At 69.1% G+C, this 57,671-nt stretch carries 46 protein-coding genes and 1 tRNA gene (2 of these 47 cut by a window edge); 13 read left to right on the top strand and 34 right to left on the bottom strand.

Annotated features, from left to right (window positions below):
* Both ATSB10_RS17435 and ATSB10_RS17430 read right to left on the bottom strand, forming a co-directional pair.
* Positions 1-388, bottom strand: partial view of a peptide MFS transporter gene (locus ATSB10_RS17435; RefSeq protein ID WP_063673988.1) — the start only. Its footprint begins 1,121 nt before the window's first position; only the first 388 of its 1,509 coding nucleotides appear in the window; it begins with the start codon at positions 386-388; its stop codon lies beyond the left edge, outside the window.
* A gap of 52 nt (positions 389-440) precedes the next feature.
* Positions 441-1,298 carry a tryptophan 2,3-dioxygenase gene (locus tag ATSB10_RS17430; RefSeq protein ID WP_063673987.1) on the bottom strand — a complete coding sequence of 286 codons (858 nt, stop codon included), beginning with the start codon at positions 1,296-1,298 and terminating at the stop codon, positions 441-443.
* 211 nt (positions 1,299-1,509) lie between these two features.
* Here ATSB10_RS17430 and pdhA point away from each other — a divergent pair, with 211 nt between their 5' ends.
* From pdhA to ATSB10_RS17415, 3 genes are read left to right on the top strand one after another with little or no spacing between them, the layout of a single operon-like run.
* A complete protein-coding gene (gene pdhA / locus ATSB10_RS17425) occupies positions 1,510-2,595 on the top strand; it encodes a pyruvate dehydrogenase (acetyl-transferring) E1 component subunit alpha (protein ID WP_063673986.1) in 1,086 nt (361 codons plus the stop codon).
* A gap of 3 nt (positions 2,596-2,598) precedes the next feature.
* Entirely contained in the window at positions 2,599-3,579 is a 981-nt protein-coding gene (locus ATSB10_RS17420; RefSeq protein WP_063673985.1) for an alpha-ketoacid dehydrogenase subunit beta, read from the top strand.
* Positions 3,580-3,600: 21 nt separating this feature from the next.
* Complete coding sequence (locus tag ATSB10_RS17415; protein ID WP_063673984.1) at positions 3,601-4,953, top strand: dihydrolipoamide acetyltransferase family protein; 1,353 nt, start codon at positions 3,601-3,603, stop codon at positions 4,951-4,953.
* A gap of 166 nt (positions 4,954-5,119) precedes the next feature.
* Here the strand turns inward: ATSB10_RS17415 and ATSB10_RS17410 are convergent, their stop codons facing one another.
* From ATSB10_RS17410 to rocF, 7 genes are all read right to left on the bottom strand, one after another.
* Positions 5,120-5,758, bottom strand: coding sequence for a DUF6348 family protein (locus ATSB10_RS17410; protein WP_063673983.1), 639 nt, complete (start codon positions 5,756-5,758; stop codon positions 5,120-5,122).
* 2 nt (positions 5,759-5,760) lie between these two features.
* Positions 5,761-6,294, bottom strand: a complete 534-nt coding sequence (locus ATSB10_RS17405) for a M48 metallopeptidase family protein (RefSeq protein ID WP_063674560.1) — start codon at positions 6,292-6,294, stop codon at positions 5,761-5,763.
* 60 nt (positions 6,295-6,354) lie between these two features.
* Positions 6,355-6,759, bottom strand: a complete 405-nt coding sequence (locus tag ATSB10_RS17400; RefSeq protein ID WP_063673982.1) for a globin — start codon at positions 6,757-6,759, stop codon at positions 6,355-6,357.
* Between the two features lie 92 nt (positions 6,760-6,851).
* Positions 6,852-8,081 carry an MgtC/SapB family protein gene (locus ATSB10_RS17395; RefSeq protein ID WP_083966282.1) on the bottom strand — a complete coding sequence of 410 codons (1,230 nt, stop codon included), beginning with the start codon at positions 8,079-8,081 and terminating at the stop codon, positions 6,852-6,854.
* Positions 8,082-8,213: 132 nt separating this feature from the next.
* Entirely contained in the window at positions 8,214-8,537 is a 324-nt protein-coding gene (locus ATSB10_RS17390) for a hypothetical protein (protein ID WP_063673981.1), read from the bottom strand.
* A 6-nt stretch (positions 8,538-8,543) separates the two neighbouring features.
* Positions 8,544-9,908 (bottom strand): tryptophan--tRNA ligase, encoded by a 1,365-nt coding sequence (locus ATSB10_RS17385; RefSeq protein ID WP_063673980.1) that lies wholly within the window; start codon positions 9,906-9,908, stop codon positions 8,544-8,546.
* Between the two features lie 16 nt (positions 9,909-9,924).
* Positions 9,925-10,839, bottom strand: coding sequence for an arginase (gene rocF, locus ATSB10_RS17380; protein ID WP_063673979.1), 915 nt, complete (start codon positions 10,837-10,839; stop codon positions 9,925-9,927).
* A 318-nt stretch (positions 10,840-11,157) separates the two neighbouring features.
* Between rocF and ATSB10_RS17375 the strand changes: the two genes are divergently transcribed.
* Positions 11,158-14,058, top strand: coding sequence for an EAL domain-containing protein (locus tag ATSB10_RS17375; protein WP_063673978.1), 2,901 nt, complete (start codon positions 11,158-11,160; stop codon positions 14,056-14,058).
* Between the two features lie 59 nt (positions 14,059-14,117).
* On the opposite strand, the gene ATSB10_RS17370 is transcribed toward ATSB10_RS17375, so the two are convergent.
* From ATSB10_RS17370 to ATSB10_RS17355, 4 genes are all read right to left on the bottom strand, one after another.
* A tRNA-Thr gene (locus ATSB10_RS17370) sits at positions 14,118-14,193 on the bottom strand.
* 42 nt (positions 14,194-14,235) lie between these two features.
* Positions 14,236-14,973, bottom strand: a complete 738-nt coding sequence (locus ATSB10_RS17365; protein WP_063673977.1) for an SPOR domain-containing protein — start codon at positions 14,971-14,973, stop codon at positions 14,236-14,238.
* A gap of 31 nt (positions 14,974-15,004) precedes the next feature.
* Entirely contained in the window at positions 15,005-15,763 is a 759-nt protein-coding gene (locus tag ATSB10_RS17360; RefSeq protein ID WP_063673976.1) for a type III pantothenate kinase, read from the bottom strand.
* Positions 15,760-16,734, bottom strand: a complete 975-nt coding sequence (locus tag ATSB10_RS17355; RefSeq protein WP_063673975.1) for a biotin--[acetyl-CoA-carboxylase] ligase — start codon at positions 16,732-16,734, stop codon at positions 15,760-15,762. Before ATSB10_RS17355 ends, ATSB10_RS17360 begins: the two co-directional genes overlap by 4 nt.
* Before the next feature lie 194 nt (positions 16,735-16,928).
* On the opposite strand from ATSB10_RS17355, the gene ATSB10_RS17350 reads away from it, so the two are divergent.
* Entirely contained in the window at positions 16,929-17,276 is a 348-nt protein-coding gene (locus ATSB10_RS17350; RefSeq protein WP_063673974.1) for a hypothetical protein, read from the top strand.
* Positions 17,277-17,291: 15 nt separating this feature from the next.
* Here ATSB10_RS17350 and ATSB10_RS17345 read toward each other — a convergent pair whose 3' ends face one another.
* The 4 genes from ATSB10_RS17345 to dusA all read right to left on the bottom strand — a co-directional run bounded on the left by ATSB10_RS17345 (position 17,292) and on the right by dusA (position 20,788).
* Entirely contained in the window at positions 17,292-18,707 is a 1,416-nt protein-coding gene (locus ATSB10_RS17345; RefSeq protein ID WP_063673973.1) for an ATP-binding protein, read from the bottom strand.
* Positions 18,673-19,365 carry a response regulator transcription factor gene (locus tag ATSB10_RS17340; RefSeq protein ID WP_017460552.1) on the bottom strand — a complete coding sequence of 231 codons (693 nt, stop codon included), beginning with the start codon at positions 19,363-19,365 and terminating at the stop codon, positions 18,673-18,675. Before ATSB10_RS17340 ends, ATSB10_RS17345 begins: the two co-directional genes overlap by 35 nt.
* The gene (locus tag ATSB10_RS17335) at positions 19,365-19,688 is read right to left on the bottom strand and encodes a PepSY domain-containing protein (protein ID WP_017460551.1); all 324 of its coding nucleotides are present in this window, start codon (positions 19,686-19,688) and stop codon (positions 19,365-19,367) included. Before ATSB10_RS17335 ends, ATSB10_RS17340 begins: the two co-directional genes overlap by 1 nt.
* 89 nt (positions 19,689-19,777) lie before the next feature.
* Positions 19,778-20,788, bottom strand: coding sequence for a tRNA dihydrouridine(20/20a) synthase DusA (gene dusA, locus ATSB10_RS17330; protein WP_425478138.1), 1,011 nt, complete (start codon positions 20,786-20,788; stop codon positions 19,778-19,780).
* A 128-nt stretch (positions 20,789-20,916) separates the two neighbouring features.
* Between dusA and ATSB10_RS17325 the strand changes: the two genes are divergently transcribed.
* From ATSB10_RS17325 to ATSB10_RS17300, 6 genes are all read left to right on the top strand, one after another.
* Positions 20,917-21,537, top strand: a complete 621-nt coding sequence (locus ATSB10_RS17325) for an XrtA/PEP-CTERM system exopolysaccharide export protein (protein WP_063673972.1) — start codon at positions 20,917-20,919, stop codon at positions 21,535-21,537.
* Between the two features lie 32 nt (positions 21,538-21,569).
* On the top strand, positions 21,570-23,120 hold the full coding sequence (locus ATSB10_RS17320; RefSeq protein WP_063673971.1) for an XrtA system polysaccharide chain length determinant: 1,551 nt from the start codon (positions 21,570-21,572) through the stop codon (positions 23,118-23,120).
* Entirely contained in the window at positions 23,117-23,893 is a 777-nt protein-coding gene (locus ATSB10_RS17315; protein ID WP_063673970.1) for a P-loop NTPase family protein, read from the top strand. Before ATSB10_RS17320 ends, ATSB10_RS17315 begins: the two co-directional genes overlap by 4 nt.
* Before the next feature lie 155 nt (positions 23,894-24,048).
* Positions 24,049-25,362: a porin family protein gene (locus ATSB10_RS17310; protein ID WP_063673969.1), complete on the top strand. Its 1,314-nt coding sequence runs from the start codon at positions 24,049-24,051 to the stop codon at positions 25,360-25,362.
* Positions 25,359-26,111: a serine aminopeptidase domain-containing protein gene (locus tag ATSB10_RS17305; protein ID WP_063673968.1), complete on the top strand. Its 753-nt coding sequence runs from the start codon at positions 25,359-25,361 to the stop codon at positions 26,109-26,111. Before ATSB10_RS17310 ends, ATSB10_RS17305 begins: the two co-directional genes overlap by 4 nt.
* A complete protein-coding gene (locus ATSB10_RS17300; protein WP_063673967.1) occupies positions 26,108-26,923 on the top strand; it encodes a dienelactone hydrolase family protein in 816 nt (271 codons plus the stop codon). The genes ATSB10_RS17305 and ATSB10_RS17300 overlap by 4 nt, the downstream gene beginning before the upstream one ends.
* Positions 26,924-26,935: 12 nt before the next feature.
* Here the strand turns inward: ATSB10_RS17300 and ATSB10_RS17295 are convergent, their stop codons facing one another.
* Genes ATSB10_RS17295 through ATSB10_RS17240 form a run of 12 tightly spaced genes read right to left on the bottom strand, consistent with a single transcriptional unit; the run spans position 26,936 to position 48,377 of the window.
* Entirely contained in the window at positions 26,936-28,096 is a 1,161-nt protein-coding gene (locus ATSB10_RS17295) for a hypothetical protein (RefSeq protein ID WP_083966281.1), read from the bottom strand.
* Positions 28,093-29,265: a glycosyltransferase family 4 protein gene (locus ATSB10_RS17290; RefSeq protein ID WP_063673966.1), complete on the bottom strand. Its 1,173-nt coding sequence runs from the start codon at positions 29,263-29,265 to the stop codon at positions 28,093-28,095. Before ATSB10_RS17290 ends, ATSB10_RS17295 begins: the two co-directional genes overlap by 4 nt.
* A complete protein-coding gene (locus ATSB10_RS17285) occupies positions 29,256-29,903 on the bottom strand; it encodes a polysaccharide deacetylase family protein (protein ID WP_063673965.1) in 648 nt (215 codons plus the stop codon). The genes ATSB10_RS17290 and ATSB10_RS17285 overlap by 10 nt, the downstream gene beginning before the upstream one ends.
* On the bottom strand, positions 29,900-31,084 hold the full coding sequence (locus ATSB10_RS17280; protein WP_063673964.1) for a glycosyltransferase family 4 protein: 1,185 nt from the start codon (positions 31,082-31,084) through the stop codon (positions 29,900-29,902). The genes ATSB10_RS17285 and ATSB10_RS17280 overlap by 4 nt, the downstream gene beginning before the upstream one ends.
* Positions 31,081-32,199 carry a glycosyltransferase gene (locus tag ATSB10_RS17275; RefSeq protein ID WP_063673963.1) on the bottom strand — a complete coding sequence of 373 codons (1,119 nt, stop codon included), beginning with the start codon at positions 32,197-32,199 and terminating at the stop codon, positions 31,081-31,083. The genes ATSB10_RS17280 and ATSB10_RS17275 overlap by 4 nt, the downstream gene beginning before the upstream one ends.
* Entirely contained in the window at positions 32,196-33,584 is a 1,389-nt protein-coding gene (locus tag ATSB10_RS17270; RefSeq protein WP_063673962.1) for a phenylacetate--CoA ligase family protein, read from the bottom strand. Before ATSB10_RS17270 ends, ATSB10_RS17275 begins: the two co-directional genes overlap by 4 nt.
* Positions 33,581-35,143, bottom strand: a complete 1,563-nt coding sequence (locus ATSB10_RS17265) for an oligosaccharide flippase family protein (protein ID WP_063673961.1) — start codon at positions 35,141-35,143, stop codon at positions 33,581-33,583. Before ATSB10_RS17265 ends, ATSB10_RS17270 begins: the two co-directional genes overlap by 4 nt.
* Complete coding sequence (locus ATSB10_RS17260; RefSeq protein WP_063673960.1) at positions 35,140-36,405, bottom strand: O-antigen ligase family protein; 1,266 nt, start codon at positions 36,403-36,405, stop codon at positions 35,140-35,142. Before ATSB10_RS17260 ends, ATSB10_RS17265 begins: the two co-directional genes overlap by 4 nt.
* On the bottom strand, positions 36,405-37,502 hold the full coding sequence (locus ATSB10_RS17255) for a polysaccharide deacetylase family protein (RefSeq protein WP_063673959.1): 1,098 nt from the start codon (positions 37,500-37,502) through the stop codon (positions 36,405-36,407). The genes ATSB10_RS17260 and ATSB10_RS17255 overlap by 1 nt, the downstream gene beginning before the upstream one ends.
* Positions 37,496-38,623, bottom strand: coding sequence for a glycosyltransferase family 2 protein (locus tag ATSB10_RS17250; protein WP_063673958.1), 1,128 nt, complete (start codon positions 38,621-38,623; stop codon positions 37,496-37,498). Before ATSB10_RS17250 ends, ATSB10_RS17255 begins: the two co-directional genes overlap by 7 nt.
* Positions 38,620-46,503 (bottom strand): hybrid non-ribosomal peptide synthetase/type I polyketide synthase, encoded by a 7,884-nt coding sequence (locus tag ATSB10_RS17245; protein ID WP_063673957.1) that lies wholly within the window; start codon positions 46,501-46,503, stop codon positions 38,620-38,622. Before ATSB10_RS17245 ends, ATSB10_RS17250 begins: the two co-directional genes overlap by 4 nt.
* Entirely contained in the window at positions 46,500-48,377 is a 1,878-nt protein-coding gene (locus ATSB10_RS17240) for a non-ribosomal peptide synthetase (RefSeq protein WP_063673956.1), read from the bottom strand. Before ATSB10_RS17240 ends, ATSB10_RS17245 begins: the two co-directional genes overlap by 4 nt.
* A gap of 416 nt (positions 48,378-48,793) precedes the next feature.
* On the opposite strand from ATSB10_RS17240, the gene ATSB10_RS17235 reads away from it, so the two are divergent.
* Both ATSB10_RS17235 and ATSB10_RS19630 read left to right on the top strand, forming a co-directional pair.
* Entirely contained in the window at positions 48,794-49,420 is a 627-nt protein-coding gene (locus tag ATSB10_RS17235; RefSeq protein WP_063673955.1) for a molecular chaperone DnaJ, read from the top strand.
* A 121-nt stretch (positions 49,421-49,541) separates the two neighbouring features.
* Complete coding sequence (locus tag ATSB10_RS19630; protein ID WP_205631070.1) at positions 49,542-50,423, top strand: class I SAM-dependent methyltransferase; 882 nt, start codon at positions 49,542-49,544, stop codon at positions 50,421-50,423.
* A gap of 21 nt (positions 50,424-50,444) precedes the next feature.
* Here the strand turns inward: ATSB10_RS19630 and ATSB10_RS17225 are convergent, their stop codons facing one another.
* The 5 genes from ATSB10_RS17225 to tviB all read right to left on the bottom strand — a co-directional run.
* Positions 50,445-53,165 (bottom strand): hypothetical protein, encoded by a 2,721-nt coding sequence (locus ATSB10_RS17225; RefSeq protein WP_236886451.1) that lies wholly within the window; start codon positions 53,163-53,165, stop codon positions 50,445-50,447.
* 424 nt (positions 53,166-53,589) lie between these two features.
* Positions 53,590-54,990: a TIGR03013 family XrtA/PEP-CTERM system glycosyltransferase gene (locus tag ATSB10_RS17220; protein ID WP_063673952.1), complete on the bottom strand. Its 1,401-nt coding sequence runs from the start codon at positions 54,988-54,990 to the stop codon at positions 53,590-53,592.
* 70 nt (positions 54,991-55,060) lie between these two features.
* Positions 55,061-55,795, bottom strand: coding sequence for a 4'-phosphopantetheinyl transferase family protein (locus ATSB10_RS17215; protein ID WP_169816729.1), 735 nt, complete (start codon positions 55,793-55,795; stop codon positions 55,061-55,063).
* Positions 55,796-55,854: 59 nt separating this feature from the next.
* Positions 55,855-56,904 (bottom strand): SDR family oxidoreductase, encoded by a 1,050-nt coding sequence (locus ATSB10_RS17210; protein WP_063673950.1) that lies wholly within the window; start codon positions 56,902-56,904, stop codon positions 55,855-55,857.
* A protein-coding gene (gene tviB, locus ATSB10_RS17205) for a Vi polysaccharide biosynthesis UDP-N-acetylglucosamine C-6 dehydrogenase TviB (RefSeq protein ID WP_063673949.1) crosses the window boundary here: on the bottom strand, positions 56,904-57,671 show its 3' portion. The gene runs 510 nt beyond the window's last position; the window shows 768 of its 1,278 coding nt (coding positions 511-1,278); its start codon lies off the right edge, out of view; it ends in the stop codon at positions 56,904-56,906. Before tviB ends, ATSB10_RS17210 begins: the two co-directional genes overlap by 1 nt.

Below are 57,671 nucleotides of genomic sequence, written 5' to 3'. Positions count from 1 at the left end.
CGCCGGCGATCACCAGCGCCAGCCCCAGCATCATCAGCGGCTTGCTCGGCACCAGCAGGGTGAACAGTCCCGCGGCCATCACTCCGGCGCCCAGCAGGATCGAACGCTGGTAGCCGATCACCCGGTCGGCCAGGAAGCCGCCGAAGATGGATGCGGCGTAGATCAGCGCGGTGTAGGCGCCATAGATACCGGCCGCCCAGGCCTGCCCGGCCGGATCGCCGTGGAAGAACTGCGCGACGATGTAGAGCACCAGCGCCCAGCTGACGCTGTAATACGCGAAGCGCTCCCAGAACTCGGTCATGAACAGCATCCACAGCGGACGCGGGTGGCCGAGCAGCTGCGGGAAGTCGGGCGCCGCGTTTGCAGCGGCGGTGGACGTGTCGGTCATAGTGGTCTCGCCCCGGAAAGTCCCCGGATCGTGCCAGAGGCGGACCGCCGCGTCAGCCGGGCTGCGCCCGCAAGGTCGTGCGCACCTCGAACAGCTCGGGGAAGAACTCAAGCTCCAGCGCCCGCTTCAGGAACGCCACCCCGGACGAGCCGCCGGTGCCGCGGCGGAAGCCGATGATCCGCTGCACCGTGCGCATGTGGCGGAAGCGCCACAGCTGGAACTGCGTCTCCAGGTCGACGAAGTCCTCGCACAGCGAGTACTCGCGCCAGTAGCGGTCGGTGTCGCCGTAGATGCGCTCGAACACCGGCAGCAGCGCCGCGTCGGCCACGTGCGGCTCGCGCCAGTCGCGGTCCAGATGCCGCGCCGGCACCGCGTGGCCGAAGTGCGCCAGATAGCGCAGGAACTCGTCGTACAGGCTCGGCGCCTCCAGCACGGCGCGCAGCCGCGCCTGGCCGGCCGGGTCGTGGTCGAACACCTTCAGCATGTCGGCGTTCTTGTTGCCGAGCAGGAATTCCATGATGCGGTACTGCAGCGACTGGAAGCCCGACGACGGCCCCAGCGTCTCGCGGAACTCCAGGTATTCCGACGGAGTCATGGTCTCCAGCACCGCCCACTGCTCGATCAGCTGGCGCAGCACCGACTTGCAGCGCGCCAGCACCTTGCGCACCTGCCAGACCTGGTCGCGGCGCAGGAAATCCATCGCCGCGGCCATCTCGTGGATCACCAGCTTCATCCACAACTCGCTGACCTGGTGCTGCACGATGAACAGCATCTCGTCGTGATGCGGCGGCTCGCTGCGCGGCTGCTGGGCCGACAGCAGCACGTCCAGCCGCAGGTAGCCGCCGTAGGTCAGCCGCCCTTCCAGGTCGGTTTCGATGCCTGCTTCGAGGTCGCGGCGGTTGTCCGTCATGTCGGCGTCATTCTCCGTCAAAACCCGCATGGTAGCGCCATCCGGCAGCAGTCCCGTACTGCCCCGCATGCTGCGCCGTGCCTTGCGGCAAAACCGCCCGGCCTGCTATCAATTGCAGGATTTTCTGGGAGTTTTGTGCGCCAGCGGGAGTTCTCCCGGCGCACCCCCAGCGGCCTCTGCGCCTCCCCTTTTCCCACCTTCGGAGCGACTCGTGTCGATTGCCGCCAAGTTTGAGATCGAATACCTGCAGTACCTCGATGCCGAGGGCAAGCAGGTGCGTGACGACCTCCCTGCGTTCACGCAGGACCTCGAGTACATGGTCAAGCTGTACAAGCTGATGATGTCCACCCGCGTGTTCGACGCCAAGTCGATCGCGCTGCAGCGCACCGGCAAGCTCGGCACCTACGCCAGCTGCCTGGGCCACGAGGCCGCCCACGTCGGCATCGGTTCGGCGATGAAGCCGGAAGACGTGTATGCGCCGAGCTACCGCGAGTACGGCGCACAGCTGTACCGCGGCGTGCAGCCGCGCGAGGTCTACATGTACTGGGGCGGCGACGAGCGCGGCAACGACTACCAGAACGAGCCGGCCCGCCACGACTTCGCCTGGTCGGTGCCGATCGCCACGCAGTGCCTGCACGCGGCCGGTTCCGCGCTGGCGTTCAAGATCCGCGGCGAGAAGCGCGTGGCCGTGTGCACCATCGGCGACGGCGGTTCGTCCAAGGGCGACTTCTACGGCGCGATCAACATCGCCGGCGCGCAGAACCTGCCGATGGTCGCGGTGATCGTCAACAACCAGTGGGCGATCTCGGTGCCGCGCAAGATCCAGTCCGGCGCGCCGACGCTGGCGCAGAAGGGCATCGCGGCCGGCCTTTACTGCATCCAGGTCGACGGCAACGACATCATCGCCGTGCGCAAGGCGATGGAAGATGCGCTCGAGCGTGCCCGCAACGGCGAGGGCGGCAGCGTGATCGAAGCGGTCACCTACCGCCTCGGCGACCACACCACTGCCGACGACGCCCGCCGCTACCGCGGCGAGGACGAAGTGAAGGAAGGCTGGGCGAAGGAGCCGATGAAGCGCCTGCGCAACTGGCTAGTGGCCAAGGGTGTGTGGGACGACGCCAAGGAAGAAGCCTGGAAGGCCGAGTGCGACGACTGGATGGACAACGAGGTCAACGCTTACCTCGAGACCAAGACCCAGCCGATCACGGCGATGTTCGACTACACCTACGCCGAGATCCCGGCGGACCTGGAAAAGCAGCGCGAATTCGCGCTGGCGCTTGAGAAGAAGGCCCACTAAGTCATGGCACAGATCACCCTTATCGAAGCAGTCACGCAGGCGCTTGCCTACGAGATGGCCCACGACGACTCGGTCGTGGTGCTGGGCGAGGACGTCGGCGTCAACGGCGGCGTGTTCCGCGCCACCCAGGGCCTGCAGCAGAAGTTCGGCGAACTGCGCGTGCTCGACACCCCGCTGGACGAGACCACCATCGCCGGCGTCACCGTCGGCATGGCCGTGCAGGGCATGAAGCCGGTGGCCGAGGCGCAGTTCGAGGGCTTCATCTACCCGATGATGGAGCAGATCGCCTGCCACGCCGCACGCATGCGCAACCGCACCCGCGGCCGCCTGACCGTGCCGGCGGTGTTCCGCGCCCCTTGGGGCGGCGGCATCCACGCCCCCGAGCACCACTCCGAGGCGAACGAGCACCTGTTCACCAACATCCCCGGCCTGCGCGTGGTGATGCCCTCCTCGCCGGCGCGCGCCTACGGCCTGCTGCTGGCGGCGATCCGCGATCCGGATCCGGTGATGTTCTTCGAGCCCAAGCGCATCTACCGCCAGTACAAGGAAGAAGTGCCGGACGACGGCGAGGCGCTGCCGCTGGACGTGTGCTTCGTGCTGCGCGATGGCACCGACGTGACCCTGGTGACCTGGGGCGCGCCGGTGAAGGAATGCCTGGAGGCCGCCGACGCGCTGGCCGAACAGGGCATCAGCGCCGAGGTGATCGACGTCGCCACGCTGACCCCGCTGGACTTCGACACCATCGCCGAGTCGGTCAGCAAGACCGGCCGCTGCGTGATCGTGCACGAGGCCCCGAAGACCGCCGGCTTCGGCGCCGAGATCGCCGCGCGCGTGGCCGAGGAATGCCTGTACGAGCTGCTCGCCCCGGTCGAGCGCGTCACCGGCTACGACATCCACACGCCGCTCTACCGCCTCGAAATGAAGCAGATGCCGAGCACCGCGCGCATCGTCGACGCCGCCCTGCGCACGCTGGCTGCCAGCTAACCCTCAACGGATCGAATCCCCATGGCTGACATCAAGACATTCCACCTGCCGGACCTCGGCGAAGGCCTGCCCGACGCCACCATCGTCGAGTGGCACGTGAAGGAAGGCGATACCGTCAAGCTCGACGCCCCGCTGGTGTCGATGGAGACCGCCAAGGCGGTGGTCGACGTGCCCTCGCCGTACACTGGCAAGGTGACCAGGCTGCACGGTGCCGCCGGCGACATCATCGAGACCGGCGCCGCGCTGGCCGACTTCGAGCCCGACCCGAACGCCAAGCAGCGCGCCGAGGCCGAGCCGACCGGCCACCACCACGCACCGCCGAAGAAGGCCGCGCCCGCTCCGGCACCCGCCCCGGCCGCTGCCAGCGCGGACCGCGAGGACGAGGGCACCGTGGTCGGCGCCATGGTCAGCGGCAACACCGTGCACGTCGAGCAGGCCGCCGACGTCGGCGGCGTGAAGGCGGTGCCCGCCGTGCGCGCGCTGGCCAAGAAGCTCAAGGTCGACCTGACCCGCGTGCGCCCCAGCGGCGCCGGCGGCGTGGTCACCCTGCAGGACGTGAAGCAGGCCGCCGCCGACGGCAGCGCCCCGCTCGGCGCCGCCCCGGCGCGTGCCGTGCCGGAGTCGGCCGGTCGCCACCTGGCCCCGCAGCTGCCCGAGCCGGGCCCGGCGCCCTCGCGCACCGCGGTCTCGCTGGCCGGCAAGCCGGTGCGCACCGCGCCGCCGTCGCAGACCGCCAGCGGCCAGCCGGAGCAGCTCAAGGGCGTGCGCCGGAACATGGCCCGTGTGATGGCCGAGGCCCACGCCAACGTGGTGCCGACCACCCTGGTCGACGACGCCGACCTGCACGCCTGGATCGGCAAGCAGGACATCACCGCCCGCCTGGTGCGCGCGATCGTCGCCGCCTGCAAGGCGGTGCCGGCGCTGAACGCCTGGTTCGACGGCAAGAACCTCACCCGCACCCTGCACCCGCACGTGGACATCGGCATCGCCGTGGACACCGACGACGGCCTGTTCGTGCCGGCCCTGCGCAATGCCGACATGCTCGACGGTGCCGGTGTGCGCGCGGCGATCAAGCGCCTGCGCACGCAGGTGGAAGACCGCTCGATTCCGTCCACGGAACTGTCCGGCTACACCATCAGCCTGTCCAACTTCGGCATGTTCGCCGGCCGCTACGCCACTCCGGTGGTGGTGCCGCCGACCGTGGCGATCATCGGCGCCGGCAAGCTCAGCCACGACGTGGTGGCGGTGATCGGCGGCATCGAAGTGCACCGTCGCATGCCGATCAGCCTGACCTTCGACCACCGCGCCGCCACCGGCGGCGAAGCCGCGCGCTTCCTCAAGGCGCTGCTGGACGACATGGCCCTGCCGAACTGATTCGGCCGGTCGTGCGCTGAAAGGCCCGGGAGGTTCACGCCTCCCGGGCTTTTTGTTGGGCGCCGCTTTTCCGTAGGAGCCCGCTCGCGGGCGATGCTCTTCGGCTCCGATGTACATCAGGGGTAGGAGCATCGCCCGCAAGCGGGCTCCTACGAGGTAGGTACGCTCAGTAGTCTCTTACGTCCAGCAGCACCAGTTGCCGCGCCGCGGTGTCCGGCGACAGTTCCGGCCACGCGCTGGCCTCCAGCATCGCCGTGCCGGCGGGCCACAGCTCCCCGTCGAGCAACGCCTCGCGGGTCACGGCGCCGTCGCCCGTTCGGCGATGCAACAGGTGGATCCAGTGCAGTTGCGGGGCGAGCGGGAGCTGCCCCGCCGAATGCTGCAGGGCGAGCGCGGCATCGGCCGGCATGGGCAACGGCTCGCTGGCGGGCGGCCGCATCACCAGCGGCCCGACGAACACGTCCCAGGTGCGCACGCCGATGTCCCATGCGGCGATGCGCATGCGCCGGTCGTCGGTGAGATACCAGCACGCGGCCAGCAGCAGGTGGAAACTCGACTGCTCGAACGCCGCCAGCGCCTCGCGTACGTCGGCGCCGGCAAAGCTGTCCTCCAGGCAGCGCTCTTCGTCCACCACCACGTCGACGTCGAGCCGTCCGGGTTCGTTGCCGGTACCGGGACGCCAGTGGGCACGGATGGCGGGAAAGTCGCCGTCGGTGAGCAGCCAGCCGTCCTCGTCCGGCTCGAGCTCCACCTCGTGTCGTGCGAACAGCCGCCGCAGGGCGGATTGCAGTGCCGCGTCGTCCATCGTCATGCCTTGTCGGAATCGGTGCTCGCCGTGGCGACGGCGGCGGGCGCCAGCTGGCGCCAGGTGAGATACACGCGCAGGTCGAACTCGCGCTGGTGGTAGTCCGGCTGCATGTGCTCGCACAGCTGGTAGAAGGCCTTGTTGTGGCCCAGCTCCTTCAGGTGGGCCAGCTCGTGCACCACGATGGTCTCGAGGAACGCGGCCGGCGCCTCACGGAATACCGAGGCGATGCGGATCTCCTTCTTCGCCTTCAGCCGTCCGCCATGCACGCGCGAGATCGCGGTGTGCAGGCCGAGCGCGTTCTTCACCACGTCGAGCCTGGCGTCGTAGAGCACCTTGTCGATGCCCGGCGCGTTGCGCAGATGGGACTGCTTGAGCGCCATGGTGTAGGCGTACAGCGCCTTGTCGCTCTGCACGTCGTGGCGTTCGGGATAGCGTTCGGTCAGCCAGCGGCCGAGGTGCCCCGCAGCCAGCGCGGCGCGCACCTGCTCCTGCAGATGGTCGGGGTAGCCCTGGAGATAGCGCAGCGTCGTCACGGCCGCGATGTTCGCACGGCGGACAGCAGACGCCGAGCCCCACACCCGCCGGCGCGCCGCTCAGTAGCGGCTGACGAAGAACGCCGTGGTCGCTTCCATTGCCTGGCGCCAGCGCTGGCCCAGCCGGGGCGTGTACTCCGGATCGAACTCCGCCACCGCGGCGATCAGGCTGTCGACCCAGTATGGATAGAGCGCCGGCGGCACCGGCGCGCGGCCGCGCGAGCCGTGTACGTCGGCCATCCCTGCCATCGTCCGTTCGGCCAGGCGGCTGCCGGCCGCGTGTACGATGGCCGAGCTGATGCCCCGCCGCAGCGCCATGTTCTGCTTGCTGAAATCGGTGTTTGCGAACAGCGGCGGAATGTCCGGGTGGCTGCCCATGAACAGCGCGTAGAAGCGCTCGATGAAGTGGCCCTTGCGCAGGCAGCGCCCGTAGCTCGCCTGCAGGTCGTCGTAACTGTCGGTCATGAGGGGGAATACCGCGTTCGATCAGCCGCCCACGTTAGCCGCCGCACGCACGGTCTTCGATGGGGCGTAGCGCCGCAAGCGCCTGACCGCGATCAGGCGAGCAGCAAACCGGCCCAGGTCGCCAGCAGTACCACCGCGAGGCCACCAATCACCGGGCGGGCGAACGTCCGGCCGCCGGCGGCGGCGGCGATCACGGCCTTGGAGACGGTGTTGGTGGTCAACGCCACGACGATCGGTACCACCGCCTGCGCCGGCGCGATGCTGCCCTGGGCAGACAGCGTGGCGAAGCTCGCGGCTGGAGCGTGGGTATCGGCCAGCCCGGCGACCGCCGCGGTGAGCAGCAACCCTCCGTCACCCAGCCATGCGCGCAACGCCGCGGCCACCAGCTGCACGGCGGCAATGGTCGCACCGAGCATCAGCGCCCCCTTCAGGCTGAAGGCCGCGGCACCGGCCTCGATCGCCCGGCCATCGTCGGCATTGCGGGTCCGCCAAAGGACGATGACGGCCACCAGCGCGGCCGCCAGGCCGCCAGCGAGCAACGGGACGGCCAGCCGCTGCAGCACATGCACGTCCGCCACCGCCAGGATCACCGACATCTGGATGAAGGTCGCCACGGTGGACAACACGGCGGCAGCGACCGCGCGCGGGCGCTGGTCCGGCAGGCTGCGGGCGCGAGCGCCCATCACGCCGATGGTGGCGGCACTGGAGACGAAGCCGGACAACAGGCCCGCCAGCGGCAGCGCGAGCCCGCTGCCCAGCCAGCGCAGCAGCACGTGCGCCGCGGCGCCGATCGCCATCACCAGGATCACGATGATCCAGATCGTGTGCGGCTGGATCGCCCCGAACGGGCCCATCGCGCGGTCCGGAATCAGCGGCAGCACCATCAGGGTGGCGGCCGCCAGCACCAGCAGATTGTTGAGTTCGGCGGTGGTCAGCACACCGCTGACGAAACGGTGCAGCCAGTCGCGCGACGCCAATAGCCCGGTGACCGCCACGCCAGTGGCGGCAGCCAACGCCGGGTGTTCCACCGCCATGCCGCCCAGCACCAGGCAGGCGATCAGCGCGGTCTCGGTGGTCAACCCGGGATCGTCGCTGCGGTCGCGCGCATAGGCCACGGCCAGCAACCCGGTGAGCGCCAGCAGCGCCACGATCAGCAGGCGCAGGTCCACGCTGGCGCAGACCGCGCCCAGCACGGCCACCACCGCGAAGGTGCGGATGCCGGCGACCGCCCGTTGGGTACCCGCGCCTTTGCGGCGCTCGCGCTCGGCGCCCATCAGCAGGCCGATACCGAGCGCCACCGCCAGGCCGATCCACCCGTTCACCGGGTCACCCCCTGATGAAGGCCGGCGATACGGCGGGCGGCGACGGTGAAAGCGATGGAGGACAAGGGGACTCTCCGGGACGGGTCAGCCCGATGCAGCCGATCATGCCGCAGCCGGTGCCGTTTGCGTGCGTCAGCGACGCCGTCCCCACGCCAGCCAGCGCAACCCCAGCGCAAGCAGCAGGACTGCCACGCACGCGCCATAGCCGTACAGCGCCGGCAACACCTGCTGCCAGATCGCTCCGCTGGCCCGGCCGAACTGGTCGACCGTGGGCAGCTCCACCGCCTCGTAGCCGAGCACGGCCGCGCCCACCGTGGCGGCCGCGGCCGCGAGCAGCGCGGTCAGGTCGAACACGCGCCGCCCCAGGGTGCGCGGCAGGCTTTTCGGGTAGGCGAAATAGGCCCAGCCGAGCACGGCGAGCCAGGGGGCCAGCAGCAGCAGGGCGAGGTAGCGCATCGGGAATCAGTCCTGCGCAGCCAACTGGTCCAACGCCTGGCGCAGCCGTGCCAGCGCCTCGTCCGCCGCCCCCTCGCCGCTGCCCAGCTGCAGCTGGGCGACGGCGGCACCATCCAGTTCCAGCATCGTGCCTGCGGTCGAGGTCTGCACCACGGCCGCGGCCCCACCGAGCGAACGCAGCCGCTTCTGCACGACACCGGCCGCCTTCGGGTCCTCGAACGGCTGCGACAGCAGCAGCTCATCGCCGTCACCGGAGAACAGGCGGAAGCGGAAGCGGCCGTCGGCATCGCGGAAGCTGGCGAAGCGCGGCGGCTTGTCCGACTTCGGCGTCGCGGCCGCCGCCGGGGTCGCAACCGCCACGGCGGCGCCCGAACGCAGGCCGATCGCGTCGCGCAACTCGGCCACCAGCGGCCGGGCGATCGCCCGCGCCTTGCGGGCGCCCTCCTGCAGTGCCGCCTCGATCTGCGCCGGCTTCGCCATCAGGGCGTCGTAGCGCGCGCGCATCGGCGCGACATCGGCCTCGATGCGCTCGCACAGCACCTGCTTGGCCTCGCCCCAGCCGATGCCATCGATCAGCGCGGTGCGGAACGCCTGGCTCTCCGCCTCGCTGGCAAAGGCGCGGAAAATGGTGAACAGCGCCGAGCTGTCAGGATCCTTCGGCTCGCCCGGCATCCGCGAGTCGGTGACGATGCGCATGATCGCCTCGCGCATGCCCTTCGCTCCCGCGGCGAACAGCGGAATGGTGTTGTCGTAGCTCTTGGACATCTTGCGGCCGTCCAGGCCGGGCAGCGTCGCCACCTGATCCTCGATCAGCGCCTCCGGCAACACGAAGAAATCGCGGCCGTAGATGTGGTTGAAGCGCTGCGCGATGTCGCGCGCCATCTCGATGTGCTGGATCTGGTCTCGCCCCACCGGCACCTGGTGCGCGTTGAAGGCGAGGATGTCCGCGGCCATCAGCACCGGGTACATGTACAGGCCGGCGGTGATCCCTGCGTCGGCGTCCTCGCCCTCGGCGATGTTCTTGTCCACTGCCGCCTTGTAGGCGTGCGCGCGGTTGAGCAGGCCCTTGGCGGTGACGCAGGTGAGGAACCAGGTCAGCTCCGGGATCTCCGGGATGTCCGACTGGCGATAGAACGTGACGCGCTCCGGATCCAGCCCCGCGGCCAGCCAGGTCGCGGCGATCTCCAGCCGCGAGCGCTCGATGCGCGCCGGGTCGTCGCTCTTGATCAGCGCGTGGTAGTCGGCCATGAAGTAGAACGCATCCACCTCGGCGCGCTGGCTGGCGGCGATCGCCGGGCGGATCGCCCCGACGTAGTTGCCCAGGTGCGGCGTGCCGGTGGTGGTGATGCCGGTGAGGACTCGGGTCTGCATGCGTGGACGCTGCCGCTCAGTGGATCAGGGTGGACTTGCCGAACAGCGATTCGACCAGGTCCACTGCCAGCTTGGCGGTCTGGTTGCGCTTGTCGTAGGCCGGGTTGAGCTCGACGATGTCGAGCGAGCCGAGGCGGCCGGTGTCGGCGATCATCTCCATGCACAGCTGCGCCTCGCGGTAGTTCGGGCCGCCGCGCACCGTGGTGCCCACGCCCGGCGCGATGGTCGGGTCGAGGAAATCCACGTCGAAGCTCACGTGCAGGTGGGTGTCCTCGTCCATGCCGGACAGCGCCAGCTCCATCGTGCGCTTCATGCCGTTCTCGTCGATGTGGCGCATGTCGAACACCTGCACCTGGGCGTCGCGGATCAGCTGCTTCTCGATATCGTCCACCGAGCGGATGCCGATCTGCCGGAACACGTCCGGCGAGGTCGCCGGTACGTGGCCGCCGATCTGCACCAACTCCCTCGGGCCGTTGCCGCACAGGCAGGCCACCGGCATGCCGTGGATGTTGCCCGAGGGCGTGGCCAGCGCGGTGTTGAAATCCGAATGCGCGTCCAGCCAGAGCACGCGCAGCGACTTGCCCTGCGCCCGGCAGTGCGCGGCGACCGCGGCAATCGAGCCGATCGCCAGGCAGTGGTCGCCGCCGAGCATGATCGGCAGGTGCCCGGCCGCGAGCTCGGTCTGCACCGCGGTAAACACCGCCTGGTTCCAGGCGGCGACTTCGGCCAGGTGGCGGTAGCCATCCGTCGGCGGCTGCCACGGATTGAGCGGACCGACCAGGTTGCCCCGGTCGTGCACCTGCAGCCCGCGCCTGGTCAGCTTCTCGCCCAGCCGGGCCACACGCAAAGCCTCCGGCCCCATCGAAGCGCCACGATGACCCGCGCCGATATCGGTGGGAACGCCAATCAGGGAAATGCTCTGCTTGCTCATGATGCCTCGTCGTCTCGGTGCGTCCGCACCCCGTCTGACGGGGCGCGGGCGTTGCGCGGTGAAAGCGGGAACCGCGGCCCCGCCGTGCCGGACGTGCGAGGCACGCCCAGCATTTACGAACGCCCATTCTAACCCGCGTGAGGCGGCCTTTCAGGCGCATCGCACCGAGACCGGCCCGGCGACTCAAGTGACGCCATGTCGATGCCGAAAGCGTGACATGGCCCGGATCCGGCCCCGGCGAGGCCGCCCCGCCGACCGGAGCAGGTATCCGAACCATCTGAAATCCCCCTTGGAGGTCGCGAAGCTCCCGGAGTCCGCATGTCCACCTATCCAACGGCCAGGACGGTCGCGAAAGGGGTCCTGGCCATCACCTGGCCCTTCCTGTCGATCATCACGTTCCTCGTCCTGCTGTCCTTCTTCAGCATGGACACCCTCTCGGCCGCGCGCGCGTACGTCGGCGGCGAGAGCCTGTGGACCAAGGGACAGAAAGAAGCCGTGCGACAGCTGGAGCTGTATGTCCGCACCGGCGATGCGCGGCACTATGCGGGATACCTGCAGGCGATCGCGGTTCCGCTCGGCGACCATGCCGCACGGGTGGAGCTGGACAAGCCGGCACCGGACCCCGGCATCGTCGAGCACGGCTTCGGGCAGGGTGGCAATCATCCCGGCGATTTCCCGCGGATGATCCGGCTCTACCGCTATTTCCACGGCTACGGCCCGGTGGCGCGCGCCGTTGCCATCTGGCGCGAGGCGGACGCCCGGATCCTGGACCTGATGCGGGTCGCGACGGAGATCCGCGAGCAGGTCGAACATGGCGGGCAGGCGCGCGCCGTGCTGGCGCTGGAACGGGTCCGCGCCATCGATCGCGCCACCACTCCGCTGGAGAAGCAGTTCTCCGCCGCACTCGGCGAGGCGTCGCGCCAGGCCGAGGCCCTGCTGCAGCTGGTGACGCTGATGTGCGCAGCCCTGCTCACGGGGGCGGGACTGGTCCGGGCACGGGGTACCGTTGCCAGCGAGCGACGGATGGCGGCTTCGCTGGAATTCAGCGAGGCGCGGCAGAAGCTCGCCATCGCGGCCAGCAGGCACGGGATCTGGGACATCGACGTCGACCGGGCCGCCGTGCACGTCTCGCCGGGCTTCATGGCGGCATTGGGCTACCCGGGTTGGCCCGACCAGGTTCCGCTGGCGCGCATGCTGGAGCTGTTCCACCCCGTCGACCGCCCCCTGTTCGCCCGCCGCGTGAGCGTCGACGACAGCGACGACGACGGGCACGAATGCGACTACCGCCTGCTGTCGGCGCACGGCGAGATCCGCTGGATCCGCCTGCAGGGCGGGGCCATGCGCGACGAACACGGTCGGCGCACCCGCCTGGCCGGCGCGATGCGGGACATCACCGAGCAGCGACTGGCCGAGCAGCAGCTGTTCGAACAGAAGGCGCGGGCCCTCGTGACCCTGCAGTCGATCCGCGAGGCGGTCATCACCACCGACGCCCAGGGGCGGGTGGATTACATGAACCCGAGCGCCGAGGCACTGTTGCAGACCAGCGGGGAGTCCGTGCACGGCGCACCCGCGACGTCGCTGTGTCGCTTCATCGACGAGGCCTCGCGGCAGGAGCTGGACAACCCGGTCGCGCTGGCGCTGGCCGAGTCGCACCCGGTGACGCTGGCCGCCCGTGCCGCACTGCTGCTTCCCGACGGCAGCGAGATCCCCGCCGACGCCTCGTCTTCGCTGATCCTGGGCCAGGACGGCAGCACCCGGGGCGCGGTGCTGGTGCTGCGCGACGCGCGGCAGGAACGGGCCAGCGCCGCACAGATCACCTACCAGGCGACGCACGACCCGCTGACCGGCCTGATCAACCGCAGCGAGTTCGAACACCGCGTGGGCGCGGCGCTGGAGCAGGTCCGCCGCACCGGGGTACCCCATGCCCTGATGTTCCTCGACCTGGACCAGTTCAAGATCGTCAACGACACCTGCGGGCACGTCGCCGGCGACGAGTTGCTGCGCCAGCTTTCCTGCCTGATGCCGGGCAGCCTCCGCAACGGCGATACGCTGGCCCGGCTCGGCGGCGACGAATTCGGCGTACTGCTGCACGACTGCACGCTCCGGCATGCCGCGCGCGTCGCCGAAGCGCTGCGCGAACAGGTATCGCGCTTCCGCTTCTACGCCGATGGCCGCGCGTTCTCGGTCGGCGTGAGCATCGGACTGGTCGGCATCGGCACCGACTTCGAGGACTTGTCCGCGATCATCCGTGCGGCCGACGCGGCCTGCTATCTGGCCAAGGAAAAAGGACGCGACCGCATCCAGATCTACCGCGCCACCGATACCGACCTGAGCCGACGGCGCGGCATGGTGCAGTGGACGGCCCGCGTTCGCGAAGCACTGGATCAGGACCTTTTCTGTCTGTACGCGCAGCGGATCGAGCCTGCCGCCCCGGCCATCGGTGCCCCGTTGCACTTCGAGGTGCTGCTGCGCATGCGCGAACCGGGAGGCCGGCTGGTCCCGCCCTCGGTGTTCCTCCCCGCCGCCGAGCGCTACGGACTCATCCAGGCGGTGGATCGCTGGGTGGTCCGCGCCACCTTCAGGGCATTGCGACGGATCGGCATGGAGAACGTGCACACCTGTGCGATCAACCTTTCCGGCGCCAGCCTCGGCGATCTGCGCTTTGCCGAAAGCATCCTGGCCATGGCGGCGGAACAGCAGGTGTCGCCCGCACGCATCTGCTTCGAGGTCACCGAGACCGCCGTGATCTCGGAAATCTACAAGGCGCAGAAATTCATCGGACTCCTGCGCGCACGCGGGTTCCGCTTCGCGCTGGACGACTTCGGCTCCGGCATGGCGTCTTTCGGCTACCTCAAACATCTGCCGCTCGACTACCTGAAGATCGACGGCGCCTTCGTGCGCCAGATGCGCTCGGACCGGGCCGACCGCGCCATGGTCGATTCGATCAACCAGATCGGCAAGATCTTCGGCTTGCGGACGATCGCCGAGTTCGTCGAGAACGACGCGACTCGCGACCTGCTTCGCGAGATCGGCGTCGACTATGTCCAGGGGCACGGCGTGGCCCGTCCGATGCCGCTGGACGAACTGCTCGGGCAACGCAGCGATGGCACGACGCCCGCACCGCATTCGATGAAGCGGCCGGCCAGGAAGACCGGGCGGGACCCTACCCTGCCGGCAACTGGGCAACGTCCGGTCGAGCCGCGATCCGACGCGGGATAGGCAGCACCGCGCACCCGAAAGCGAAAAGGCCGCGCAAGCGCGGCCTTCGCTGCACAACCTGGTGCCGGCAGCAGGAATCGAACCCGCGACCTACTGATTACAAATCAGTTGCTCTACCAACTGAGCTATACCGGCATCGCCGCTCATTCTAGCAGGCGACGTGCGCCGCGCACCGGCTCAGAAGCAGCCGGTACTGTGCGAACCGACGGCCAGCTCGTGCACGCGCTGGCGCCAGGTTGCCGAGTTGGCATCGGGCACGACGACGTCGAGCCAGTACTCGGGCACGGTCTCCACCCGCTCGGTCATCTGGGCGGGGAAACCGGCCGCCACCAGGTCTTCGCGGCGCTTGCGCGCGTTGGCCGGATCCTTGAACAGGCCGAGCGAAATCGTGTTGGGCTGGTCGCCGGAGCTGACCACGAAATAGTCGCTGAAGTGCGCATCGGCGAGCCGCTGCGCCACGGCGAGCGCCTGCGCGCGACTGGTCTGCGCCGGCAGGTAGACCCACCAGCCACGCGACTGCTGCGACTGCTCCTGGCGCGACTGGCTGCGCGCCAGCTCCGGCGCCAGTCGTTCGCGCGCGCTGCGCAGGGACTGCAGGCTGGGGAACGGCCCCAGCGCCAGGCACTGGTAGCTTGCCGCGGTGGAGCCGCCGACCGGCTGGGGCGCCGACCGGCCGGCGGCCGGCGAAGAGGCGGCGATCGCGACGCCATCCGCTGCGGAAGGATCGGCCGGAGCGCTGGTGCCCTGCGCAGGAGTGGCGGCGGACAGGTCCGGCCGCTCGGTCAGCAGGTGCAGCACGGGCACGCCCGGATCGGCGGCGCTCGGCACGGTCACATCGTCCTGCCCGAGCACCAGCCAGGCACCCACGGCGATGTTGAGTGCGATCAGCAGAACGAACAGGAGTCGCAGGAACATCCAGAGATCTCTTCCGGTACTGCCGTGGATTCTAGTCGGCCACGACGGGCGGCAACGCGGTACCGCTCCACACTGCCAGGCCACGCAACACGCCATCGACCACCAGCTCGCCGGGCCGGGCGACGAGTTCCCGCAGCAGGGGCGCGTCGCCGCCGCCGAAGAGAAGGGTCGAACCGGCCCCGAGCATCGGCTCGACCTGCACCGCGAATCGCTCGACCAGCGCCACGCAGGCGCCCCAGCAACCGGAAGCGACCGCATCGGCGGTGTTGTCGGCCAGCGCGGCGACTTCGCCCGGGCGCTCCGGCCGCACCTGCACGGTGGCGCCGAGCAGGGAGTGCTGCATCAGCTGGGGCCCCGGCGCGATCAGCCCGCCCAGGTGGCGGCCATCACCGCGCAGGGCGTCCAGCGTGAGCGCGGTGCCGACGCCGACCAGTACACAGGGCGAGCGGCCGTCGGCATGCGCCGCGACCATGGCCAGGAAACGGTCCACGCCCAGGCGCGAGGGATCGGCGTAGGCGCTGCGCACGCCGCAGGCTTCGGCCGGACTGCGCACCCAGACGATCGCCCCCCCGCCGCACCGACGAACCTGCGCGTCGACCAGTCGCTCGCGTTCGCTGTCGACCACCGACGCGCCGAACACCGCCTCCGGCTCTGGCAGACCGGCCCAGGCGGCCGCCAGACGTTCGGCGACCGGCTCGGCCCAGGCGACCGCTCCCTCGCCGAGCCGCCGGCCCGCGTCCAGTGCCCACCACTTCAGCCGGGTATTGCCCAGATCGAGCAGCAGCCTCATGCGCGGCGCACCGTGACTTCGGCGCTGTCGATCCGCTGCATGCGGCCATCGTCCAGTCGCAGGCACAGCGCGCCACGTGCATCGACGCCGGCACCGGTGCCGCGCAGGTCGCCCTGTGCGCCACTGAGCGCCAACGGCTGGTCGCGCAGCAGATCGTGGCGGGCGTAGTCATCGACGAAGGCGGCGAAGCCGTCCCGCTCGAAAGCCTCCAGGCCCTCGGCCAGTGCCTCGATCAGGGCTGCCGCCGTGCGGATGCGCGAGGGCGGGTCGTCGCTGCACAGGCCGGCCAGATCGGCCACCGGCTGACCGGCCTGCTCGCGCAGCGCGGGCGTCAGTCGCAGGTTCAGGCCGATACCGATCACCGCCGCACAGGGGCCCTGGTATTCGCCGCTGACCTCGACCAGGATGCCGGCCAGCTTGCCGGCGTCGGCCAGCACATCGTTCGGCCACTTCAGCCCGGCGCCCCGCACTCCGAGCGCATCGAGCGCACGCATCGCGATCACGCCCACCGCCAGCGAGAGGCCGCCCAGCCCGGCCATCCCGGACTCGAAACGCTTCAGGCACGACAGGTACAGATTGAGCCCCGGCGGCGACAGCCAGGTACGTCCGCGTCGACCGCGACCGGCCGTCTGGGTCTCCGCCAGCACGATGCTGAGGTCGGGCGTCGCCGCACCGCGGCGCTGCAGCTCGCTGGATGTCGAGTCCAGCTCCCAGAACACCTCCAGCGCGCCGAGCCGGTTGCGCACGGATGACGGCAGCAGGGCTGCGATGCGGTCCGCGTCGAGCAAGTCCACCGCCCAGGGCAGGCAGTAGCCGGCGCTGCCGTGGGATTCGACCGGAACGCCACGGGCGCGCAAGGCCTCGACCTGTTTCCAGATCGCGGCGCGGGTCACCCCGGCGGCCTCGGCGAGCCGTGCACCGGACACGGGGTGGCCACCGGCCAGCGCGGCGAGCAGGTCAGGCGCTTGCATCGGGGGACGGGAGCGTGATCGGCACGAACGCACCGGGGGGAAACGGGATGGCATGCATGGCGGCCGATTCTATCCCGAGCTTTCGCGCAGCCCCATCCGGCGCGCCCCGACACCCGGGCGCGACACTGGCGGCGGGTCGGGCTTTCTGTCACCCTCGGTGGTCTGGATCATGCGAATCAAGGGGTTGAGTCGCCATGAACGCACCGCACTGGATCGTCGGAAGTGCCCTCGCGGCGGCCTTGTCGCTGCCCGCGCTCGCGTCCGCGGCGTCTTCGGATCTCGGCGGTCTCAACGGCGGCGGACAGCAGTCCAGCTCGGACAGCACGTCCTCACGAACCCTGGTCAACAGCACATCGGCATCCGGCGGTGGCGACGTCACCAGCCTCCCGCAGCACACCAGTGCAAGCGCTCCGGCGAGCAGCTCGAGCGACGCCGACAGCGATCCGACCGGCAACCTGCCCGTCAGCGGCAGCGCGCGCCAAGCCGCACCGCACCACGCCAGCCCGGGCTGGCAGTCGCTGCTGCCCGGCTCGATCCAGTAACCGCGGCTTCGCCGGTCAGCCCGGCGGCAGTTCCACGCTGAATCGCGCTCCGCCCAGTTCTGGCGAACGGTCCACGACCAGTTCGCCCCGATAGGCCCTGACGATGTCCTGCACGATGGACAGGCCGATGCCATGGCCCTGGACCCGCTCGTCGCCGCGCACGCCACGCTGCAGGATCCGCTCGATCTGGTCCGGCTCGATACCCGGGCCATCGTCCTCGACACTGAGCGACAGCCCGGGACGCTGCTTGCCCGGCTGGGTCCGTGCACTGGCCATCAGCAACACCCGGTGGCGCGACCACTTGAAGGCGTTCTCCAGCAGGTTGCCCATCAGCTCGAGCAGGTCACCCTGCTCGCCGTAGAAGGCAACGCCCTCCTCGATCTCGAACTCGCACAGCACGTTCTTTGCCGCGTAGACCTTTTCCAGGCTCTGCACCAGGTCTTCGGCATGCCCACCGAGCGGGATCGCCGTGGCGAACGGCTGGCGCCCGGTCGTGGCCGCCCGCGCGAGCTGATAGGCGACCAGCTCGTCCATGCGGCGAACCTGGTCCAGCACGTCATGGGCCAGCTGGGGGGCTTCGCTGGAAGACTCCAGCCGGGAGCGGATCACCGCCAGCGGCGTCTTCAGGCTGTGCGCCAGGTCGGCCAGCGTGTTGCGGTAGCGCGTGCGCTGTTCGCGCTCGCTCTCGATGAAACCGTTGATGCGCTCGGTGAGTCCGGTCAGTTCGAGCGGGTACTGGCTGTCCAGCGAATCGCTCTTGCCGCGTTCGACCCGGCTCATGTCCGCCGCCACCTTGCGCAGCGGCGTGAGGCTCCAGCGCAGCAGCAGCATCTGCAGCACGATCAGCATCACCCCGAGGGTCGAGAGATAGACGATCAGCGAGCGCCGGTAGGTCGCGTTCTCGCCCTTGAACTGGTCCTCGGTCTGGGCGACGGTGAACGTCAGTGGCACCTTCCGGTCGTCCTGCGACTCGAACACCACGCCGTAGCTGTAGTAGTACAGCCGACCCATGCGGGTATCGATCGGTCCGACGAAGCGCGTCTCGCCCGGCTTCAGCGGTGACAGGAAGCCGAAGTCCCGGCCGATCGCCGAGGAGGATTCCCAGTGGAACCCGTTCTCGCCGGTCGCTACCGCATACAGCCCGGAACCGGGGCGCGAGAAGCTCGGATCCGGCGAGGAGTACGGCATCAGCAGCCGCCCGTTGCGGCCCACGTCGATCAGCGCCAGATAGGCCAGCACGTCGTTTTCCAGCCGGTCGCGCAGCCCGCTCAGTGCGGTCTGGTATTTGGCCTGGGACAGGGTGACGCCGATGATGCCGAGGAAGCCGGCCAGCGCCAGGCCGGTCGCCATCGCCGCACGCGCCGCCAGCGACAGCGGGCGGCGCGTGGACGAGGGCTCAGTCCTCGTCGCCGTCGCTTCGGGGGATGGCAAAACGGTATCCGCGTCCACGTACGGTCTCGATGGGTTTGATGGTGCTCTCGGGATCGAGCTTGCGGCGCAGGCGACCGATGAACACCTCGAGCACGTTGGAGTCGCGGTCGAAATCCTGCTGGTAGATGTGCTCGGTCAGGTCGGCCTTGGAGACCAGTTCGCCGGCGTGCAGCATCAGATATTCGAGCACCTTGTACTCGTAGCTGGTGAGGTCGACCACCTTGCCCTCGACCGAGACCGTCTGCGCGGTGGTGTCGAGCTTGATCGGGCCACAGGCGAGCACCGGCTTGGACCAGCCGCTGGCGCGGCGCACCAGGGCGTTGATGCGCGCCAGCAGCTCCTCGACATGGAACGGCTTGACCAGGTAGTCGTCGGCACCGTGCTTGAGCCCTTCCACCTTGTCCTGCCAGCCGCCGCGGGCGGTCAGGATCAGGATCGGGTAGCGCTGGCCGGCCTCGCGCAGCGACTTGATCAGGTCCATGCCGGACATCTTCGGCAGGCCCAGATCGATGATCGCCAGGTCGAACGGCACCTCGCGACCCAGATACATGCCCTCCTCGCCATCCTGGGCGGTGTCCACGGCGAACCCGTCGCGCTTCAGCCGCGCGGCAAGCGTCTCACGCAGCGGAGCCTCGTCCTCCACCAAAAGGATGCGCATCAGTGTTTCTCCTTGTTGCCCCGGCCGTTTCCGGCCGGATTCTTGGTTGACTGGGCCGGCGCCGGGCGCCGGTCCGATTCGGAGGGCACCGTGACGGTGCGGACGTAACCGCCGGGCGTGAGTACCTTGATGCGGTACTCGGTCCTGCGCCCGAACTCGCGGCGATCCGCCGACAGCACCTTGCCCCCCGTGTCGTGCTGCACCTGCTCCACCGCCTGGTCCAGCGTGAGATTCGTGTCCTGCTTGGCCAGGCAGGGACCAGCGGCCGCCAACAACAGCGGCACGACCAGCAGGCGCGTCAGGATAAGCGTCTTGGGTGTCATACGTTCGTGATCCGACCTCGACGGGGAATCCGAGGAGCGCCCGAGGTTAAGGGCCGCGGCCTGAATAGTGGCCCGAACGACACCCCCTGTCATGCCGCGACGCGTACCGGATCCATCGCCTCTTCCAGCAGACTCCAGCCCGCCCCCGGTCGATGGGCCCCCTCGCTCAGTATGCGGCGGAAAGCGCGCGCCCCCGGCTGACCCTGATAGAGACCCAGCAGGTGCCGGGTGATGTGCTTCAGCGCCGTGCCCCGGGCCAGCTCCGCCTCCACGTAGGGCCGCAGGTGGCTCAGCACCGCCTCGCGGGCCGGCAGCGGTTCGCCGTACAGGGCGGTCTCCAGTTCCGCCAGCAGGAAAGGATCGTGGTACGCCGCCCGCCCGAGCATCACGCCATCGACGGACTGCAGGTGCTCGCGCACCTGGGCCACCGTGGTGATGCCACCGTTGATCACCACGGTGAGGCCGGCGAACTCCCGCTTGAGGCGGTAGACCCGGTCGTAATCCAGCGGCGGGATCTCGCGGTTCTCCTTCGGGCTCAGCCCCTGCAGCCACGCCTTGCGGGCATGCACGACAAGGATCTGCACACCGGCCTCCACCATCGCCTCGGTGAAGCGCTGCAGGCCGGCGTAAGCGTCCTGGTCGTCCACCCCGATGCGGCATTTGACCGTGACCGGAATGCTTGAGCCCGCGGCCTGCACAGCATCACGCATGGCCCGGACGCACTGTCCCACCAGCCCCGGGTCCAGCATCAGGCAGGCACCGAAGCGGCCGGACTGGACGCGATCGGAGGGGCAGCCGACGTTGAGGTTGATCTCGTCGTAGCCGGCCTGGGCGCCGAACACCGCGGCCTGCGCCAGCTCTTCCGGCTCGCTGCCGCCCAGCTGCAGTGCCACGGGGTGTTCCTGCTGGCTGTGCTCGAGCAGCCGGAGCTGCCCGCCGCGCACCAGCGCCGCGCTGGTGACCATTTCCGTGTAAAGCCGCGCGTGGGGGGACAGCAGACGGTGGAAATACCGGCAATGCCGGTCGGTCCAGTCCATCATCGGGGCGACACAGACGCGCCAGGGGGTGGCAGAGGGCGGGATCGCGATTGGCATCGGCATATGGTCGCCGAAAACCGACCGCTTGGGGTCGGAACCGATCTGCGCTCCCGGCACCCCGGCATGGCTCCCGGAAACAATTGGCTGCTAATATCCGGTTAACAACGAGTCAATGGAACTGGTTCACATTTATGAAGATCTATCAGGCTCTACTTGCAGCGCTCTTCAGCCTCGTGCTCGCCGCATGTGCGACCACCCAGGGCTCGACCGACGCGCCCGTGTTCAACCCCGATGCGCAGGCCATGACGCAGTACCACATCGGCGTCGATGACCTGCTCGAAGTCTCGGTCTGGAACAATCCCGACCTCAGCGTGAAGGTGCCGGTCCGTCCGGACGGCCGCATCACGGTGCCACTGATCGGAGACGTGGTGGCGGGCGGCAAGACGCCGGACCAGGTGTCGGCCGACATCAAGGAGCGCCTGAAGAGCTTCATCCGCGATCCGCAGGTGGCGGTCATCGTGACCGAGCTGCGCAGCCACGAGTATCTGCTGCGGGTCCGCGTGACCGGCGCTGTACGCAATCCGGTCTCGATTCCCTACCACCAGGGCATGACGGTGCTCGATGCGGTGTTGGCCGCAGGCGGCATCACCGAGTTCGCGGCACCGGACCGGACCGAGCTCTATCGCAAGACCAAGTCGACCACCTCGTCCTACGCGGTGCAGCTGGGTCAGATCCTTCAGGACGGCAAGCTGGGCACCAACTATCCGGTCCAGCCGGGCGACGTCATCACCGTGCCGCAGCGCTCGTTCTGAACCAGGAAAGCCCGACAGGGGGAGCGGTACTCATGAAGGACGAACAACCGAGCCTGCAGTCCTTGCTACCGGTGCTGTTGACCGAGGCGAGGCGCCGGCTGGGCACGATGATCCTGATCTTCGTGGTGATCGCGCTCGGCGCGCTCGCACTGGGTCTTGCGTGGCCAAAGCGCTACGACGCGAGCACCACGATCCTCGCGCAGGAGAGCAGCATCATCACGCCGCTGATGGAGGGCGCCGCCTCGCCGACGGGCACCAAGAATCGCGCCAACATCGCGCGTGACGTGATCTTCAGTCGCCCGGTGATGAACCAGGTGCTCGCCGACGCCGGTCTGCTCCAGGACAAACCGTCCCCGGCCGAGATCGACCGCATCATCGACGGCATCAAGGCTCGCACCGTGGTCAATCTGAGCCACGGCAACCTGATCACCATCAGCTATCACGATTCCGATCCGAAGCGCGCGTTCGAGGTGACCCGCGACTTCAGCAAGCTGTTCATCAGCGAAAGCCTCGCGTCCAAGCAGCGCGAGAGCCGCGACGCGTACAAGTTCATCGACAGCCAGGTCGAGGCGTACCGGCAGAAACTGACGGCCGCCGAGGAAAACCTCAAGCGCTATCGCGAGAACAACATCGACGCGCGGCCCGGCAGCGACGCCAACATCAATTCGCGCATCAGCGAGCTGCGCACCCAGGTGGAGACCGCCAAGCTCGACCTGATGCAGAAGCGCTCGCAGGAAGCGTCGCTGATGTCCCAGCTCTCGGGCGAATCCGAAGTGACCGCCGTGCAGACCACCGACGGCGTCTACCGCGCCCAACTGGCCGACCTGCAGGCGAAACTGGACAAGCTGCTGCTCAACTACACCAACGAATATCCGGACGTGGTGCGGACCCGCCACCAGATGGACGACATCAAACGGCAGATCCAGGCCGAAGACGCCAAGCGGCAGGCCGCCAAGCTCGCCGGCACACCAGTGGCGATCGACGGCAATGCGCAGTTCAACCCGCTGTACCAGCAACTGAAGAGCCAGCTCGCCGCGCTGCGCGGAGACATCGCCGCCACCGGCGCGCGCCTGAGCGCCAGCCAGGCCATGCTCAACGACGAGCTCGAGCGCGCCAAGCGCGTGGCCGGTTCGGAGAACGTGGTCGCCGAGCTGACCCGCGATTACGACGTCAACCGCGACGTCTACCAGGATCTGCTCAAGCGCCGGGAGAACGCGCGCGTCTCGATGAACCTGGACGCCACCCAGCAGGGACTGAACTTCATCGTGCAGGACCCCGCCACGCTGCCGCTGGCGCCATCCGGACTGCGCTTCATCCATTTCGCCCTGGTCGGCATCGTGATGGCCATCGGCGTACCGCTCGGACTGCTGTTCCTGCTGGTACGGTTCGATCCCCGCGTCCGCTCGGCCGAACAGCTCGAGCAGCTCACCGGGCTGCCCATGCTGGCGACCATTCCGTACTACCAGGCGCCGCAGGACCGTCGTCGCCAGCAGATGCAGTTCATCCTGCTGGGAGCGGTCGCCTTCGCCATCGTGCTGGCCTACCTCGTTTCGGTATGGATCAACCTGAGGGCTGCAGCATGAACATGCGCGACGACCATACCGGGGAAGGCCAGTTGCCGGTCGGTTCCAACAACGGACCGGGCGACCAGCTTCCGCGCAAGAGCGACAGCCAGTCGATCGCACTCATGGAGGAGACGCGTGCCCTGGTGCCGTCCCAGCTCGAGCAGCGGCGGCTGATCCATGCCGAGCAGTCCTCGCGCAGCCAGGCCGACGTGTTCCGCGAGATCCGCACCCGGCTCCTGGAACTGGCCAACGACCAGAACTTCATCACCCTGGTGGTGGCCGTGAGCCCCGGCTGCGGCGCAAGCTTCGTGGCGCGCAACCTGGCCGCGGCCTTTGCATTCGACCAGTCCAAGACCAGCCTGCTGATCGACTGCAACCTGCGCTATCCCGAGCAGCACCGCGTGCTCGGTGTGGATACCGACAACGGCGGCCTGATCGACTTCCTCGACCATCCCTCGCGCGGAATCCAGTCGGTGATCTATCCGACCGTGCTGCGCCACGTGCGGCTGATTCCCGCCGGCACTGCGCGCGAGAATGTCGGCGAGTACTTTTCCTCGTTCCGCATGCGGGCGATGGTGGACTCGCTGCGGAGCCGCTACAACGACCGCTACATTTTCCTCGACGGCCCTGCCGTGAAGGGGTCGCCGGATGCCCGCATCCTGGCCGAACTGGCGGACTTCGTCGTGCTCGTGGCCGGCTACGGCAAGGACACACCCGCAGCGATCATGCAGGCCGCCAGCAGGTTCGACCGGTCCAAGCTGGCGGGCGTGATCTTCAACCAGGCTCCTTGAGAGGACGACTGGCCAAGGTTTTCGCGTGATACCCGCGCGACGCCCGCAAGGGCGGCGCGGCCCAAAACAGGGGAGCAGGTGAGCTGTTTTCCATCGGCATGCCCGGTGGGAGAAGCACGCGCATCCCCGCATCCTGGCCCGGAAGGGGTAAGACTATGTCCGCACATCATCGCTGCTCACGGCGCATCCTCGCCGCCACGATCACCAGCCTGTTCGCCTGCGCCGGAGCCCGGGCCGGGCAACTGGATTACACCCTTTACACCGGCATCGAGCACAGCGACAACATCACGCTGAGCGCGACCGATCCGATCAGCCAGAGCACGCTGATTCCGGGCGCCACGTTCCGCTTCGACCAGCAGGGCGAGGACCTGCAGGCCCATGTGCTCGGCAGCATCGAATACCGGGACTACCTCGGTTCGCGTTTCAGCAACCAGACCCAGACCCAGCTCTCCGGCCAGGCCAACTGGTCCATTTCGCCGCAGCGCCTGGATTTCGTGGTAGAGGATTACGCCGCGGTGCAGCCGGTCGACTCGACGGTCAGCAATTCGCCGACCAACCTCCAGCAGACCAACGTGCTCAGCCTGGGGCCGACCCTGCGCTTCGATCTCGCGTCGGCCTGGCATGGCCAGGTGGATGCCCGCTACATCGACAGCCGGGCGCAGAAGACCAAGCAGTTCGACTCGCAGCGCGGCCAGTTCGCCGCCCGGCTGATCCACGACTTCAGCCACAGCGACGTGGGATCGCTGAACGCCGAGACCCAGAAGGTCCACTACACCTCGGCGCTGCCGGGATCGGATTACCGACGCGACCAGTTCTTCGGCCGCTACCAGGGCAGCTCCGCCCATACCGAGCTGGACGTGTCGGCCGGCTGGACGCACCTTCAGTTCGACCAGGGCTCGCCCCGCTCGTATTCCGGCTCGATGCTGAGCGCCACCGGTACCTGGCACCCCAGCGAGACCAATTCGCTGAGCGTGAACCTGGCGCGGCAATACACCGATGCGGCGCAGAGCATGCTCGAGCCGGACCTCACCTCGCCGGTCGAGGGGCGTGGCGGCATCGTGACCGGGCAGACCGTGGTGGGGCCGCAGGTCTATCTGGAGCGCCGTGGCGAGCTCGCCTATGCCTGGCGCTCGGACCGCCTGACGTTCTCGCTCGCTCCCTACTATCGCAAGCTGAGCTACGTGAACGACACGACCTACGATCAGGTCGGCAAGGGCGCCAACGTCGGTCTGGACTACAAGTTCCGTCCCACGCTGCTGCTCTCGGCCTATGTCAACGGCGAGCGGCTGCGCTACGACACCCTCAATCGCCTGGACCGCACGGTCAGCTACGAGGTCGCCCTTACCGACCAGCGCACGGTGCACTGGTCGTGGCGCGTGTCCTTCCTGCACCAGCAGCGGCATAGCGACGCGGCGGGCCAGAGCTTTCACGAGAACCGGATCTATGTCGGGGTGATCTTCCGGCGATGAGTGGCGAGCTCCTCAAGGAGATACCCGGTTACTTCGGGCCGCAAGGATCGCTGTTCGGCCTCATGGCCGAACCGGCCTACCCGCCCAGCACAGCGGTCCTGCTCTGCCCACCGCTGGGGCAGGACCTGATCCGCAGCCATCGCCTGTACCGCCAGCTCGCGCACATGTTCGTACGGCGGGGACTGGCCGTCATGCGCTTCGACTACTACGGCAGCGGCGACTCCTGCGGCGACGCCGACCAGACCACGCTCGCCCGCTGCGTCGATGACGCCCTGGTCGCGGCCGGGGAACTGCGCCAGCGTAGCCGCTGCCGCCGCCTGCTCGCCTTCGGCGCACGGCTCGGCGGCAGCGTCGCGCTGCAGGCGCATGACCGGCAGCCGTTCGACGCGCTGATGCTGTGCGATCCGATCCTCGATGGCGTCGCGCATCGGGCGCAGCTCGAGGCGTTGCATGCCGAGATGCTTGCCGACACCCGCCGCTTCGCCCGTCCGCGGACTGCGGCGGAAGGTGCCGGCCAGTGGCTGGGCTTTCCGCACGGCGAACAATTCGGGGACGAGCTGGCGGCGATGCACCTGTCCGTTCCTCCTGCCGCGTTGCTGCTCGACTCGGCCCACGTGTTCCCCCGCGCCGGAAACATCGTGGCGCTGGACGAGCCGCTCGGCTGGGACGACCTCGACCGCCTCGAGGTGGCCATCCAGTCGCACGAGCTGATCGCCCGCGTGCAGCGCCATATGGAGACGCTGCAATGACGGAGGCGGCCTACCGCTTCGGCCGACACGATCACCTGATCGGGGTGCTCTCCACGCCGGACTCCCGCGACGCTGCCGCGCCCCGTCCGGGAATCATCCTGCTCAACGCGGGACTGGTGCATCGCATCGGCCCCTTCCGGATGACGGTGGAGCTGGCGCGTATGCTTGCCGGTCAGGGATACGCGGCGCTCCGGTTCGACCTTTCCACCATCGGCGACAGCAGCGGCACCGCCGACGCCGGCTCGCGCGAGGACCAGGTGCTGGCCGATGTGCAGGACGCCATGGCGGTACTGCAGCAGCATGCCGGCTGCTCGCGCTTCGTGTTGATGGGTCTTTGCTCCGGGGCGCAGAACGCCCACCACGTGGCGAGCATCGACCCGCGCGTGGTCGGCACCGTGTTCATGGATGGCTACGCGTACCGGACGCGCGGCTTCTACCTGCGTCACTACCTGCCGCGGCTGCTCCACCCCGTCCGGGTGGTCCGGGCGGCCTGGCGGCAGCTGCGACGCATCGGCCGGCGAGACGATGTGGACCTGCCGGGCTTCGCCGTGGAATGGCCGTCCAGGCAGCAGGTGATCTCGGAACTGACCGGCATGGCGCAGCAGGGCCGGAAGCTCTGCTTCATCTACAGCGGCGGCGCCCTGGGCTATTTCAACCACCCACGGCAGTTCGGCGAGTGTTTCGGCTCGCTTGCCGCCGATCCGAACGTGCAGGTGCGGACATTCCCGGAGGCCGACCACACCTTCATCCTGGCAGGCGACCGGGCACGGCTGCGGGAGTTTATCGCCGACTGGATGCAGCAGTCGTTCTGATCCCGCGGCTGCCTACCCGGCGCGATGCGGCGGCGGCGGCAGCACGAGGTCGCGCCAATCGTTGGGATTGCCCGACTTGCCCGCTTCGGCCGCCTTGATGATGTTGTAGGCCTCGCGTGCGGTCACGTAATGCAGCACGTGGCGCTTGCCGTCGTTGTAGGCACTCTCCAGGTAGCTGTGCATGTCATGCATGGCCTGGCCCAGCAGGGTGTCCATGTCGCGCTCTTGGGTGCCATGGGTGTGCACCTTGATGAACACCCAGTCCGGCCGCCCCTCGACATGGATGCCGGTGCGCACCCACAGGTCGACGCGGGCACGGGTCGGCGGGCAGGCGCGGCGCACGTCGGCGTTCTCGATGCGCGGCACGATGCCCTTGCGCCGCTCGGCCCAGTTCAGCCCCAGCGGCCCCTGCACGATCATCAGGTCGCCGCTGGGCGTGCCGCCCACCCGCACCGGCACGCCGGTGTCGTGCGACTTGGGCCGCGCCGGATCGTCGGTGGCGTAGTAGATCGCGTTGCTCAGGCGCGTCTGCGTGTCGCTGGGCGCCGACGGCAGGGTGAAGTCCGCGTAGCAGCCCAGCTCGCGCAGCAGGATCAGCTCGTTGTTGAGGCCGCACCAGCGACCGTCAGCGCGCGAGTTGTCCAGGCTCCAGTTGCCGTGGATGAAGCCGAAGGTGAGCTCGCCGGTGGCCGGGTCGCGGCTCAGCGCGCCGTGGCGATCGTGCAGCGTCTGGCAGAAACCGGCGATGGTCTGTCGGAAGTTCTCCGGCGTGTCGTTGTCGTGGTGCAGGTGGATCTCGATCTCGCCGAAGCCGTCGGCGCAGAGCGCGGCCAGCTTGTCCAGGTGCTCGGGGAGGTACTCCTCCTCCGGGTAGAAGAAGCTGTGCTGCGGATGGCGACCGTCGGCATCGCGGTGTCTGGAGGCCATCGCGCGGTAGTCGGTGCACCAGCGGTCGACGCGGGCGCGCTGGGTGGCCAGATCGACCTTGCCCCAAGCCGGCTCGTAGTGGTCGACGAAACAGAACATCACGTGCACGGGCCCATCGACCCTGGGGACGCGGCGACGCAGATAGCCGCCCAGCCAGATGTGCATGTTGCGCCCGCGCAGCAACTTCGCCAGGGCGAGCAAGCCGCCGACCAGCACCACCAGCACGCCGATTGCCACGACCATCATCCGCCCTTCCCTCCGAATGCCAGTGCCAGCAGCTGCTCGGCGTTGTTGCGCCACTGCCGCTCGCGCGCGATGTACTCACGCGCCGCGGCACCGACGCGCCGACACTCCTCGTCGCGTGGCGCCAGCGCCAGCAGGCGCTCGATGCACGCCGGCGTATCACGCCGCGGGAACAGCCAGCCGGTGCGGCCATCGTCGGTGACCTCGGCCACCGGCGCGTAGTCCGGCGCGACCACCGCCACGCCCATCGCCATGAACTCGAACAGCTTCATCGGCGAACCATACTCGTTGGAATCGGGCAGCACGGCGTAGTCCATGCAGGCGACCCAACTGGCGATGTCCGGGTGCGGCACGCGGCCCGGCAGACGCACCTGCAGGCCGAGCCGTTCACGGTCGACCAGATCGCGCACCTCCGGCAGGGTGACGCCATCGCCAACCAGCAACAGGGTCAGTTCCGGCGCCCGCGCCAGTTGCGGGGCGATCGCGCGCACGAAGCCATCCACCCCGTGCCAGCGGGCGAACGAACCGATGAAGCCGCACACCACCCTGCCCTCCAGCCCGCGCTCGCGCCGTAGTGCCTCGCGGTCGAAACGCGCCGGATCGAAATGCGCCAGGTCGGCCGCATTCGGCGAAATCACGCAGGGCGCGATGTCGCCATAGGCGGCCTGCGCCTGGTCGCGGAAGTAGCTGGAGATGAACACCAGCCCGGTGCTGTGCTTCATGCACCAGCGCTCGATCCGCCGCGCCAGCCCCTTCATGTAAAGCGGACGCACGCGCTCGACCAGCGCCGAATCGTTGATCTCCAGCACGATCGGCACGCCATGGCGGCGCGCCAGCCACACCGTGGCGAACAGGAACAGCGAGTAGCGCTCGTAGACCATGTCCGGCCGCGCGCGCTTCAGCACGCGGCCCATCCGCACCAGGGTCACCGCGTTGTAGGCCAGCTCGGCCAGCTCGAAGACTATGCCGGGCAGCCGCGTGACCAGCGTGGCCAGCCGCCCCCTGCGCCGCGGAGCGCTGTCGCCTGCCGACGACGCCTGCTCCGGATCCGCGCCGGGAAACGAGACGATGGTGACGTCGTGCCCCAGCCCGCGCAGTGCGCCGACGATGCCGCGGATGTGCACGCCCTCGACGTCGCGACCGCGGGTGCGGTGGTGGTAGATCACTCGCATGCAGCATCCTGTTCGAGGGCGTGGAAGGTCCATCCGTCCCGGCACCACGCCGGCAACAGCTCGGCCAGGGCATGCATGCCGGCAGCCCCGTCGTCGTGCATCAGCACGATGTCGCCGACCTGCGGAGGCTGTGTCTGCAGGCGCCTCACGACGACTGCGGCATCGTCGTCGTGGTAGTCCATGCTGTCGTAGCACCAGTAGGCCAGGCTGCGGCCGCTGCGTGCGAAATGCAGCAACAGGGGCAGCGTCACATGCCCCTGCGGCGTGCGGATCCGGTGCCGCGTGCGTCCGTCGAAGGCCGCCAGCAGCCGGTCGGCACGTTCCAGGTCCGCGACCTGGTCCGCGGTGCTCATGTGTGCGAAACGGGTATGGCTGTAGGAGTGGTTGCCCAGCAGGTGTCCGTCCCGGACGATCCGCTCGACGATCGACGGATACTGCTCGGCGTGGCGGCCCACCACGAAAAAGCTCGCCCGCACGCCATGTGCCGCGAGCAGATCGAGCAGGCGCGGGGTGTGCTCGGGATGCGGACCATCGTCGAAGCTGAGGAAGCGGCCGGTGCCGGCGCGATCGCCGTGCGTCTGCACGATCGAGCGCGGCAGCAGACCGAGAATCTGGTGTTTCTTGGGCCGGATGTTCATGTCGGGAGCGAAGTGGGGAGAGGGGAGTCGGCTGCCGCAGCCTCGAGAATGTCCGACAGCGATTGCAGATTCCGTTCCCAACTGAACTGCCTGGCGTGTTCCAGGATGCGTCCAGTGTCCCATGGAAGGGCAATGGCTTCGACCAGCGCCTCGGCAAGCGCATCGCGATCGCGCACCGGAACCAGCAATCCGGCCTCGCCCGGAACCACTTCGGGAATCCCGCCCACGCGCGTGGCCACCACGGGGATGCCGCAGGCCATCGCCTCCAGCACCACGTTGGGCACGCCCTCGTTGTGGCTGGGCAGGCAAAGCAGGGTCGCTGAGCGGAACCAGTCCGGCAGATCGGCATGCGGTGTCGCCCCGACCAGACGGACAGCTGCGCCAAGACCGAGTTCATCGGCGCGCGCGCGCAGCGCGTCACGGCACTCGCCGGCGCCGACGAACACGAGCTGGGCGCCCGGTCGCGCCTCTGCGACCGGCGCAAAGGCCTCGAGCAGGTCCATGCAGCCCTTGCTTGCCTTGAGGTTGCCGACGTAGAGCAGCACCGGCACGTCGCCCGGCAGGTCGAGACGACGACGCGCCTCCGGCTGCGAGCCGGGCGAGAAGCGCGCATGGTCGACGCCGTTGTAGACCACGTGGACCCGCGCCGGCGCGACCCCGAGCGCCACCGCCTTGTCGGCCAGCGCCCGGCTCACCGCCACCACGGCCCGCGCCTCCACCAGCGCCTTGCGGATCTGCGGCCGCCGGGCCGGGTCCTCTGCCTGCACGTTGAGGTCGCTGCCGTGCACCTTGACCACGTAGGGCCAGCCCATGCGCCGCGCCAGCCAGCCGGCGGCGGCGGCATCGGGGTAGGCCCAGCTGGCCAGTACGCAGTCGTAGCGCCCGCGCAGCAGGTGCCATCCCTGCTGCGCCAACAGCGATACGGCCCAGAAGAGCGCGTGCAGCGAGCGGGCGACGCGCGGCAGGTAGACGAAGACGAAGGTGCGCAGGCGCAGACCGGCAATCTTCAGGGGCTCGCCCGCGCCGCGTCCACGCAGACGCTCCGGCAGCGGCACCGCGGTGATCACCTCCACCTCGTGGCGCTGCCCCAGGCGCTCGAACTGCTGGCGATTGAACGCACCGCGATGGGGATCCCAGCGGGTCGGAAACAGATTGGTGAGGACGAGGATGCGCAGGCTCATGCCGGCACGCCCTCCCCGGCATACAGACGGGCGTAGCGGGATGCCATCGCCTCCAGCGAGCCATGTTCGAGCACCCAGGCGCGCGCGGCGTCACCCAGTGCGATCGCCAGGTCCGGCGCATCCAGCAGTGCGCCCAGCGTCACGGCCAGCGATTCCGGCGCGCCGGCCGGCACCAGCATGCCGGTCTTCCCGTGGTGGACGATCTCGGCATTGCCGCCCACATCGGTGGCGACGATGGGCAGCGCGCTGGCCGACGCTTCCAGCAGCGCCATCGAATAGCCCTCGCTGACCGAAGACAGCGCGAACAGATCGAAGCCCTGCAGCAGTTGCACCACGTCATTGCGGTCGCCGAGAAAATGCACCGCCGACGCCACCCCCTCCAGCCGGGCGCGATCTTCCAGGTCGCCGCGCAGTTCGCCCTGACCGACCAGTACCAGCGCCGTATCGGGACGGGTCGCGTGCACGCGGGCGAAGGCGCGGATCAGGCTGTCCTGGTCCTTGGCCCAGTTCAGCCGGCCGACCGTGCCGATCAGGCGGGTCTCAGGCGCGACGCCGATCGCCTGCCTGAACGCCCGGCGGGCAGCCTCGCCGGCGGCGGCGAAGCGCTCGACCCGGATCCCGTTGGGAACCACCACCGCGCGCGACTCGGGCACCAGGCCACGCGCCACCGCGTCGCGGCGGGCGGCCTCGCAGACGGTCACCACCGCGTCGGTGCGCCCCATCGCGGCGCGATACAGCGCATCGCGACGCGACGCGCTGGGGCCGGCTCCCATGCCGTGCCGGGTGTTGATCACGCGGCGCCGTCCGGGCAGACCGAGCGTCGCCAGTACCGCCTGGTAATGCGCGGCGGCGTTGTGGGTGTGCAGCACCTCGGTGCGATGGTCGCGCACGGCACGACGCAGGCGGTGCAGCGCGCGCAGGTCCGGCCCCCTGCGTTTGCCGCAGACCCGCAGCGGCACGCCGAGGGCATCGAGTTCCCCGGCGAGCGAGCCGGCCTCGAATACGCACACCACTTGGGGCTTCAGGCCCTGCCGCTGCTGCAAGCCGACCAGGTCGAGCACCATCCGCTCGAGCCCGCCGCGGTTGAGGTTTTCCACCACGTGCGTGACGTTCACGGCGCCCCCGTGGCATGTGCGCCCGGCGGCAGCTCGGACACCGTCACCCGCAGTTTGCCGCTGGGGGTGAGCGGGATGTCGTCGACGAAGTGCACGTCCAGCGCCACGCTGTCGCCGAGCTTCTTGCCCACCTCGCGGCGGATGTAGGCCAGCGAGGCCTCGTCGAAGCCGTCGGTACGCACGATCGACAGGTCGAGTCGGTCCAGCCGGCGCTGCACCAGCTGGAAGCGCTCGACCCCCGGCACGTCCTTGAGCATGTGCGGGAAGAATTCGCCCGGCAGCACGTGGCCGGCCGGCGTGCGGATCGCATCGAGCACCCGGCCGTCGACGCGCTCCACCAGCGGCAGCCCGCGCCCGCAGACGCAGGTGCGCTCGGACGGCGTGGCCGCGTCGCCGTTGGCATAGCGCAGGAACGGCATGCCGTAGTTGAACAGGTCGGTCACCACCACCTCGGCCGGACCGTGCCCGCCGGGCATCGGCTCCAGTTCCACCAGCAGGTGGTCGGCGTTCACGTGCAGACCCTGGCGATGCTCGCACTCGGCGGCCACCAGCATGAATTCGCGGCAGCCGTAGGTGTTGAACGCCGGGCAGCCGAACGCGCGCTCCAGCAGCTCGCGCTGGAATTCGTGCAGCGCCTCGGCCGCGCCGAGGATCGCCACCGGCGCATGCACGCGGCGCCCGGTGGCGAGCATCCACTCGGCCAGCCGCACCAGCGGCCCGACGTAGGAGACGATGATCTCCGGCCGGTAGCGGTCGATCGCCGTGGCGTAGTCGGCCATGGTCGCCTCGCTCATGCCGAAGCTGTCGAGCATGCGGCGGGCGAAGGCGGCGTTGTAGAGGCGGTCCTTCAGCAGCTTGGCGCGGCTGGGCTGGCCCACCGCGCCGCCCCACAGGTACAGCGTGCGCCGGCCCATGCGCGCGCCGGCCCAGCCGTAGCCGCGCCACATCACCGCGGTGCGCCGGTCGTTGCTGCCGCGGTCGCAACCGAAGCGCAGCGGTTCGCCGGTGGAACCGCCGGTGGCCTTGTAGACCATCTGCCCGGCCAGCGACGGCGCCTGCAGCTCGGCGAAATGCGCACGGATGTCGGCCTTGGTCAGCCGCGGCAGGCGCGCGTAGTCGGCCCGGCTGCGGATGTCGTCCGGCGTCGCGCCGATCGTCTTGAAGCGCTCGCGGTAGAACGGCACCTCGCGGTAGCAATGTTCCAGCAAGGCCTTCAGCCGCTGCCACTGCAGCGCCTGCACCTCGTCGGCCGACAGCCACTGGTCGCGCTCGTACCCGGCCAGCCAGCGCAGCGTATGCCGGCGGCGCAGGCCGCTTTCGTAGGCCGGGAACAGCACGTGGCGGAAGGCCGCCTCGTAGATCCGCGCGAACACCGGGGCGCTCATGCCGGCCGCTCCGCCCGCGCGCTGGCGCGCTCGCCGGCGCGCAGCAACAGCCGGTGCAGGGGCTGTGGCCAGTTGCGTGCGAAGCGCGCGTGCAGTTCCTGCAACTGCGCGATGTCGCCCGGGCTCCAGCACGGCAGCAGCAGGGTGAGCACCCCATAACTTCCCAGCACGACCACTCCCCCCAGCAGCACGGTCAGCAACACGGGCATCCCAAGCAGCAGCACCGGCAGCGACAACAGCGCGGCACCGACCGAGGCCAGCGCCACCGCCGCCAGACGCCGACCGTCCAGCCGCGCGCCGCTCACCCGCAGGCCGATCAACACGTAGGCGGTGGTGCTGGAGACCGCTTCGGTCAGGATCGCCACCATCGCGCCGCGTAGCGCGAACTGGTGGATCAACAGGGCGTCCAGGGTGAGTTTGATCACGCCGAACACGACCACCATGACGAGAATCGTCTGCTGCCGGTCCGCACTCACCAGCAGGCTCGTCGCCCCCTGGTTGGAGGTGGCGATCGCACTGGCCAGGATCGCCACGGCGAACACCGGCGCAGCGGCACCGTAGCGGCTGCCGTAGAGCAGCTGGATGATCGGCGCAGCGAAGCACACGCCGAAGATCACCACCGGTGCAGACAACATCACCAGGTAGGTCGTCACCGCCACGAACTTCTGCGCGGCCTGGTCGCGCCCGCGGCTGAGTGCCTTGGACATCATCGGCAGCAGCACCGCAGCGAACACCCCGGGCACCAGCAGCATCATGCCGGTCGCCAGCTGATAGGCGACCTTGAAGTAGCCGGCGTCGGCCGAGGTGGCGAAGGTGTTGAGGAAGACGATCTCCACGTCGCTGGTGATCAGGAAGCCCACCACGATGGTGACCGACACGATCCGCAGATGGCGGCGGATGCGCTGGTTCAGCTCGCTGGCCATCGGCGCGGCCGGCGGCACCGTGGCCACCAGCCGCCGCGCCTGCCACCAGGAAATGCCGAGGAAGATCGCACTGGAGGTGGCATACACCACCAGGAACCAGAACATCGACGCCTTCAGCAGCACCGCGCCGACCACCAGAGCCAGGTTCAGCGGCGCGGCGACCATCGATACCCGCGCCGTGGCGTCGAAGGCTTCGAAACCTTTCGCCACGGCGATGTTGAACATGTACGGCGCACGCATCGCCACGGCGGCGGCGAGCAGCAGGAACTCCACCAGATCCGGCGTATTCGCCCAGCGATGCCCGGCCAGCGCCAGGCCCGCTCCGGCCAGGCCGACCACCAGCACCATGTGCCAGGCCTGCACCCGGCGCATATAGGTCAGCAGCGGCCGGATCATCGCCTCGTTGCCGTTGCCGCGGAACTCGGAGATGAACTTGATCACGCCGGTGGTGATCCCCGAGTTGGTCACCACGATGCCGATCGCGGCGAACCAGATGAACATGCTGTACACGCCGTAGTGGCCCGGCCCCAGGTGCCGGGCGATCACAATCGACGCGACCATGCCTAGGAAATACTCGGCGTAGATCCCGATCGACGAGAACGCGGTGTTGCGAAGGGTATTGCGACGGTCGTTCATTCGGAATGCAACAGGACGGCGACGAGGACGAAGAAGAACGCGATGCTGCCGATCGCCGCGGGAACCCAGGTCCACCACGAGCGGCCCAGCCGCATCGGCGGCAGGTCCGGGACGCGGCGGCGGATGCCGACATAGGCGCCCACCACGATGGCCAGGGTGAGATAGAGGATCACGGTGTAACTGCGGCTGAGGAAGAACGCCGCGGTGAACAGGCCGCACAGCGAAAGCAGCAGCGTGCGCGCGATGGTCTTCTCGGCCGGCCAGTCGATCTCCTGGTCGCGCAACGCTTCCTCGGACGGTCGGTGCAGCAGCACCTGGCGCAGCATCAGGAAGCTGTAGCCGACCAGTGCCAGCCAGGTGACATAGCCGAAGAAGCCGGTCTCGGCCAGCACCAGGATGAAGGAATTGTGCGCAGTGAGGTAGTTGTAGTCGGTGAAGTTGCCCGCGCCCACGCCGAACAGCGGATGCGAGGTGAACATGTGCAGGCCTTCGTACCAGGCGTCCACGCGACCGGCGGCAGACTCTTCCCCCGCGTCCAGTTCGTCCATGCGCGAGGACAGCATGCGCATGGCCACCAGGCCGATACCGCCGAGCATGCCGGCCACGACCATGCCGCGCCGCATCCAGATGTAGACCCCACCCTCCATCAGCAATGCCAGCATCGCGCCACGCGAGTTGGTGAGGTACACGCCATAGAGCAGCAGGCAGGTGCCGGCCAGCCACACCAGCCGCATCAGGAACCGCGAGCGGCCGGCCATGTACACGGCCATCGGCACCGCGGTGACGAACAGCAGGCCGAGGTCATTCGGGTCGTTGAAGATGCCCACGTACTGGATGCGCCCGTCCTCGGACAGGCCCATGCCGGTCCAGCCCACGCCCAGGTGCTTCTGCTCCACGCCGTGCAGCGCCAGCACGCACGAGCAGAGCGCGAACACCGCGAACGTGGCCGACACCCGCTTCTGGCTGGCACTCACCCCCGCCGCGAGGATCGCGAAGGCGACGATCACCGGCGCGAAGCCGCTGAACTGCTCGATGGCCCCGCCGATCCAGCCGTTGGCGACCTCCGACATCATCAACGCCAGCATGAACACCGGCAGCAGCACGAAATGCGGCGCCCCGAACGTCTTGTAGCGCGAGGCCATCCAGGCCAGCAGGGCCATCGCCAGCACGATCGGCAGCAGCGGGAATCCGGCCAGCGAAGGCAGGTAATCCTGCGGGCGCAGGATGGTCAGCGAGAGGTAGAGAATGATCAGCGGAAACATCAGGACTCCCCGGCGGAAGCGCCGGTACGACGGGCCGTGGGGTAAGCCATCAGGCCGGGAAGCGAAACCATGGCGGCGAACCAGCCTGGGCCCATCTGGCGCTCCACCGGTAACCGGTAAAGGGCGTAGCGGTTGACCGCGGGGTCGGGGTTGGTACCGCTGATGTAGCTGCAGGCGAGCCGGTATCCCGCGGCGCGGGACGCCTGGATCACCCGTGCGTCGAACGCACGATCGCCACCCACGGGGTACGACAACAGGCTCGGGGCGCTTCCCAGCTCGCGCTCCAGCACCCGGTGGGACTCGAACAACTCCCACTCCAGCTCTTCCTGCGGCAGCTTGGCCAGCATGCGATGGGTGACCCCGTGCGACCCGATCTCGAAACCGGCCTGATGCATCTCGCGCAGCTGCGACCAGCCCATCGGACGGCAATCCGCCACCACGCGGTCACGCGGCATGTTCCAGGCCTTCTCCAGCCCGGTGATCAACGCGGCCTGCGCGGCATCGTCGAGACTCTTCAACCGGTCGAGCAGGTTCTCGACCAGCTTGCGCCGCAGATCCCGGCGCGCCGGCAGCCGCACGTCCAGGCCCACCTCGGGCAGTTGCAGGCGCGGCTCGGTGGAACGCAGCACCATGTGCGCCAACCAGTCATAGGCAAACGGCAGGCCGTCGTCGACGTGACCGGTGGAGACGAAAAAGGTGGCCGGCACGCCGAGCTCGCGCAGGATCGGGAACGCGACACGGTAGTTGTCGTCGTAACCGTCGTCGAATGTCACCGCCACCGCATTGCGGGGCATCGGCTGACCGGCCTCGATGCGCCTGACCACCTCGCCCAGCGAGATCGGGTGGAACTTGCGCCTGAGCAGCAGCATCTGCTCGCGAAAGCGCTCGGCCGAGGCACTGACAACTTCGAGGTCGAACTCGAAAAGCTCCGGGTCGGCCAAGGTCAGCACGCGGTGGTAGGCGAGGATGCGCAGGTCCCGGATCCGCCAGCCGCGCACCTGGCGCAGCGGCCCCAGCAACCCGGTCCGATAGCACCACGTGCCCAGCCGCACCCGCAGGTCGCCGCGCCAGGGAATCACCTTGCGGACGCTCACCATAGGTGCAGGCGCCGGTTGCGGGCGAAGGTCAGCAGGGCCAGTGCCGCGTACGCGTTCATGTAGAAGAAGGCCACACTCAGGCGCACCGGCAACCAGCGACCCAGCACCGGCAGCAGACGCGACGCCAGCACCATGGCCACTCCGGCAAGCAATGCCACCAGGGTCAGCGCGCACCACACATGCCGCGTGGCCAGTACGGCGGCGGTCAGACCCAGCAGCAGGACCATCCACGGCGCGGCCAGGCGCAGCAGCTTGTGACTGACGAAGCGGAACCACAGCGGATTGCGCCCGGGCCGCAGCAGCCAGGGAGACAGCTGCACCAGCTGGAAATTGCCCGCCAGGGTGCGGATCTTGCGACGCTGCTCCTGCACCGGCTCGGTCGACGGCCGGTCCCAGGCTCGGGCACCCGGCTCGAACACCACGCGCCAGCCGGCGCGGGCGGCGCGCATCGGCACCAGCACGTCGTCGAGTACCGTCCCCTCCGGCAGCGGCTGGAACACCTCGCGGCGCATCGCGTACAGCGCTCCGCTGACTCCGATCATCGAGCCGGATGTGCTCTCGCTGCGTCGGATCAGGGTCTCGTAACGCCAGTAGGCATCCACGCTGCGCGCGAAGCCCGTCTCCGGATCCTCGAAACACAGCTCGCCGCCGACCACACCCACCTCCGGATCGGCGAGGTTGGCGACCAGCTCGCGCAGCGCCTGGGGCTCCAGGCGCTGGCGCACGTCGAGCATCAGCAGCACCTCGCCGCGGGCCGCCGCGATGGCGTCGTTGAGACACGCCGCCTTGCCGCGTCGCCGGACGAACTCCAGCACGCGCACCCGCTCGTCGCCGAAGCGTCGGCAGCGCTCGGCCGAGTCGTCCTCGCAGCCATCGCAGACCACCACGATGTCGATCAGACCCGGCGGATAGTCCAGCGCGGCGAGATTGGCCAACCGCGCCTCCGCCTGTGCCCCGGCGTTGTGAACGGCAACGACGATCGATACCGTCGGCGTCCACTCGCCGCGGCGCACCGGGCGCGGGCCCCAGCGTGCCTTCGCCACCACCCAGGCCGGGTAGCCAACGAAGGTGTGCCCCAGCGCCAGGGCACATAGCCAGAACAGCCCGTGCAGATAAGTCATCGACCGTGCTTCCCACCGTCTCTGGAGCGCCCGAACAGGCGCGACATCCGCGCGCGAAGCGAGCTGTCCTGCGCTTCGGGGGACGCCTCGGCCGCTTCCGCCGGCTCCGGCAGTGCCGCGGCCAGCGCCGCCAGCGTACTGGTCGCCACGTCGAGCAGGTTGATGCGCACCCCTGTCTCGCGCTGCACGCGCGTGGTGAAAGCCACCGCAAGCAGCGAATGGCCACCGACATCGAAGAAGTTGTCGCTGGCCCGCACGGTCGGTGCACCGATCAGTTCGCGCCACAACGAGGCCAGATAGGCCTGGCGGGCATCGTCGAACACCGCCGGTGCGGCATCGACCGCCGGCGACTCGATCGCTGCCGTCGGCGCCGGCAGGGCTTTCCGGTCGATCTTGCCGTTGGCGGTCTTCGGCAACCGGTCCAGCACCTCCACCAGCTGCGGCACCATGTAGGCGGGCAGCTTCTCGCGCAGCGTGCCGCGCAGGCGCTCGGACACCTCCAGCCGATCGCCGTCGACCACTGCATAGAGCACCAGGCGCAGATCGTTGTCCCCGAAGCGATGCGCCACCACCACGCATTCGCGCACCGACGGATCGGCGCCGGCCACCGCCTCGATGTCGCCCGGTTCGATGCGGAAGCCACGGATCTTGATCTGATGGTCGACGCGGCCGTGGAAATACAGCACGCCGTCGCGCCAGGCGCCCAGGTCGCCGGTGCGGTACATGCGCCCGTCGCCGGCGTGGAACGACTCGGGCACGAAGCGCTGGGCGGTCAGCGCGGGCTCTCCCAGGTAACCATCGGCCACGCCGTCGCCGGCGATCATGATCTCCCCGATCACCCCGGGCGGCACCGGCTGGCCACGGCGGTCGAGCACGTAGATCCGCGTGTTGGCGATCGGCCGGCCCAGCGGCACCACCTCCACGCCCGCTTCGATCGGTGCCACCGTGGACCAGATCGTGGTCTCGGTGGGACCGTACAGATTCCACATGCCACGGCAACGCGCAGCGAGCGAGCGCGCCAGCGCCAGCGGCAATGCCTCGCCACCGACCAGCAGGCGCAGCCCGGCGAAGACGCTGTCGTAACCGATCTCCTCCACCAGCTTGAGCAGCGACGGTGTGGTCTGCAGCACGGTGCAGCCGCTGCGCTCGATCAGCTCGCACAAGGCCTGCGGGTCGCGGTGATCGGCCTCGGTGGCCACCACCACCTGGCCACCGCAGATCAGTGGCAGGTACATCTCCAGGCCGGCGATATCGAACGAGAGCGTGGTCACCGCGCAGAGCACGTCGGCGGTGGCGAACCCCGGATCGCGCTGCATCGAGCGCAGGAAGTTCACCAGGTTCCGGTGCAGGATGCGCACGCCCTTGGGCTGGCCGGTCGAGCCGGAAGTGAACAGCACATAGGCCTGATCGTCGCCGTGGACCGCCGGCAGTTCGCCGCCGTCGTCCGGCTCGCGCATCAGCTGCGTCACCTCCAGCAGTTGTGCCCCCTGCCTCAATACCTCCGGCACGGCCGCGGCCGGTCCGCAAAGGATCGAGCGGACAGCGGCCTTGTCCGCCATGTAACGCAGCCGCTCGGGCGGAAACTCCGGATCCAGCGGCACGTAGGCGGCGCCGCTGCGCAGGACGCCGAGCACCGCCACCAGCATGTCCACGGTGCGCGGCACGCACACGCCGACGTAGTCGCCGCGACCGATGCCGCGTCGCCCCAGCGCCAGCGCCAGCGCACGCGAGGCGGCGTCGAGGCCGGCGTAGTCCACCGAAATGCCGCTGCCGCTCACCGCGGTGCGGAACGGATGCTCGCGCATGGTCGCACCGATCAGCTCGACCAGGGACTGCCGCCGGTCCAGCGGCGCGTCGGTGTCGTTCCAGCCTTCCAGCACCCGGCGGCGCTCGGCTTCGTCCATCAGCACGAAGTCGCCGACGGCCTGCTCCGGTCGCGCCGCACCCTGGCGCAGGATCCCGCCCAGGTAGCCGCTCCAGCGTTCGATCGTCGCCGCGTCGAACAGGCCCGGGTTGTAGTGGAACAGGAAGTCCAGCCGCCCTTCGTGCTCGGTGAAATGGAACTCGATGTCCCAGTTCATGTGGCGCTTGGGCAGGTCCCCGTGGGTCACCGCAACACCATCCCAAGGCGTATCCGCCACCGCCGGATTGAAGTTGAACAGCACCTCCGCCAACGGCAGGCGTCCGGTGTCGCGCGGCAGCTTCAGCGCCTGCGCGATGCGGGCGATCGAGACGTCCTGGTGCTCGCCGGCGTCCAGCAGGCGGCCCTGCACGCGCTTGACCAGCGCACCGAACGACTCGTCCGGATCCACCGCCATGCGCAGCGGCAACGTGTTGTCCGCATCGCCGACCGTCTGGCCGTAACGACTCACCGCCTGCCCGGCGAAGGGGATGCCGCAGACCAGGTCGTCCTGTCCGGACAAACGCTGCAGCAGCGCATAGAAGCCACCGAGCAGCAGCGCGAACAGGGTGACCCGCTGCGACCGCGCCGCCTCACGCAGGGTCCTGGCCACGTCGCCGTCCAGATGGCCGCCCAGGGTCGCGCCGCGGAAGCCGCCATCGCGCCCGCGCGGACGGTCCAGCGGCAGCGCCAGCGGGTCGGGCAGCGTGCGGTACTGCGCCTGCCACCAGTCCAGCGATTCGCGACCTTCCGCGCCGTCGCGGCGCGCGCGCTCGTCCAGCACGAACCGGCGCCAGGCATCCGCCGACGGCCACGCCGGCGCCGTGCCCTGGCGGAACGCGTTGTAGCCCGTGGCCAGCTCGCGCAGGAACACGCTGAGCGACCAGCCGTCCATCACGATGTGATGGGACACCATCACCAGGGTGTGCTCCTGGTCGGCGAGCTTGACCAGCCAGGCGCGCAGCAGGGGCGGCTGCAGGCGATCGAACGGGCGTGCCGACTGCTCGGCCACGAAGGCGTCGAGCCGCTGCTGCCGATCGGCGTCACCACTGAGATCAAGCGACTCGAGGCGCACCGCGGCGGGCGGTTCGAACGTCTGCCCGCTGCCGTCCTCGGCAAAGCGCATCGAGAAGATTTCGTGGCGTGCCACCACCGTATCGAAGGCGCGCCGCAGCACATCGGCATCCAATGGACCCCGGAAGCTGAGTTGCGTCGATTCGTTGAAGGCCGGCGCGATATCGTCGCTGAAGTGCATGCCAAGCCAGCGCCCGAGCTGCGCGTCGGTGAGCGGCACCTTGGCCGGAAGTCGATCGATCTCCGGCGCAGGCGCGGGCATGGCCGCGGCATGACGCGGCAGCAGCATGCCGGCGCCCAGCAGGTCGTCCACCGACTCGGTGACCGCCGCGACGATAGCCTCGACCTCGGCATCGCCATGCGCCACGGAGAGGAAGCAGTTGAACTGCTCGAACACATGCAGCCCGGCATGGCGCAGCCGGTACCACAGCAGGCTGGCGAACGGCTGGCCGTCATCGACGCGCAGCTTCCACAACGAGCTGTAACCCACCGCCGTCACCGGGGCCTGCCGCGCGTCGAAGAGCGCATTGAGCCGCGCCACCATGTCCTGCGTGCGTGCATTGAGCGAGGCCTGCAACTGCGGCCCCTGTTCCCGGATCCACTGCAGCGCGGCCTTCGCCGCGGCCAGCGCCAGCGGATGCCGCACGAAGGTGCCGGCGAAATAGGTGACGCCGGCACCCGGGTAGCTGTCGTCGCCGAATTGCCAGAAGCCGCCGTCCAGCGCATCCATCCATTTCGCGCTGCCGGCGATCGCGGCGAACGGCAGGCCACCGCCGATGATCTTGCCGTAGGTGGCCAGATCCGCGCGCACGCCGAATGCCTCCTGCGCGCCCCCCGGGGCCATGCGGAAGCCGGTGATGATCTCGTCGAAGATCAGCGCGCAGCCGGCCTGGTCGCACAGACCGCGCAGGGCCTGCAGGAACGCCTTCGGCTGCAGCTCCGGATGCTTGCTCTGCACCGGCTCGACCAGCACCGCGGCCAGTTCTTGGCCGCGCTCGCCGATGATGCGCAGCGCCTCGTCGGTGCCGTAGTCCAGCACCAGCACGTTTTCCACCGCGTTGGCGAGGATACCCGGCGCCGCAGCGATCGAACGCAGCGTGCGGGTACCACGCACGATCACCTCGTCGAAGATGCCGTGGTAGGAGTCGCGGAACACCACGATGGTCTTGCGCCCGGTGACCGTGCGCGCCACACGCATGGCGCCCATCACCGCTTCCGAACCGGTGTTGCAGAAGCCGACGCGGGCCATCCCGGTCATGTCGCTGATCAGCTGCGCCACCTCGGCGGCCAGCGGGTGCTGCGGACCGATCTCGACGCCGGTATCGACCTGCGCATGCAGCGCCGCGGTGACGAACGCCGGCTGGTAGCCGAGGAAGTTCACGCCGAAGCCGTTGAGCAGGTCGATGTAGACGTTGCCGTCCAGGTCCCACAGCCGGGCGCCGAGCGAGCGCTCGGCGGTGATCGGGTAGACCAGTTCCTTCCATTGCGGATTGAAGCCGGTCACCACGCGGGGATCGGCCATCAGCGCACGATGCTGCTGGGCGAAGTCCTTCGACCTGCGGGTACGCCGGCAGTACGCCTCGGTGAAGGTCTCCAGCCAGGCGCGCTGGGCAGGAGAGACGTCACCGTGGCGGTCGGTGGTGATGCGCGCGGACGCGCCGAACGGACGCTCTTTCAGGTTGGCCGGGGCGAACTCGTCGGCCGCCATGGCGGGCAACGCAGGTGCAGCGGCCGGGACCGATCCGGCGGGCAGGCCGCCCGACGGCTGACCGGACAGACTCGCCAGCAGCGCGCTCTGCTGCTGCAGCAGCGCCATCTGGTTCTGGATCAGCTGGGCCAGCGTGGACGGCATGGCTGCGCCCGCCGCCTGGCCCTGGACTGGAGCCGCGGCGATGGCCGCCGGCGGCAGGGCGTCGGGCGGCAGGGTGGCGTCGAGCATCCCTGCCAGGTTTCCGATGCTGTCCACGTCCTCCATCAGGCGGCGGAACTTGATCTTCACGCCATATTGCTGCTCGACGGCGAGCGCGGCCTGGGTCAGGGACAGCGAATCGAAGCCGAGGTCGAGGAAGCTCTCGGCGTCGTGCCGGGCATCCAGCGGCTCGCCCCCAAGGTTGCCGAACAGCTCGCGCAGTTCGGCGGCCAGTCGCAGCGGTCGTGGCATGGCACTCGGGGAAGGTGCGGCGGACGGCATGCTTGCGGTTTCCTCCGGGGATGGCGAGGCCGCGGACTTGGTCGCTGCCGCCGGTGTCATGTCGATGGCGGCGGGTGCGGACGCCGCCGGCTCGACCCAGTAGCGCTTGCCGTGGAACGGGTAGCCGGGCAGCGGCACACGACGCCGCGGCACCTCGCCGTGGAAGGCCTGCCAGTCCGGGGTGAGTCCGGCGCACCAGCATTCACCGAGCGCCCGCAGTACCTGCTCCTGGGCGTCGCCTGCGCGCGAGGCCGGCCCGAGGCTGGCCACCGCGCTGCCGCGCCCGTCGAGCATGCCGCGGACCAGCCCGCTGAGTGCCTGGGACGGTCCGGCCTCCAGCAGCAACGCGGGGCCCTGTTCGAGCACATGGCGCACGGCATCGGCGAAACGCACCGGCGCGCGCAACTGCCGGCACCAGTAGTCGATCGAGGTTGCCTGTTCCACGGTGACCGGCAGGCCGCTGACGCAGGAATAGAAAGTCCGCTCCGGCGGGTGCAGCACGACGCCATCGAAGGCCCGGCGGAACAACGGCAGGGCGCCCTCCATCAGGTGGCTGTGGAAGGCATGGCTGACCCGCAGCCGGGTGCAGGCGACGTCCCCGGCAGCCAGGCTGGCGGCGAACGCGTCGATGACCGCGTCGGTGCCGCCGAGCACGGTCTGGGTCGGCGCATTGCAACCGACGATCTCCACACCCTGCGGCAGACGGGCGCGCAGCGCCTCGGCGTCCTCCCGCACCACCAGCATCGCACCCGGCGGCTGCGCGAACATCGCCGCGCCGCGGGCGACCACCAGCCGCAACGCGTCCTCCAGCGAAAACACGCCGGCCCGGCAGGCCGCCACGTACTCGCCGATGCTGTGGCCGATCATCGCCACCGGATGCAGGCCCCATGCCGCCCACAACTCGGCCAGCGCGTACTCGACCACGAACAGTGCCGGCTGGGTGAATCGCGTCTCGGCCAGCCGCCGCGCGGCCTCGTCCTCGCCCTCCGCTGCCGGAAGGATCAACGCACGCAGGTCTTCACCCAGCAAGCTGCTGGCGAGCGCGCAGCCCCGCTCGAATGCATGACGGAACACCGGCTCGTGCTCCGCCAGTTCCCTTGCCATGCCTGCGTGTTGCGCTCCCTGCCCGGGGAACAGCATCACCAGCGATGGCGGTTCCGCCGGTGCGACGTGCGCGGCCATCCGCGGCAGGCGCTCGCTTGCCTGGTGGACATCGGCGGCAACCACGAAGCCACGCGCGGCCATAGGCTGCCGGCCCATCGCCAGCGTCCAGGCCACGTCCGGCAGCGCCGGGGCATCGTCGTCCGCCATGGCCACGGCGAGTTGCTCCGCGCGTCGCTGCAACGCCGCCTCGTCGCGAGCCGAGAGCGGCAACAGGTTCAGGCGGCGTCCCGGCCCCGACGCGGGCATCGGTGGTGCCTCCTCCAGGATGACGTGGGCGTTGGTGCCACCGACGCCGAAGGAGCTGACGCCGGCCCGCCGCGGCTCGCCGCCGCGGGGCCAGGCGACTTGGCGGTCGGCCACCCGGAACGGGCTGGCGGCGAAATCGATCTGCGGATTGGGCGTGCGGTAATGCAGCGTCGCCGGGATGCATTCGTGGTGCAGCGCCAGCGCCGCCTTGATCAGTCCGGCGATGCCACTGGCGGCATTGAGATGACCGAAGTTGCTTTTCACCGAGCCGAGCCAGCAGCTCCCCGGCGCGGCACCGCCCTCGGCGAATGCGCGGTCGAGCGCGGCGACCTCGATCGGATCCCCCAGCGGCGTGGCGGTGCCGTGGCCTTCGACGTAGCCGATCGATGCGGCGCTGACGCCCGCGCAGTCGAGCGCCTGGCGGATCACCGCGGCCTGCCCGCGCACGCTGGGCGCGCCGAAGCTGGCCTTGTCGCCACCGTCGTTGTTGACGCCCACGCCACGGATCACCGCGTAGACGGTGTCGCCGTCGGCGAGCGCGTCGGCCAGCCGCTTGAGCACCACGGCGCCACCGCCGGAGGAGAACACCGTGCCGGTGGCCGCCGCGTCGAAAGGCCGGCAATGCCCGTCCTCCGACTCGATGCCGCCATCCACCGGGACATAGCCCGACTCCTGCGGCACGACGATGTTTATCCCGCCGGCCAGTGCGAGATCGCACTGGTAGCTCATCAGCGCCCACCAGGCCTGCGCCACCGCCACCAGCGAGGTGGAACAGGCGGTGTGAACGCTCACCGCGGGCCCGGTGAGATCGAGGCGATGTGCCACGCGGGTGGCCACGTAGTCCTTTTCGCTGGCGATCGCCGCGGCGAATTCGCCCGCCGCCTCCAGCAGATCGGACCGCGATTCGACCAGCTTCCGATACGTATTGTTTGAGGTGCCCGCATAGACCCCGATGCTCCCCGGGAAGCGGGCCGGGTCGATACCGGCGTCCTCCAGTGCATTCCAGGCCAGCTCGAGGAACACCCGCTGCTGGGGATCGATCAGCACCGCCTCGCGCGAAGCGATGCCGAAGAACCCGGCGTCGAAGCGATCGGCATCGGACAGCACGCCGCGCGCCGGCACGTAACGCGGATGCCGGGTCTGCGCCGCCGGCAACCCTGGCGAGAGTTCGCCGGGCCCGAAGCGCGTGATGCCCTCCCGGCCGGCGAGCAGGTTGTCCCACAGCTCGCGCACCGAGGCCGCGCCGGGAAACCGCCCGGCCATGCCGACGATGGCGATGCCTTCGATGGCGTCCTTCTCATTCATCCGTTCGTCTTCCTGTGACGGTCGCGCAGGCGCGCAAGGGCATCGCGCTGCTGGGCGCCCCTGACCGGTGATGGCGCCGGCTGGGTGGCTGCATGGCCGGCCAGCGCCTGCGCCTGCTGCCGCGCGGTCGGAAATTCGTAGACGCGCGTGGCCGACAACCCCTCCACGCCCAGCGCCTGCAGGCGCGGAAGCACCGCCATCACCCGCAGCGAATCGGCGCCATGGTCGAACACGTTGTCCTCGGCTCGAAGCGAGGGGAGCTCGAGCAGCTCGCGCCACGCGGCAAGGATGCGCTGTTCCGCGGTCGCATGCTCAGGCAGCGTCGCCGCGGCGGGTGCGTGCGCCACCACGGACTCCGCCTCCAGCCGCCGTCGATCCGCCTTGCCGTTGGGCGTCAGCGGCAGTCGGTCGTGGAGCACCAGTCGCTGCGGGCGCGCAAAGGCGGGAAGCCGTTCGGCCAGGTGACGTTTCAGCGCGTCGAGCAGCTCGGAATCCGCCGGCGCTCCGGGCCTGGCGACCACGTGGGCGACCAGTCGGCGCCCCTCCGCGCCAGCCGGCGCCACCACGGCTGCTTCGGCGACCAGCGGATGCGCAGCCAGGGCGGCCTCGACCTCGCCCAGCTCGACCCGGTAACCGGCGATCTTCACCTGGTCGTCCGCGCGCCCGAGGAACACCAGGCGGCCATCCGCCTCTCGCCGCACGCGGTCCCCGCTGCGGTAGACCCGCTCATCATCCTCGCCACCGGTACGAACCTGCACGAAGCGCTCGGCGGTCAGGTCGGGACGGTGTGCGTAGCCGTCGGCCAGGCTTTCGCCGCCAATCAGCAGTTCGCCCTCGCTTCCATCCGGAAGCACGCGCAGCTCGTCGTCGGCCACGTACAGGCGCACATGATCCAGCGGATCGCCGATATCCGGACGGTCCGGCCAGGCGGCCGGATCGCCCGTCAGCGGCTTGCTGGTCACGAATACGCAGGACTCGGTCGGGCCGTACTCGTTGTACAGCACCGCATCGGGCAGCTCGGCGAACAGCCGGCGGATCGCCGGCGTGATCGCCAGTGCCTCGCCGCCGGTCATCAGGTCGCGCAGCGCGGCGGGCAGCGGTCCGCCCCCGGCGTGGGCGTTGGCGATGGCGCGCAACTCCACGTAGGGAAGGAACGCCCGCTCGATGCGCTGCTCGCGCATCATCGCGAGCAGGCGGAACGGATCGCGGCGGTCGGCCTCGCCGGCGAGCACCAGCGTCCCACCGGTGGCGAAGGTGGCGAACAGGTCCCGCACCGAGGAGTCGAAGCCCAGGGTGGCGAACTGCAGGGTGCGCGCCGGCGCGGCCAGGCGCGGATGCCGCAGATGCCAGGCGACCATGTGGCCGAGCGCCCGCCGCGACAACACGGCCCCCTTCGGACGACCGGTCGAGCCGGAGGTGAACAGCACGTACGCGGCGCACGAGGCATCGACGGTCACCGGTGCCGCCAGCGGCTCGACCGTCGCCGGCGCGTCGATGTCGAACATCGCCACGCCGAGGCCGGCCAGTTCCGCCGTGGCCGACGTGGAGCGCAGCAGCATCGCCCGCGGGCGCGCGTCCTCGACCATCTGGGCCAGGCGCGTTGAGGGATAGCCAAGGTCCAGCGGAAGGTAGGCGGCACCAGCGGCAAGCACGGCGAGGATCGCCACGACGCTGTCGAGGGAGCGGTCGCACGCCACGCCGGCCACATCGCCCGGCCCAATCCCCATGGCGCCCAGCCGCGCCGCCCATGTCATGACCCTGACGCGCAACCCGGCGTAGTCGAGGGCCCGGCTCTCGTCAGCCAGGGCGATGATGCCGGGTGACCGGTCGGCCCAATCGAGGAAATCCAGCGCGTGGTCGTTGGCGGCGATCATGCCGATACGCCGGCGGATACGTCGACGGCTGCCCGATGGCGACCGCTGCGGCCGTGGCAGGAGGCCGCGTCACCCGTCGGCGCAGCGATCCACCCCGGCACTGTGCCGGACCGACCAGCCCGGCCGCTTCCGGCCCGGCGGAAGCGACATGGCGGGAGACCGGGGCCGATGCCGAGCGGCACCGCCCACCCCGCCGTCTCACTCAGCGTGGGCGACCTTTCCCTCGTCACGAATCCCCCTGAAACTGACCGCCTTTAAGATGAAGAGGCGTTACATTAGCAGCCGATACAAAACCGTGTCGCAGCTCGCATTCTAGTACGTCACCGCTTCAATGAGGCGACATGCACGCGACAGGACAGCGGAATCGACCGGTCGGTGCGACTTTCACATGGCTCGCCGCGATCCCGGAGAGACGGATGGCGCAGATCAACAACTTCCTTGCCATGTACGGGCGCCTCGGCCTCGATGCCGACTGCAGCGAGGCCGAGCTGCGCCAGGCCTACCGCCGCTATATCGCCGACAGGCATCCGGACCGCCAGCGCGAGCGCCCGGCCATGGAGCTGGCCGAGGTCCAACAGGTGACCGCCATGTTCGCCGCCGCCATGGCGTTCTATCGCGAGCGCGGGCACCTCCCGGGGTCTGCCCCCGCGCGTGCCACCCCGCCCCCCGCGCCAGCCCCCTCCCGCAGGCGCGGAAAGAAAAAGGCACACGGCCTCCTGCTGGTCGCACTGGTCGCCGCCGGACTGCTGCTCTGGCACGCATGGCCCGCCCCGACCGAAACCGGCATGCCCGCGGCATCACCACCCCCGTCCACGCCATCCCCCAGGAAGGATGGCGCAGACGGCAGGGCGACCCCGGAGTCCTTCATCGATGCCGGATCCACGCGCCGCGAGGTGCTGGACCTCGCCGGTCAGCCGCAACTCGATGCCGGCGATCGCTGGGACTACGGCCCGTCATGGGTCCGCTTCAGGGACGACCGCGTCGTCGACTGGTACAGCTCGCCGCTGCGCCCGCTTCCCGTGAGGTCCACCAGCACCCCCTGACACGGAGTCATCCACATGCGCCAGGCGTGCACGATCATCGAACCGGCCCGGGATGCGATCGCGCTACCCCGGGCTCCATCCGGCCCCGTGCCGGCATCGCTCCTCGGAGGGTCGTACCTTGGTGGATGAAAAGACCGCGAGCGACTCGCCCGCCTCGCCGGGGGATTTCCCGCTGCAGACCCACGATTCGCGACCGCGCCGGCTGGCCAAGGCGGCCGCTGGCTACGTTCTGTCGGTCCTGCGCCCGGACATCGCACGGAAGCTGGAAGCGGGATCCGCACCCCGCAACCGGATCGAGCGGCTGGTGCTGGCGGGGCTGGTGGCCCGCTATCGGTCATCGGGGAGCATGGATCGCCTGATGCCGCAGCACAGCCGCTATTGGGAAGGCGAATCGGCCGTGCTGTTCCACGCGGTGACCGAAGCCCGCTGCCGGGACGAGTTTCACCGCGTGCACGGCTTCGTCCCGGACATGCTCGGCCGTTTGACGGAAGCCACGGGGCTGCGCTCGATCTGCGAGATCGGCTGCGGTTCGGGCGTGGTCCTGGCCGAGCTCGGTTCGGCACTGCCGCAACTGCACGAGCTGATCGGCCTGGACCTGTCGGCAGAACAGACCGCGATCAATCGTTCGCGCCATCGCGACCCGCGTTTCGCGTTCGCTCACGGCGACGCCTGCCAATGGATTCCGCGGCATGCCCGTCCCGGGACGATCTTCATGACGTACGGCGGCGTGTTCGAGTATTTCGCCGAGTCCGCGATGCGAGCGCTCCTGCAGGACATCGCCTCGCTCGCGCCGGCCGCCCTGATGCTGATCGAGCCGATCGCCCTCGATCACGACCTTGAGCGCGATGCCCACTCACGCCCTTACGGCGATGAGCTGTCGCTGTCGCACAACTATCCCCGACTGCTGGCGCAATCCGGTTTCACCCTGCTGGAGCGCCGGGAGTGCACCGATGGCGGCCTGCGCTGGCTGGCGATGACCGCCACCAGCGCCCCCCCCCCCTGAACTCCGCACGCCGCAGGCTGTTCAGCCTCCCGGCGTGTAGGGCGTCGGATTGCCGACCGGGATCGTGCTGATCGGCAGGTTGACGTAGCCGGGCGTGTTCATCTGCACGGCCCCGGCACCGGTCACGTAGAAATCCAGCACCCCTTTGCCGCTGCTCGTGAACGTGCCGCCCGGAGCGATGGTCACCACGCGCCCGCCTCCCTGGGAAGCCGCGGTGATGCTGTAGCCGGTGTACGGAGCCAGCCCGGTGACCACGTGGTGCGCGGATTCGGCCGGCACGAAGTAGGCGATCGTCCCGCTGATCGGCGTGCCCGGGGTGCCGGCGTTGTTGATCACCACGCTGACGCCATCGGTGCCCGCCAGTCGCACGCCGACGATGCTGCCCTGGTTGATCGTCACCGGCGACGCTGCCGCCACCGCGGCAGCCGTGCCGGAGAGATCGAATACGGTGAGCCACTGGTTGCTGGCCGCCGCGGTCGCCGGCCGCACCTGCACCTGCCATGCCTTGGTCGGGTTGCTGGCCGGATACATCGCCAGGGTGGTGGTGACCGGGTTGACCGGCGTCACCACGGTCATCGCGCCGGCGTAGGTGCCGTTGTAGGTGACATCGAAGCGGGTGCCGCCGGACGACGTGACCTGACTCGTCGGGCTGGCCGGAAAGTGCCAGGCCATGTACTGGTCCAGCGAGGCGCTGCTGGCGGTCGTGCGGTCGTGCACGACGAAGCGGCCGGGCCGCAGATAGGTGACCTCGCGCGACCACGCACTGACGCCCTTGCCGAGCGAACCACCTGACGAGCGGTACATGTCCTCCAGGTGGGTCGCCCGGAGATAGACGTAGTCGCTGCCGTCCTCGAAGGCGCTGACCGCCGTCCGCACACCATCGCTCTCGGTCGTGTAGGCACCCTGCCCGTACGCGCTCTGGACGGTCGAACCGCTCATGCTGCGCACGTAGAACACGTTGTAGATCTGCCGGTTGCCCTTGTAGGGCGTGCCGTCGAAGCTGCCGTAGTTGTCGTCGTAGATGCGGCTCTCGTCGGCGCTGCCGTTCGGGCTGTGCACCAGCCAGCCGGTCGCGTTCAGCAGCAGCGGCGTGGCGCCGCGGACCAGGGCAAGCGAACCCTGGTCGAAGTATTCCTCGCCCTGGCCGGGATTGTTGACATAGGGACCGGCGCGGAACGACATCCACACCGCGGCAGTGGTCCAGTCCGAACGTGCGGACACCGCATTCAGGCCGCTGGCGAAGTACGACAGGGGCAGCGTGCTGACCGAAGCCGTCGCTCCGCCCGGCGCGCTCTCCAGGAAAGCCAGCCATGGTGCCGCGGGGCTGTAGCCGGACGTGGCGCTGGATACCTGGCCCAGATACTGCAGAAGCACCGGCGCCAGCGACGACCCCCAGTAGGCCGCCTCGCCGTAGACCTGCTGGAACACACTCAGCTGCGCCGTCCCCGGATCCGGAAGGCTGCCCGACGAGCGATTGGTGTCACGGTCGTCGATGTAACCGCGCGACGGCCAGGTGAAATGCATCAGGTATGCGGCATTGTCGGTCGGGAAGGTATACGCGGTCGAGGCGTGCACCAGATCGACCCCCGTGGCGGTCTTCACCTCGCGCGCCGGAAGGCTCATGTTGAAGATGCCCAGTGGCGCATAGTTGGCGAAGCCTTCCGGCCAGCCACCACCTGCCAGATGGAGGTTGTAGTAGGGCAGCACGCGCGCGGTGAACTGGTTGCCGTACCAGTCGTCCCACTCGGCGGACGCCGAAGGGTTCTCGCCATAGGTGCCGATCGCGATCACCGCCTTGGCGTGGAAATAGCCGGCGTAATAGTTGCTCTGCGGATGCGCGTACTCGAATGCCGCGCAGCCTCCGGGCTGCTCCCAGGCGGTGAGCCAGGCATTGGCCGTAGTGTAGACCTGCGTGCGCTGGCTGCTGGAGAGCAGGTCGTACAGCCAATCGTAGCCAAGACCGAAGCCCACACCGTAGAAGCGGATGCCGTAGCCACTGTCCGTGCAGGGATCGGTGCCCTGCCCGGTGCCGAAGGGCGAGGACATCTTCATCAGGATGTCCACCGCCTTGGCCCCGTAGGTCGCCGCCTGGCCGGCGTTCGTGGCGTGCAGCACCTGGTAGCACATCGCCTCGGCGAGCAGGGCCGGGAGATAGTCTTCGCCCTGATAGCCGGAACCGAGGTTGGGCAGGTTCGGGTAGGCGTTCCCGTTCGGATACTGCACCGAGCCGCCGATATAGCTGTCGCAGGTCGCCTTCAGCGCCTGCCATTCGGTGGTGTTGGCGGTCGCGTGCTGGCGCAGCGTGGCCAGCGTCGCCGAGTCCAGGATCATGCGCGGGTGCGCGGCGGTGATGGTCGGGCCCACGGCAGCCGGTGTGGCGCCACCGACCGACGCGGCCACGATGCCGGAGCGGGTCCCGCTGCCGGAGGTCAGCGAACTGCCGGCCCCTGTCGATGCCGATGCCGCAGACGCGCCGGCAACCAGCACCCTGGCCGACAGCGCCATGCCAAGGCTGCTCGCCGCGGTGGGAAACAGTGCGCGCGACCAAGTGACGGCCGACGAGCAGTCGTTCGCCTGGCCGCGCCGCAGCACTCCATTGCCGACCGGCGTGAACCCGAGCGCCGGCCCGCTGGCGCTGCAGGGCCACGCGGCGCCGGCACTGCCCGGCGTAACGGCTTCGGCATAACGCTGGAGCAGGTGTCCCGACCGCGCGGTCGCGTCGCCCCGGACCTGGTTTGTCACGGGAGCGTCCGCCGCGGCGGCAGTGGAATCCTCCGATGGCGCCAGGACGCCCTCGCCCGTCCTGGCCACGGAAGCTGCAGCGGCCGGTGTGGATAGGGCCTGGGCATGACCGGTCCCGCCCGAGCCGAGGGGAGCCACAAGGTCGGGTCGGACCATGCCGGCGATGCCGAATGCCACCGAAAGAAGCAGCACGATCGTGGCGCCTATACGCGGTCCGCGAGGCCAGCGGCGGGGTCGGGAGGTGTCGTCGGCACGGACGGTTTCGACGTCATCGGCGTTCATCTGGGCGAGTCCCTTGGGTACGCGTGTGCATTCCCTGATCACAGAGAACGGAGGGGCCTGGGCAGCGCCCGGTCAGCATGCGCCGTTTTGTGGCATCGCGCATGCCCTCGTCTCTGTCCCATCCGTGGTCGTTCAGCATCCGTCAACGCGCGCCGCGACCGAACAGGACGACCTCTACGGTCTGGATGAGGATCAGCAGGTCGAACAAGAGATTGTGGTTCTTGACGTAGTAGAGGTCGTACTTGAGCTTTTCCGCGGCATCCTCATCCGAGGCGCCATACGGGTAACGCAGTTGCGCCCAGCCTGCGAGACCGGGCTTGAGGCAGTGCCGGACCTCGTAATAGCGGATCTTGCGGCTCAGGTCGGCCACGAACTGGGGACGCTCCGGCCGCGGACCGATGAAACTCATGTCGCCCTTCACCACGTTCCACAGCTGCGGCAGCTCGTCCAGGCGCGTCTTGCGGATGAAGCGCCCCACCCGCGTCACGCGGTCGTCGTTCTTGCTCGCCCAGCGGGCGACGCCATCGCGCTCGGCATCGGTCGCCATGCTGCGGAACTTGGTCAGCCAGAAGGTCTTGCCACGGGCACCGACCCGCTCCTGCCGGTACAGGATGGGCTGGCCGCGACCGGATTCCATGCGGATCGCCAACGCCGTCAGCAGCATGAACGGCCAGGTCAGCAACAGCACGACGACCGCGGCAAACAGGTCGAAACAGCGCTTGCTGAAACGGCGCAGCGGGGTCGAGTCGAAGCCGCCGGAGAACACCAGCCAGGACGGATCGGTAAAGGAAAGCTGGACGCGACCGGCCTCGCGCTCGACGAAGGTCGTCAGATCGGTCACCTCGACGCCGATCTGGCGCAACTCCAGCAGGTCGGTCATCGGCAGGTTGCCGCGACGATCCTCCACGCCCACCACGACCTCGTCCACCTGGCGCTCGTTCACCCACTGCAGCAGGGTGTGCTGCGGATCGAGCAGATGCTCGGCCGGCACGCAGACCTCCTCGCTGGCCCGAGGCAGGAAACCGACCACGATGAACCCACGGCGATCGGAGCGGCGGCGCATGCGACTGTGCACCTCGGCCGCACGCTGGCCCGCGCCAAGGATAAGGATCCGGCGCTTGAGACCCTCGACTTCGGTCAGGTGCTGGAACACCAGACGGAATCCGGTGACCAGCGCGAAACCCACCGCCAGCCCGATACCGAACACGCCGCGGCCGACGTATGCCTGGGGAAAGACGTAGTACAACACCACCAGCATCACCGCGCCGAAGCAGAAGCCGACGGCCTGCCTGGCCAGCAGGCCGAACCAGCTGGTCCGCATGTTCAACTGGTACTGCCCCAGCGCAGCCAGTCCGAGCATGAGCACGGCGGCAAACACCAGCGATCGCAGCACCAGCGAGCGGGTGAAGCGCGCGAGATCTTCAGGCGCCCCCGGGTAGCGAAGACGTGCAGCTACGTAGAGCGACACGCTCAGTAGCAGCAGTTCGATGACGGCAAGCAATAGCAGCCAGCGAAGGCCGCTATTCTTGGATGAGCGAAACATGGCACTACCCCCTGTACTGTGACTCAGTTCGCTTTACACACGCCGGACCGACATGTTAGTCACGATTTTGTTACAGTGTCCAGTCGGCATATGTGACGATGTTCCCGGCGGCGCCGAGCCAGCAGATGCTGAGCGCCTCGGGTTCGCCGGGGACGGCGATGGCACCGATCAGGCCGGCCGGCAACGACAGCCGAAGCAGCCTCCATGCCAACGGTCGCCCGGAGGGGTCGGGTAGCGGGCTTCGCGACGTGTCGACCAGGGCCGGATCGAATCTGAGTCCGGTGCCCCAGGCCTTGAGCACCGCCTCCTTGGCTGTCCATAGCCCCAGCACCGCCCGCTGCCAGGGCTCGCCGGCAAGCCCGGCCAGCGCCTGCCGCTCGGCCGGCGTACCGATCGCCGCCAACACGTCGTCCAGCGCGTGGCGCGCCGGAAAGCACTCGATATCCAAGCCAACGGCTGCCATCCGGGCCACGGCGACTGCCGCGAATGGTCCGGATCGGCTCAAGCTGGTCACATGACCGGGATGGTCGGGAAGCAGCGGCCGCCCCAGCGCGTCAGGCGACACACGCGGCAGCACCGGACCGGTGCCGAGGCACATCCGGAGCACCCGGCGCCAGAGCGCGTGGGCGAGAACGTAACTGGTGCGGTCGCCCTCGAACCGGAAGCGCGCGGCGCGCGCCCGCTCCCACGCATCCAGCGTCAAAGCCGCCTGCTGCAGACCGTCCAACCACTCGGCGGTGTCGAACACCACCACCCAGGCCTGCGCCCCGGCCACCCGCCCGATCCCCGCCTGCTCCAGAGCCACATCGACCCGCCGGGCGAACTGCCCACCCCTCGTCTCCATCGCCCAGGGCCTGGCCGAAATCAGCCAGCTTGCCGGGCGATGAACTGCAGGTACCAGGGCATCGCGTCATGCAGGCCATCGGCGATGGTGTGGGTGGGTGCGTAGCCGAGATGCTTGGCGGCAAGGGCGATATCCGCCAGGGAATGGCGCACGTCGCCAGCGCGGAAATCGCGGTAGACCGGCCGGCGATCGTAATTCACCCCTTGCTCCCGCAGGCCGCCCACCAGCAGGTCGAACAACTGGTTGAGGCTGGTGCGCTGGCCGACCGCCACGTTGTAGACGCGGTCACGCGCCTCGTCGGCGGACAACGCGGCCAGCAGGTTGGCCTGCACCGCATTGGCGACATGACAGAAGTCGCGGGTGGTCTCGCCATCGCCGTTGATGAACAGGTCGTCGCCGCGGATCAGCGAGGCGATCCACTGCGGGATCACCGCGGCGTAGGCACCATCCGGATCCTGGCGGCGACCAAACACGTTGAAGTAGCGCAGGCCGATCGCGCGGAAACCGTAGCAGCGCGCGTAGACCTCGGCGTAGATCTCGTTGATCAGCTTGGTGGCGGCATACGGCGACAGCGGGCGGCCGATGCGGTCCTCCACCTTCGGCAGGGTCGGCTCGTCTCCGTAGGTCGAGCTGGAGGCCGCATAGGTGAAGCTGGATACACCGGCATCGCGCGCCGCCGTCAGCATGTTGAGGAAACCCGTCGCGTTGGCCGCGTGGGTGGCCAGGGGATCTTCGATCGAGCGCGGCACCGAACCCAGCGCAGCCTGGTGCAGCACATGGGCGACCCCGGCACAGGCCGCCTGGCAGTCCTCGAACGCCCGGATGTCGCCCTCGATGAAGCGGAAGCGCGACCAGGCGTCCGGCCCGACGACCTCCCGCACCTCGTCGAGGTTGTGCTGGTAGCCGGTGGCGAAATTGTCCAGGCCGATCACCTGCTGGTCGAGCCGCAACAGCGTCTCCACCAGGTTGGAACCGATGAAACCCGCCGCGCCGGTCACCAGCCAGGGGCCCTGTGCGGCGCGCACGCGCGCCTGCAATGCGGCAGGAATGAACACCTCGTTGCGCTCCATCACAATCTCCCGTCGACCGCTTCGCGCGGCAGCACGTACTTCACGTCGTAGATCACCGCCCCATCGCGCCCCAGTGCGCGCACGCCCTCGGCGCCCAGCGCCACGAACTGGTGATGGGCGACTGCCACGATCACCGCGTCGTAGCCGCCCTGCGCCGGTGCATCGATGGGACGCAGACCGTATTCGTGCTCGGCCTCGTCGGCGTCGACCCAGGGGTCGTACACGTCGACATCGGCGTTATAGCCGTGCAGCGCCTGCACGATGTCGACCACGCGGGTGTTGCGCAGGTCCGGACAGTTTTCCTTGAAGGTCAGGCCAAGGATCAGGATCTTCGCGTGCACCGGATTGATGCCCTTGCGCACCATCAGCCGGATCACCTCGTTGGCTACGTACGGACCCATGCCGTCGTTGGTGCGGCGACCGGCGAGAATCACATCGGGGTGATGGCCGACCTCCTGCGCCTTGTGGGTGAGGTAATACGGATCCACGCCGATGCAGTGGCCACCGACCAGGCCCGGCCGGAACGGCAGGAAGTTCCACTTGGTGCCCGCCGCCTGCAGCACTTCCAGCGTGTCGATGCCGAGCTTGTTGAACAGGATCGCCAGGTCGTTGACCAGGGCGATGTTGAGGTCGCGCTGGGTGTTCTCGATCACCTTGGCCGCCTCGGCCACCTTGATCGAGCTGGCGCGATGGGTGCCGGCGGTGATGATCGAGCCGTAGACGCGGTCGACGAAATCGGCCACTTCCGGGGTGGAACCGGAGGTCAC

Origin of the sequence: Dyella thiooxydans (assembly GCF_001641285.1) — a bacterium.
Lineage (GTDB): Bacteria > Pseudomonadota > Gammaproteobacteria > Xanthomonadales > Rhodanobacteraceae > Dyella_A > Dyella_A thiooxydans.
This window is presented reverse-complemented; position numbering and strand designations above follow the sequence as displayed.

Coding starts and splice junctions, on each gene's coding strand:
- ATSB10_RS17430 (WP_063673987.1), bottom strand. CDS start 1,298: ATGACGGACAACCGCCGCGACCTCGAAGCAGGCATCGAAACCGACCTG.
- ATSB10_RS17420 (WP_063673985.1), top strand. CDS start 2,599: ATGGCACAGATCACCCTTATCGAAGCAGTCACGCAGGCGCTTGCCTAC.
- ATSB10_RS17415 (WP_063673984.1), top strand. CDS start 3,601: ATGGCTGACATCAAGACATTCCACCTGCCGGACCTCGGCGAAGGCCTG.
- ATSB10_RS17410 (WP_063673983.1), bottom strand. CDS start 5,758: ATGGACGACGCGGCACTGCAATCCGCCCTGCGGCGGCTGTTCGCACGA.
- ATSB10_RS17400 (WP_063673982.1), bottom strand. CDS start 6,759: ATGACCGACAGTTACGACGACCTGCAGGCGAGCTACGGGCGCTGCCTG.
- ATSB10_RS17390 (WP_063673981.1), bottom strand. CDS start 8,537: ATGCGCTACCTCGCCCTGCTGCTGCTGGCCCCCTGGCTCGCCGTGCTC.
- ATSB10_RS17385 (WP_063673980.1), bottom strand. CDS start 9,908: ATGCAGACCCGAGTCCTCACCGGCATCACCACCACCGGCACGCCGCAC.
- rocF (WP_063673979.1), bottom strand. CDS start 10,839: ATGAGCAAGCAGAGCATTTCCCTGATTGGCGTTCCCACCGATATCGGC.
- ATSB10_RS17375 (WP_063673978.1), top strand. CDS start 11,158: ATGTCCACCTATCCAACGGCCAGGACGGTCGCGAAAGGGGTCCTGGCC.
- ATSB10_RS17365 (WP_063673977.1), bottom strand. CDS start 14,973: ATGTTCCTGCGACTCCTGTTCGTTCTGCTGATCGCACTCAACATCGCC.
- ATSB10_RS17360 (WP_063673976.1), bottom strand. CDS start 15,763: ATGAGGCTGCTGCTCGATCTGGGCAATACCCGGCTGAAGTGGTGGGCA.
- ATSB10_RS17355 (WP_063673975.1), bottom strand. CDS start 16,734: ATGCAAGCGCCTGACCTGCTCGCCGCGCTGGCCGGTGGCCACCCCGTG.
- ATSB10_RS17350 (WP_063673974.1), top strand. CDS start 16,929: ATGAACGCACCGCACTGGATCGTCGGAAGTGCCCTCGCGGCGGCCTTG.
- ATSB10_RS17340 (WP_017460552.1), bottom strand. CDS start 19,365: ATGCGCATCCTTTTGGTGGAGGACGAGGCTCCGCTGCGTGAGACGCTT.
- ATSB10_RS17335 (WP_017460551.1), bottom strand. CDS start 19,688: ATGACACCCAAGACGCTTATCCTGACGCGCCTGCTGGTCGTGCCGCTG.
- dusA (WP_425478138.1), bottom strand. CDS start 20,788: ATGCCGATGCCAATCGCGATCCCGCCCTCTGCCACCCCCTGGCGCGTC.
- ATSB10_RS17325 (WP_063673972.1), top strand. CDS start 20,917: ATGAAGATCTATCAGGCTCTACTTGCAGCGCTCTTCAGCCTCGTGCTC.
- ATSB10_RS17320 (WP_063673971.1), top strand. CDS start 21,570: ATGAAGGACGAACAACCGAGCCTGCAGTCCTTGCTACCGGTGCTGTTG.
- ATSB10_RS17315 (WP_063673970.1), top strand. CDS start 23,117: ATGAACATGCGCGACGACCATACCGGGGAAGGCCAGTTGCCGGTCGGT.
- ATSB10_RS17310 (WP_063673969.1), top strand. CDS start 24,049: ATGTCCGCACATCATCGCTGCTCACGGCGCATCCTCGCCGCCACGATC.
- ATSB10_RS17305 (WP_063673968.1), top strand. CDS start 25,359: ATGAGTGGCGAGCTCCTCAAGGAGATACCCGGTTACTTCGGGCCGCAA.
- ATSB10_RS17300 (WP_063673967.1), top strand. CDS start 26,108: ATGACGGAGGCGGCCTACCGCTTCGGCCGACACGATCACCTGATCGGG.
- ATSB10_RS17295 (WP_083966281.1), bottom strand. CDS start 28,096: ATGATGGTCGTGGCAATCGGCGTGCTGGTGGTGCTGGTCGGCGGCTTG.
- ATSB10_RS17290 (WP_063673966.1), bottom strand. CDS start 29,265: ATGCGAGTGATCTACCACCACCGCACCCGCGGTCGCGACGTCGAGGGC.
- ATSB10_RS17285 (WP_063673965.1), bottom strand. CDS start 29,903: ATGAACATCCGGCCCAAGAAACACCAGATTCTCGGTCTGCTGCCGCGC.
- ATSB10_RS17280 (WP_063673964.1), bottom strand. CDS start 31,084: ATGAGCCTGCGCATCCTCGTCCTCACCAATCTGTTTCCGACCCGCTGG.
- ATSB10_RS17270 (WP_063673962.1), bottom strand. CDS start 33,584: ATGAGCGCCCCGGTGTTCGCGCGGATCTACGAGGCGGCCTTCCGCCAC.
- ATSB10_RS17265 (WP_063673961.1), bottom strand. CDS start 35,143: ATGAACGACCGTCGCAATACCCTTCGCAACACCGCGTTCTCGTCGATC.
- ATSB10_RS17260 (WP_063673960.1), bottom strand. CDS start 36,405: ATGTTTCCGCTGATCATTCTCTACCTCTCGCTGACCATCCTGCGCCCG.
- ATSB10_RS17255 (WP_063673959.1), bottom strand. CDS start 37,502: ATGGTGAGCGTCCGCAAGGTGATTCCCTGGCGCGGCGACCTGCGGGTG.
- ATSB10_RS17250 (WP_063673958.1), bottom strand. CDS start 38,623: ATGACTTATCTGCACGGGCTGTTCTGGCTATGTGCCCTGGCGCTGGGG.
- ATSB10_RS17245 (WP_063673957.1), bottom strand. CDS start 46,503: ATGAATGAGAAGGACGCCATCGAAGGCATCGCCATCGTCGGCATGGCC.
- ATSB10_RS17240 (WP_063673956.1), bottom strand. CDS start 48,377: ATGATCGCCGCCAACGACCACGCGCTGGATTTCCTCGATTGGGCCGAC.
- ATSB10_RS17235 (WP_063673955.1), top strand. CDS start 48,794: ATGGCGCAGATCAACAACTTCCTTGCCATGTACGGGCGCCTCGGCCTC.
- ATSB10_RS17220 (WP_063673952.1), bottom strand. CDS start 54,990: ATGTTTCGCTCATCCAAGAATAGCGGCCTTCGCTGGCTGCTATTGCTT.
- ATSB10_RS17210 (WP_063673950.1), bottom strand. CDS start 56,904: ATGGAGCGCAACGAGGTGTTCATTCCTGCCGCATTGCAGGCGCGCGTG.